The sequence below is a fragment of the Endozoicomonas sp. ALB091 genome (genome assembly GCF_049310265.1).
GTDB lineage: Bacteria > Pseudomonadota > Gammaproteobacteria > Pseudomonadales > Endozoicomonadaceae > Endozoicomonas.
Genome location: NZ_JBLYNQ010000001.1, coordinates 518,187 through 570,000 on the forward strand (window position 1 = coordinate 518,187; position 51,814 = coordinate 570,000).

Genomic DNA, 51,814 nt, shown 5'->3' on the forward strand with positions numbered 1-51,814 from the left:
CATTTTCTGGCGATCATCGCCATACTTCTCTTTCATCTCCTGAAGCTTGGGCCCCAGTTTGCGCATTTTCGCCATGGAGCGGAAGCTGGTGGCATTCAATGGATAGAATACCGCCTTGACCAGTACCGTCAGCAGAATGATGGACCAGCCCCAGTTACCAACCAGCGAGTGAATCCACTTCAGGATGGTAAACAGTGGCTGCGCCAGGAACCAGAGCATGCCGTAGTCAACGGTCAGCTCAAGACCATCGGACAAAGACTTCAGGTTTTCCTGGTTCTTTGGACCAACATACAAAGTGGCACCGGTCTCAATGGTTTCACCGGGCTGAGCCACCATGGCATCGTCATAGAAGCCGACGAAGTTGTAGCCATCTTTGTTCTGCTTGGTGTAATACTGATGGGCTTTCTGTTGATCAGGAACCCAGGCACTGACAAAGTAGTGCTGGAGCATGGCGGCATAACCACCCTGAACCCGCTCTGCAAATGCCTTATCAGAAAAATCATCAAATGGCAGCTTGGTGTACGGCTCATCATTCGAACGAACCGCTGCGCCCAGGTAAGTATTCATTGGCGCTTTGGAGTTAAGCTGACTTGGATCTTCTGAATTATCCCGCTTCAGCTGGGCATAAAACTGATCACGCCACACCTTATTGCTGTTATTGATCACCTGGTAATGAACAGCAACATCGTAGCGGTCACGATAGAAGGTGAAGGTTTTGGTAATGTCGACGCCATCCATGGTTTTATGGAGATCAACGGTCAACGTGTTCTCACCATCCTCAAGCGTGTAATTGGCCTGCGTTACCTGGTAAACCCCGCGAAGGTTGTTCGCGTCCGGGCCATCGGTTTTTGCCAGCGCACTCTGTGCAGTGAAGACACAGGTGGTTTCTCCCTGACAGTCCGGGCTGTTCACCAGAAGCTGGAAAGGCACCGTTGGCTCACCTTCTTCCGGCAACCATGCCGGGTATTGCGGCAGGGTCAGGCTGATGATATCGCCACCGGCAGGGTCAATCAGCGCATCAATGGTATTGGTCTTGACGCTGATAAGCTGGGCAGAAGGTTTTACCGCACCATCGTCGGTGGCGGGAATAGTGTTGCCATCAGTCAGCGACGGCAGATCGGAACCAGCTTGACTGCTGGATACGGAGTGAGCGACGGATGCCGACTTCGGCGTACCGGGATAGTCTTCATTCCATTGCTGCAGTGTTAAAACACCAACTACAGCAATAGCGCCGATCAGGAGTGTTCTTTGGAAATCCATGAGTTCCGGGCCACACATTCAGGTGAATGAATATGATTGTCTGATTGTGTCCGATGATCACCAGAATCTTTTTCCGGTACCGGGTCAAATCCTCCTGGATGCCAGGGGTGGCACCTCAGTAGTCGGAGCAAGATAAGCTTGCTACCAGTCAGAAAACCATGACGATTTAAGGCTTCCAGGCCGTAGGCAGAGCAAGAGGGGTAAAAGCGGCACCGGCTGGGCATCAGAGGACTTAGCGCATAGCGGTATATCCTGATCAGTCCGGTCAGCAATGATCGGGGGATAGTTGCTAATCTGCCCATAAATGCCTTCATTTTGTCGGCGCCCTTAGTCCTATAGAAAACCCTTGGCTCTATAGCAAGCCTTTAGCCAGATCAAAGCCTTATTGCTTATTAACATGCCCTGTGCGGGCAACAGCCTCAGACAGTCGACACTCAACTGCGGCTGTTTTATAAGAAAGCTTTCTGAGCCTGGTCGAGCCGAACAGGAAAAACCCCGGGGCTTCCTGTTAACTCTGGCATTTTCTTCAGGTTGGATATCAACGTGATGCCGACGCTTCCCATTCGTGCAGCCTTCGTTTCAACCTTTGCCACTGCTGGTTGAGTAGCAGGTTCAGGTCACTGTCATTCAGATCACTGAAACCTTTCCGGACCAGAACGACAATATCCAGGTTACCAACTTCATCCTGTTGCAGACGAAAGGTTTCCCGGATATGACGTTTGGCCCGGTTTCGGCCAACGGCAGTACGAATATTTTTTTTGGCAACCACCAGTCCCAGTCTTGCCCGGCCAAGCTCATTGGCTTTTGCCAGTATCAGAAGCTGTCTGCTGGATACCTTGATATCCGTTGTATCAAATACCTGTTTGAAATCAGCCGAGGAGCGTAGCCGTGATGCACGGCTAAAAGATAAGCTCACACTGATGCTCTCTTAGCCACAGGCGGTTGATCAGGCTGACAGACGCTTGCGTCCCTTAGCTCGACGACGGTTGATTACCGCACGGCCGTTCTTGGTAGCCATGCGCGCACGGAAGCCGTGGTTACGCTTGCGCTTCAGGTTGCTTGGCTGGAAAGTTCTTTTCATCGTGGTTACTCGTCTTAATGGACTTACAAAAGACGGGCATTCTAAGTAATTGCAGGGTTAGCGTCAATTTGCATTTGTCAAGAAGCACCGCATTACTACCCGTTGTTTCTCCCTACACTTCCTTCGCTCTTTCCGTCCCGGGTTGATGATCATCGCCGTAAAGCTGGTTTTCAATTTTTTCCCGGCAGGTTCTGCCCTGCATTGCACGAATTTTCTGCAGGTTGCCCAAAGGGGTGGCCTTAGCGATCCGGCTGTTTAATACACCATCATTTTTCAGGCGGTTGCGCCATTCATTGAACTTGTTGGCAGCCTCGTAAAACGCGGCCGACAATGCCCTGATCCGCCGGATCTCTTCGGTACCATCAGCAGGGTCCCGGTCCCGGGCAATATCTCCGTAGAGATGCCCAAGCATCGACAGATAGGAAGCGGTGGTAAATGCCATGGACAGACTGTGCTCAAAATCTGTTAACTGCTGTTTGGCCGTCTCCAGCGGATGATCTTGCCATCGCCGTTTGTGATTCTCCAGAGCCAACGGTTCTGCATGGAGAAAACAGAGCCAGTTTAAGGATTTATCGATCACCAGATGACGCAGTGCATCACGGGCTACTCTGATGTCGGCGGTCAGGGGAATGCACTCACTCCGGGCCAGCCCGAACTGGCCAAGCAGGGGGCTTTGCTGGGGGATTACCGAGAATTCAATGATCTGCTCCCCTGCCTGCACTGATTGACTTAACAACTGCAAATACTGGCGGTTATTGGCCAGCTCCCGCAGGCGCCACAAATCCAGCCGGGCGATGGTGGCTTGCTGAAAATCCCAGTTGACCTTTTCATTGGCTGCCAGGAGCAACTCATAGGCCTGGTCGTACCCCCGGCAGGATATGGCATGGGTAACCGACAGACTCAGGATCGCCATATCGTATTGGGTAAGCCATTGGGTTTGACGTTGCGGAACAACGGCCTGGGCAATATCCACTGCCGGCCGGTTTTCAGCACCAGCTGCTTTATTTGCCCTGCCTGTTTTGTGGCTGTCGGCTGCTGAACGCTCTTTGCCGCCCCTGGAGCCCGCTCTTTTATATTTGGACCGCTTGCCTTTGTTTTTATTTCTGGGGGCTACAGCCGATGACCGTTTTGGCATGTCATCACTCAGCAGCCAGTCATCGTTCAATGCAGGGGAATTCACCACTGAACTGGCTTCAGCACTTAACTCCAGGCTGTCGCGGACCTCGGCCAGCTCACTCTGCAGCTTGACTGCACCTAAACTGCCATAGTGTTCCAGCACATCATTGAGTAAACCGGAAATTTTCAACAGGTCCGGTTCCCTGGATTTTAACAACAGCAGAGCCAGCTTCAGCTTGCCCGCTTCCACACCACGCATAATGGCTGATTCAATACTGGCAATGGCTTCTTCAGTATTCGCATTTTCTTTACTCATCTGGAGTGAGCCAAGCAGCCAGAAAGCCTCTGGCAAACGGGATAACCGGGCCTGAGCAATGGCCTTGTCGAGCTGTCCATCCAGATAAGAGATCAGGCTTTTCAGGTAATATCTCAGGTCATCATTCTCGACTCTGGCAACACTATCCTCACAGGCATAATTGATCAGAAACTCCATAAGGGCATACAACGCCGGATTATCCTGGCCATCGTTACAGGCCGCTTTCTGCGAATTTACCAATAGTTCTTTGACGGATGACAGCGAGCGGTTCTGGTACAGAGTCTGCAAAGCGATCAGGCCAATGTCCGGCGAGCAGAATCCGCTTTGCCAAAAACCAAGACAGTAGAACGCATACTCGAGCGTACAGGTCTCATCGAATTCGCCAACGCCCATAAAATCCTTTCTTATGCCCTTGACGTTCTGGATCGTGGTGGTGGTTAATTCAAGCAAATGCGCTTTTATCTGCTGCCATTGAGTGGGCAAATCCTCAGCATCCTGTTCCAGGCGGAATATCGGGTCTGAGGTAACCAGTTGTTCAACAATGTCATACAGCTTTTCACATTTGGCAATATCAAGACTGTAACAGCGGATGTTCCCCAACGAAGTCATGATTTGGCCAAACAGAATCTTCGACAATCTCTGATCGTCCATGGTGGGATCATCGGCCGAATAGAGGCAGGACATACGCAGCCGGGCTCTCTCTTTATCAATCTCCCGAATTAGGCCATCGTCCAAAAGAGCGACCACCTTGCGGTTGATAACCAGAGTGTTAGCACTTCGACCTCTATCAGAAATTACCAGCAGGCTCAGATACCAGATACACATAATAAACAGCTCTTGCTGTTCATCAGGAGTATCTGGCTGGTAACTGAGCAAACACTCCACAAGCTGATCGTCATAATGGCACATCTGCTGTTCCAATCTGTGGAGCTTGCAGTTGTTCCTCATCGATGGATCCAAACTCAACGCATCCTGCACGAATATGCAGTTAAAACACAAACGCTGAATCCTCTCAGACAACATTGACAAGTTTTTGTTCCTGGCAATTTGACCGATTTCCAGGGTCAACTTTGGAATCATTTTACGGAACAGACTGATTTTACTCTGCAATTGATTCCTATCCAGGCAACAATAGTACCCGATTGCCTTAAATCCCCCGTATGTCGGCATAAATTCCATTTCTAACAAAGGATTTATCTTGTACCGGTTCAGCTGAAAAACGGTTCCCTTTGAGATCTGCCTGAATCCATTTCTACCTTCCCGGGCAGTCGAGTTTATATTGGCCACGGACTGCTCGGGCAGTTTCTTTTCTGTTTGACTGGCATCCTTCACACATCGCCCGAAAGCACCCTGGCTAGCCAAGTGCCCTGTGACCTCATTGTTAGCCATGGGCATTTGTGCATCCAGCACAGCCGTTAGCCTTGATAGCGGATCTAACATAATGAATGAATTTTATTTTGTTGGTATGGCTTTGGAACACCCTGTTCAAGTTAGTACAAAAGATCAAATAATGTTAATCACCAGGCAGCGATTCACAGATATATAAATAGATAAGTTATCTCTTATGTGATGTGTTTTTGATTTTAATGTAATTATTTAGGGAGGTTTTTTCTGTGGATAACTCCGTTTATGCCAGTTATCGTCTGCCTTTGAGGATGTGTGCTTTTTTGTAGAAATCCCGGAGGTATGTTGTTGTTTTGGTCTTGATGGCTTGTGGATAATTATGACTGTTATCCACAGCTCGCTTGTTATTCAATTTACCCACAGGAAAATCATAAGGTTTATTGCCATTCATAAACGGACCTACCCACAGGGAGTAGCAAGCAATATTTTCCTCCGCATTATGGCTGTTTTATTTTCAACTTATTGAATTATAAGGATATTATTCCTGGCGGATGATCTGTTGTCCTGTTTTGCAGGTGTGGATAACTTTTGCCAGAAAGGATACAATTCCCTTTTGTCTATCCAATCGTTATTTCATACCTGAAGGTCTTCAGCAGGCTGTCTGACCGGCTTCAGTGATACCCGTATTAAATCCTGATCCTGATCCTGATTCTGATCCTTATCTATATCCGGAGATGGGTGGGAGAGCGGGAGAGTAGGAGAGTAGGAGAGTGCCTGTGCCCCTTGAGCTGTGGCAAAAATGTATCGATATCCTGCAGGATGAGCTGTCTTCTCAGCAATTCAATACCTGGATTCGCCCTTTGAAAGTGATGGGGGACGAACACGATTTGTGTTTACTGGCTCCCAACCGGTTTGTTGCCGACTGGGTGAAAGAGAAGTTTTTGCCAAGAATCGAAGAGATTCTGGATGAACTGTCCGATGGGGACTCTCCAGCCGTCGCGTTGGCGGTGTCCAATCGTCGGCCCCCCTCACTGAGCAAGCGATCTGCACGGCCAAGAGAGCCTCAGCTCAGGGAAGTGCCACCCAGAGAGATTCAGCCTGCGGCAACGGTGACCGTTTCTGAGAAACCCATTGAGAACCCGCTGAAACATGCCGCTATTGAGCGTTCTGTGGTCACCCATGAGCTGGTGTCGGCTTTAACGGTCGCGCAGGACAATACCCCTGAGCCGGATCTGGTATCAGACTCCGGTTTTCAGGAAGATGACAGCAGGCAGACAGAAGAGCCCGCCCAGATCAAGGTAAACCCGCTGAAAGAGTCGGTGAGTGCTACGCCTGAAGAGCCTGTCCCGGTGCGACAGGTTGAAGTTGAAGGGTCTATCAAGCATCACAGTTCGCTGAACACTGGGTTCACTTTTGAAACCTTTGTTGAGGGTAAATCAAACCAGCTGGCCCTGGCGGCTGCTCGGCAGGTAGCAGAAAACCCCGGTGCTTCCTACAATCCGCTGTTCTTGTACGGCGGTGTTGGTCTGGGTAAAACTCACTTGATGCATGCGGTGGGTAACTTCCTGGTCAAGCAGAACCGTAATGCCAGAGTTGTTTATTTACACTCCGAGCGCTTTGTTGCGGATATGGTGAAAGCACTGCAGCTGAATGCCATTAATGACTTTAAAAAGTACTATCGTTCTGTTGATGCGCTACTGATTGATGATATCCAGTTTTTTGCCGGTAAAGAGCGTTCACAGGAAGAGTTTTTCCACACCTTCAATGCGTTGCTGGAAGGTGGTCAGCAGATGATTCTGACCTGTGACCGTTACCCAAAGGAGATCAGCGGCGTTGAAGAGCGGCTGAAGTCCCGATTTGGCTGGGGTTTAACGGTAGCCGTGGAGCCGCCCGAACTGGAAACCCGTGTCGCCATTCTGATGAAAAAGGCAGAACAGCAGAAAGTGGAACTGCCCCATGAAGCCGCCTTCTTTATTGCCCAGAGAATCCGTTCCAATGTGCGTGAACTCGAAGGTGCCCTGAAGCGGGTGATCGCCAGTGCGCACTTTATGGGACGCCGTATTGATATTGATCTGATCCGCGAGTCCCTGAAAGACCTGTTGGCTTTACAGGACAAACAGGTCAGTATAGATAATATCCAGAGGACGGTTGCTGAGTACTACAAGATCAAAGTGGCGGATATTCTTTCCAAGCGTCGCAGTCGTTCTGTGGCAAGGCCAAGGCAAATCGCCATGGCACTCTCCAAAGAGTTGACCAGTCATAGTTTACCCGAGATTGGTGATGCCTATGGCGGACGTGATCATACCACCGTTCTTCACGCTTGCCGTAAAGTAAAAGAACTGGTCGAAGTGGATAACGAGATCAAAAGCGATTACAAAAACCTGTTGCGCTCACTGACAAGTTAATTCCACCTTATTCAACCTCATAAAAAGGTGAATACCTTTTTATATCAAGAGAAAGGAAAGCGATGAAATTTACCATTAATCGGGAAGCATTGCTTAAGCCACTTCAGCTGGTTGCCGGTGTGGTTGAGCGCAGACAGACGCTGCCGGTATTGTCCAATGTGTTGATGGTAGTCGATGGAAACCAGCTCTCGTTAACCGGTACTGACCTGGAAGTCGAACTGGTTGGCCGTGTCGCCCTGGAAGATGTTGCGGAGGCCGGAGAGATTACGGTACCGGCCAGAAAACTGATGGATATCTGTAAGTCCCTGCCTGAAAACACCCTGATTGAAGTGCATCAGGATGATCTGAAGGTCAAGGTAAAGGCTGGCCGGTCCCGGTTTACCCTCTCCACGCTACCGGCCAATGAGTTTCCCAGTATTGAAGAGGAGGCCGGATCGGTATCCTTTACCATTGGCCAGTCACGTCTTCGTCGCCTGATTGATCGTACCGGCTTTGCCATGGCCCAGCAGGATGTTCGTTACTACCTGAACGGCATGCTGCTCGAAGTCAGCCAGAACTGTCTCCGTGCGGTGGCTACCGATGGTCATCGTCTGGCCATGTGCAGCGTGGATGCCGATATCAACCAGCAGGACAAGCATCAGGTCATCGTGCCCCGTAAAGGTATTCTTGAGATGGCGCGTCTGCTCACCGAAGGGGAAGAGAGTGTTCATATTACCCTGGGTGCGAATCATATCAGAGCCAAAACCGGCGACTTTATGTTCACCTCCAAACTGGTGGACGGTAAGTTCCCTGACTATGAGCGGGTAATTCCCAAAGGCGGCAATAAAATCATTATTGGTGATCGCCAGGAACTGCGTCAGGCATTCCAGCGTGCGTCTATTCTGTCCAATGAGAAATACCGGGGTATCCGCCTGATTCTTTCCGATGGTCAGCTTAAGGTAATGGCTAACAACCCGGAGCAGGAGGAAGCCGAAGAAGAGTTGAGCCTGGCTTATCATGGTGACTCCATGGAGATCGGGTTTAACGTCAGCTACCTGTTGGATGTGCTTTCTGTGCTTTCTGGTGAGGCCATCAAGATGACCCTCTCCGACCCGAACAGCAGTGCGCTGCTTGAGGAGTCTGAGTCTGGTGACTCCACCTATGTTGTTATGCCTATGAGGCTGTAACAGCCTGTCGGCAGAAGTAGTCAGTGTCTGATGTTGTGGCATCAGACACTCGCCCTGATCCGGCTTCCGGGCTACTCAGGTTCGGAAATAAACAGAATATGATTCAACAGCTCTCCATAACCGATATCAGAAACCTCTCCTCTGTTTCGCTTACCCCTTCCCCTTCTGTAAACGTGCTCTACGGGCTCAATGGCAGTGGTAAAACCAGCGTGCTTGAGGCCATACATCTTCTCGGGGTCGCCCGATCATTTCGGACCTCCCGAATTAAACCGGTGATCAATCGTGATGCCGAGGTCTGCACGGTGTTTGGTCGAATCGGTGTGCCATCGGGATCCATACCGATTGGTGTTTCCAGAAACCTTCGGGATGAAACACTGCAGATACGGGTGTCCGGAGAGAACCTGAAGTCCACCTCTGAGCTGGCCAGGTTACTGCCCTTACAGGTGATTAATCCGGACACCTTCCGTTTGCTTGAAGGCTCCCCAAAGCTGAGAAGGAATTTTATCGATTGGGGCGTGTTTCACGTGAAACATCATGACTTTTTCCCGCTATGGAAACGCATGCAGAAGGCGCTGAAACAGCGGAACAGTCTGCTCCGTCATGGTAGAATAAACGGTTCTGAATTGAGTTCGTGGAACATAGAGTTTGCCAAAGCAGCCAATGCCATCGACGTGTTACGCGGCGATTATATCCAGAGACTGACGCCCGTCTTCAATGAGGTGCTTTCGGAATTGGCCGATCTGGATAATCTTTCTATCCAATATTACCGAGGCTGGGATAGGGAGAGAGAGCTGCATGAAGTACTCAGTAGCGGACTGGCACGGGATGTCCAATCGGGCTATACCCATGCCGGGCCGCAACGGGCAGATTTAAGGATTCGGATTGGCAAAGGCAGTGCGGTTGATATCCTCTCACGAGGTCAATTAAAACTGGTGGTCTGTGCACTGAAACTCGCTCAGGGCTTTCTATACAAAGCGCTGCAAGACAAACAGTGCATCTTCCTGGTCGATGACCTGCCATCAGAACTGGATACCCCTAATCGACAAAAGCTTTGTCGATTGTTTCAAAAAATGGACTGCCAGACCTTCATCACCTGTGTTGAGAAGGAGGCACTGGAACATTGCTGGTTGCCTGAAACGGAATTGAAAATGTTTCACGTGAAACATGGGCAGGTTACTGTTACATCACATGAGAACCCTGGTCAGCAAAGTATTCGCCGGGCTGAGTCTTTGGAGATAGAGCATGAGTGAACAAAACTACGACGCATCCAATATTAAGGTCCTCAAGGGCCTGGATGCTGTCCGCAAGCGCCCGGGGATGTACATTGGTGATACCGATGATGGTACCGGTCTGCACCATATGGTGTTTGAGGTGGTTGATAACTCCATCGATGAGGCGCTGGCGGGGCACTGTGACAAGATTTCGGTCATTATCCACCCGGATGAGTCCATCACGGTTAAGGATAATGGCCGTGGTATCCCTGTGGATATTCATGAGGAAGAGGGCGTTTCTGCCGCTGAAGTAATCATGACGGTGCTTCATGCCGGTGGTAAATTTGATGACAACACCTATAAGGTCTCCGGCGGTTTGCACGGTGTGGGTGTGTCAGTGGTTAATGCCTTGTCCAGTCAGCTGAAACTGACCATCCGCCGACATGGCAAGGTTCATCAGCAGGTGTACCATCAAGGGGTTCCGGAAGAGCCATTAACGATTATTGGTGAAACGGATGTCACCGGTACGGAACTGCACTTTATTCCTTCCCCGGAGACCTTCTCAAATATTCAGTTCAGTTACGACATTCTGGCCAAGCGCCTGCGTGAACTCTCGTTCCTGAATTCGGGTGTCTATATCCAGCTGACGGATGAGCGCACCGGCAAGGTTGATGACTTCAAATACGATGGTGGTCTGAAGGCCTTTGTTGAGCACCTGAACCAGAATAAAAGCACCATCAATAAAGTCTTCCACTTTGAAATCACCCGGGATGACGGTATTGGTGTAGAAGTGGCCATGCAGTGGAATGACAGCTTCCAGGAAGGGGTATTCTGCTTTACCAACAATATCCCTCAGCGCGATGGTGGAACGCACCTGGCGGGCTTCCGTGCGGCGCTGACCCGAAGCCTGAATGGCTATATCGAACGGGAAGGTTTCCAGAAGACGGCCAAGGTGGCTACGTCTGGTGATGATGCCCGTGAAGGTTTGACGGCAATCATCTCTGTCAAAGTGCCGGACCCTAAATTCTCCTCCCAGACCAAAGACAAGCTGGTGTCCTCCGAGGTAAAAACCGCAGTAGAGCAAGAAATGGGCAAATACCTGGCGGACTACCTGGTAGAAAACCCCCAGGAAGCCAAAGCGGTTGTCGGTAAGATGCTGGACGCTGCCAGGGCCCGTGAAGCCGCCCGTAAGGCCCGTGAAATGACCCGCCGTAAAGGTGCCCTGGACATTGCCGGCTTGCCAGGCAAACTGGCGGACTGCCAGGAGAAAGACCCGGCACTTTCTGAACTCTATATAGTAGAGGGTGACTCGGCGGGCGGATCCGCCAAGCAGGGCCGCAACCGGAAGACTCAGGCGATCCTGCCTCTCAAGGGTAAAATCCTGAACGTTGAGAAAGCCCGCTTTGACAAGATGCTCTCCTCCCAGGAAGTCGGAACCCTGATTACAGCCCTGGGGTGTGGTATTGGTCGTACGGAGTTCAATATTGACAAGCTCCGCTACCATAACATCATTATCATGACCGATGCGGATGTGGATGGATCGCACATCCGTACACTGCTATTGACCTTCTTCTTCCGGCAGATGCCTGAGCTGATTGAAAATGGCTACATCTATATTGCTCAGCCGCCACTTTATAAGGTTAAGCGTGGCAAGCAGGAGCAGTACCTGAAAGATGATGGTGCGCTGGATGGTTACCTGACCCAGTCAGCACTGGAAAATGCCAGCCTGCATGTTAACGAAAATGCTCCCGGGATCAGCGATCAGCCCCTTGAAGAACTGGTGAAAGAGTTCAGAGATGTCCATAAAGTGGCCGATAAGCTGTCCCGTATTTACCCCGTCTCGGTGCTCCGTGAAATGATTTACATGCCCGAAGTGACGGCGGAGAGCCTGGCTGATAAGAGCATAATGGAGTCCTGGGTTGCCCAACTGAGCGAGAGAATTGAGAACCTGAAAGACGCCGGCAGTACCATGACCTTCTCGGTAGAGGAAGATCGGGAGCTCAATGTCTGGTTGCCCAAGGTGACGATTATTGCCCACGGTGTCGATAGCCACTATCGCTGGAATGCGGATTTCTTCTCATCTGCCAACTATGGCAAGATCGTTTCCCTCGGTCATAAATTGCAGGGATTGATCGAGGAGGGTGCCTTTGTCCAGAAAGGGGAGCGAAAGAGGGATGTCGCTTCCTTTGAGGAAGCCCTTGAGTGGCTGATGAGTGAATCCACCAAACGCCATTACATCCAGCGTTATAAGGGACTGGGTGAGATGAACCCGGATCAGCTGTGGGAGACCACCATGGATCCGGATGTCCGCAGAATGCTGAAGGTCACCATTGAAGACGCGATTGCCGCAGACCAGATCTTCAATACGCTGATGGGGGATCATGTCGAACCCCGCAGAGAGTTTATCGAAAGCAATGCATTGAATGTTGCCAATCTCGATATTTAATCCAGTTCAGTCGTGCCGGTTTTAACCGGCACTTTTTTTACTTTTTTGATTCTCAGGTGCTCTGCTAATGTCTCCAGAATGTAAAGCAATGATTCGACAGGAGTTGGAAGAGGCGAGGGTTGTACTGAGCCGATTCCTGGATGATGACGCCAATCTTGAATCCATTGATCTTGCTGCCCGGTTATTGTCTGAGAGCTTTAAAGCTGGTGGCAAGGTACTGTCCTGTGGCAATGGCGGTTCCCACTGTGACGCCATGCACTTTGCTGAGGAGTTGACCGGACGTTTCCGCGATAATCGCCCTGGCTATGCGGCTATTGCCATTTCCGATCCCAGTCATATCTCCTGTGTATCCAACGACTTTGGTTATGAGTATGTCTTCTCACGTTACGTTGAAGCGGTAGGCAGGGAAGGGGACGTACTGCTTGGCATCAGCACCAGTGGTAATTCCGGGAATATTATCAAGGCGGTAGCAGCGGCCAGGGCAAAAGGGATGAAGGTTATTCTGCTGTCAGGCAAAGATGGCGGCCAGATGGCGGGGATGGCGGATGTTGAAATTCGTGTGCCTCACTTTGGTTATGCGGATCGGATTCAGGAGGTCCATATCAAGGCAATCCATATTATGATTCAGCTTGTTGAAAAATATATGGAATAAAAAAATCACTGTCATACCAGTTTTGGGGGGACTGGTAGCTGCGGGAAGGTAGTGGTTTGCCTTGTGGTCAGGCCTGTTTATCGGTTGATCGGTTTTATACCATAGGCGGTAAAAGCACTGGTACCTGCAATGAGCCCCCCTAAAGCTATAATGGCGTTGCGAAGTGTGGTGGGGAACCGGATGCCATTGGTATCGCTATATATGTCACAGGCACAAGCCGATGTTAAAGCTCCGGAAGTCATCCCGACAGCAGTTCCGAAAACTTTAGAAACTCCCCCCGCAGATCCGAAAGAACCAACAGCAGAACCGAGAGCCAGGATAGTGCAGACAGTCACATAAGTAGCCAAAGTATGACCAATGGCATTCGGCAAAGCGTCTAAGAGCTCAGCCTGGCGATCTTTATCAGCAGTGGAAATATAACCTATAAGAAGCCCGGCACAAGCCACACGTGTTGCAGACGTGAGTATATGTAAGCCACGCATAATAGCTTGTGGGCAATGTTGTTTAAAAATGCTAGTGGCTGCGGTCGAAACAGCAACCACACGTTCAGACAACGGAATATAATTTATCCGCTGCAAATCATAATCAGTTAATGGTTGTTCACACAGCAGACAGTGCCTTTGGTCAGAAGTATATAACCATAGTCGCATACATGATCGGCCAAACGTATGCCCGCAGTTCAGTTGGATGATTTCACAGTTTTCTGCGTCATGACATATAGAGCATGAAACACCGTTAGTGACGTTCATAACATCTCTTGTTTTTACTGCTTTGAAAACCTTAGGACATCTTTATTTGGCTCTGGTTCCCTATGGCTGAATTTTTTGGGAACCCAGGTTATTCTCGGACAGTCTTAAGTCCGACAGGAAGCCTTGCTAAAAAAGTACGCTCTATTTTCCTCCAGTCTTCAGTTTTTAGCCGGTCCTGTCGGTAAGGGTGCAGTTTGTTAGCTTCGGTAAAATATTCATAAACCAGGTTTTTCAATTCATCTTTTGAAAAGAAATCCTGTGTTTTCTCAACAGGTAATAATGCTACGATACGAAGGCAGTGCCCTAACTGACTGAAAGATGATGCGTCGAGATCCTGACTTTTTTCTATTGCATTACATCCATGCTCAATGGCTTTAGCCAAAAGCCCTGGAATTTCCTTGCTTTGACCAGAATAAATGCACTCTGTGAAGTAACGGATGCTGATACACAAGTCCACTTCAGGCCCGGCAAAACCCTGGTCATCAAGTTGCATTTGGTCAAACTGACGCCAGTTCATTAAATTGATGTGAATGTCGCCAAGGGCCAGTTCAATTTCCTTGTCGTTGCAGGGGGTGACTTCATGCCCGGAACAGTCGCTGCGCAGCTTGATAAAGATCGTCAGCGCCTCCTGATACTGTTCCATGACCTGGTATAGTCGGCCAAGGGCCAGTTCAATGTCCTTGTCATTGCAGGGAGTGCCTTCATGCCCGGAGCGATCGGTGCGCAGCTTGATAAAGATTGTCAGCGCCTCCTGATGGAGTCCCATGTCCTCGTATAGCCGACCAAGGGCCAGTTCAATTTCCTTGACATTGCAGGGAGTGCCTTCATGCCCGGAGCGGTCGGTGCGCAGCTTGATAAAGATCGTCAGGGCTTCCTGATACCGTCCCATGAGCTGGTATAGTCGGCCAAGGGCCAGTTCAATTTCCTTGTCATTGCAAGGAGTGCCTTCATGCCCAGAGCGGTCGGTGCGCAGCTTGATAAAGATCGTCAGGGCTTCCTGATACCGTCCCATGATCTGGTATTGTCGGCCAAGGGCCAGTTCAATCTCATTGTCGTTGCAGGGCGTGCCCTCATGCCCGGAGCGGTCGGTGCGCAGCTTGATAAAGATCGTCAGCGCCTCCTGATACCGTCCCATGTCCTCGTATAGCCGACCAAGGGTTAACTCTATGTCCTTGTCATTGCAGGGAGTGCCTTCATGCCCGGAGCGGTCGGTGCGCAGCTTGATAAAGATCGTCAGCGCCTCCTGATACCGTCCCATGTTCTCGTATAGCCGACCAAGGGCCAGTTCAATTTCCTTGTCATTGCAAGGAGTGCATTCATAGCCGGAGAGGTCAGTGCGCAGCTTGATAAAGATGGTCAGTGCCTTCTGATACAGTCCCATGTCCTGGTGTAGCCGACCAAGGGTCAGTTCAATTTCCTTGTCATTGCAAGGAGTGTCTTCATACCCGGAGAGGTCAGTGCGCAGCTTGTTAAAGATGGTCAGTGCCGCCTGATACCGTCCCATGTCCTCGTATAGCCGACCAAGGGCCAGTTCAACTTCCTTGTCGTTACAGGGAGTGTCTTCATGCCCGGAGAGGTCAGTGCGCAGCTTGTTAAAGATGGTCAGTGCCTCCTGATACCGTCCCATGTCCTGGTATAGCCGACCAATGGCCAGTTCAATCTCCTTGTCGTCGCAGGGGGTGTCTTCATGCCCAAAGAGGTCAGTGCGCAGCTTCTTAAAGATAGTCAGTGCTTCCTGATACTCTCCCATGCGCTGGTAAAGTAAGCCAAGGGCAAGAGAATTAAGTTTTTTATCCTGGTCCTTTCCTGAGTGATTTTTATAAAGGTCTTTAAAAATAAGCAGTGCTTCACACAGGCGGTTTTTGTCTTGAAGTGCCCTGCCCTTTGTCATCAGTAACTTTTTGTCAAGGGGAGTCTTTACTTGTTCTATTGATTTCAGGCAATCATCAGTTCTTCCTGAATTGAACAGGGCTCTTGCTTTAAGTTGGTGTGCACGTAGATAGAGAAGCCGACTCAAGTTGGAATAAGTCTCTAATATCTCTTTTGCTATTTTGAGTGCATTATCATTATCACCTGCTCTTAAAGAGCTGAACCCTTCATTGATACAGGGCATTTTACCCTGTCGATGATAGCCTGCACCCGGTTGAGAATGGGGTGGGGGGCGATGATGAAAACCTTGAAATTCCTTCCTGTTTTCAGGGGTACCCAGGCTCCTGGGTATATAAACAGGCGTTGCATTGGATGCCCCTTGTGACTGTTGTATGTATCTTACGGATCTATTAAAACATGGTCTTTTATAAGGGGCTGCCTTGTCTCTATGGTATTTGTTAGCCTGATGACCAGCCTGAAAAGGGTTACGAGCGTTAAGATAAGCATTATTATCCATGTATCGAACTTCGGATGCTTTCATGCCGCAATCGCGAAAGAAAAACTCAGTTTAAAACCGCGCCTTGTAACAATCATTGTTTTAGCATCAGACACAGTACCGGATGAGTGTAGCAGGGCGTAACCAGCTGCTTCGGATTTTTTCTGACATGACCACACGTATCAAATACTTCAAGCACAAGCCGCAGGTTATGGCATCGTTTGCAGTGTACGTGCAATCCAGCCACGGGCGGTATCATTGACTTCTGCCACCGGGTTGCTGTTTTGCATAGGTTATCCCGGCGATAGCTTTGCTAAAAAAGCCTGCTCTGCTTTCCTCCAGTCTTCAGTTTTCAGCTGGTCCTGTCGGTAAGGGTCCAGTTTGTTGGCTTCGGTAAAATAGTCAGAAACAAGGCTATTCAATCCATCCTTTGAAAAGAGATCCGGTGCTCTCCCAACAGGTAATAGTGCTGCAATACGAAGGCAGTGTCCTAACTGACTGAAAGATGATGCGTCGAGATACTGGCTTTTTTCTATTGCATTACATGAATGCTCAATGGCTTTAGTCAAAAGCCTTGAAATTTCCTTATCTTGACCAGAATAAATGCACTCTGTGAAGTAACGGATGCTGATACACAAATCCACTTCAGGCCCGGCAAAGCCAAGGTCATCAAGTTGCATTTGGTCAAACTGACGCCAGTCCATTAAATTGAGATGAATGTTGGCAAGAGCGAGTTCAATTTCCTTGTCATTGCAAGGAGTGCCTTCATGCCCGGAGCGTTCGCTGCGCAGCTTGATAAAGATCGTCAGGGCCTCCTGATACCGCTCCATGAGCTGGTATTGTCGGCCAAGGGTTAACTCTATGTCTTTGTCATTGCAAGGAGTACCTTCATAGCCGGAGAGGTCAGTGCGCAGTTTGATAGAGATCGTCAATGCCTCCTGATACCGTCCCATGTTCTCGTATAGCCGACCAAGGGCCAGTTCAATTTCCTTGTCAAAGCAAGGAGTGCCTTCATGCCCGGAGCGGTCAGTGCGCAGCTTGATATAGATCGTCAGGGCCTCCTGATATCGTCCCATGAGCTCGTATTGTCGGCCAAGGGTTAACTCTATGTCCTTGTCGTTGCAGGGAGTATCTTCATGCCCCGAGCGGGTGGTGCGCAGCTTCACAAAGATTATTAGCGCCTCCTGATGTCGTCCCATGTCCTGGTATAACCGACCAAGGGTCAACTCTATGTCCTTGTCATTACAAGGAGTACCTTCATAGCCGGAGAGGTCAGTGCGCAGTTTGATAAAGATCGTCAGCGCTTCCTGATACCGTCCCATGAGCTGGTATAGTCGGCCAAGAGCCAGTTCAATTTCCTTGTCATTGCAAGGAGTATCTTCATGCCCGGAGCGGTCAGTGCGCAGCCTGATATAGATCGTCAGCGCCTCCTGATACCATCCCATGAGCTGGTATTGTCGGCCAAGAGCCAGTTCAATTTCCTTGTCATTGCAAGGAGTACCTTCATGCCCGGAGCGGTCGGTGCGCAGCCTGATAAAGGTCGTCAGGGCCTCCTGATACCGTCCCATGAGCTGGTATTGTCGGCCAAGGGTTAACTCTATATCCTTGTCATTGCAGGGAGTGCCTTCATGTCCGGAGCGGTCGCTGCGCAGCTTGATAAAGATCGTCATGGCCTCCTGATACCGTCCCATGAGCTGGTATTGTCGGCCAAGGGTTAACTCTATACCCTTGTCATTGCAGGGAGTGCCTTCATGCCCGGAGCGGTCGCTGCGCAGCTTGATAGAGATCGTCAGGGCCTCCTGATACCGTCCCATGAGCTCGTATTGTCGGCCAAGGGTTAACTCTATGTCCTTGTCGTTGCAGGGAGTATCTTCATGCCCCGAGCGGGTGGTGCGCAGCTTGTTAAAGGTTGTCAGTGCCTTCTGATGCAGTCCCATGTCGTGGTATAGCCGACCAATGGCCAGTTCAATTTCCTTGTCGTCGCAGGGATTGTCTTCATGCCCGGAGAGGTCAGTGCGCAGCTTCTTAATGATAGTCAGTGCTTTCTGATACTCTCCCATGCGCTGGTAAAGTAAGCCAAGGGCAAGAGAATTAAGTTTTTTATCCTGGTCCTTTCCTGAGTGATTTTTATAAAGGTCTTTAAAAATAAGCAGTGCTTCACACAGGCGGTTTTTGTCTTGAAGTGCCCTGCCCTTTGTCATCAGTAACTTTTTGTCAAGGGGAGTCTTTACTTGTTCTATTGATTTCAGGCAATCATCAGTTCTTCCTGAATTGAACAGGGCTCTTGCTTTAAGTTGGTGTGCACGTAGATAGAGAAGCCGACTCAAGTTGGAATAAGTCTCTAATATCTCTTTTGCTATTTTGAGTGCATTATCATTATCACCTGCTCTTAAAGAGCTGAACCCTTCATTGATACAGGGCATTTTACCCTGTCGATGATAGCCTGCACCCGGTTGAGAATGGGGTGGGGGGCGATGATGAAAACCTTGAAATTCCTTCCTGTTTTCAGGGGTACCCAGGCTCCTGGGTATATAAACAGGCGTTGCATTGGATGCCCCTTGTGACTGTTGTATGTATCTTACGGATCTATTAAAACATGGCCTCTTATAAGGAGCTGCCTTATCTCTATGGTATTTGTTAGCCTGATGACCAGCCAGAAAAGAGTTACGAGCGTCAGGATAAGCATTATTATCCATGTAACGAACTTCGGATGCTTTCATGCCGCAATGGCCCCCATAGTTACTGAGTGACTCACAGGTCTCCATGACTCTTTTATCATTAGGCCTGATTACCACTGAAGCTACGCATCAGTATGAGACTTTCACCCAATACTATGGCTGAATTTTTTGGGAACCCAGGTTATTCTCGGACAGTCTTAAGTCCGACAGGAAGCCTTGCTAAAAAAGTACGCTCTATTTTCCTCCAGTCTTCAGTTTTTAGCCGGTCCTGTCGGTAAGGGTGCAGTTTGTTAGCTTCGGTAAAATATTCATAAACCAGGTTTTTCAATTCATCTTTTGAAAAGAAATCCTGTGTTTTCTCAACAGGTAATAATGCTGCGATACGAAGGCAGTGCCCTAACTGACTAAAAGATGATGCATCGAGATACTGACTTTTTTCTATTGCATTACATCCATGCTCAATGGCTTTAGCCAAAAGCCCTGGAATTTCCTTGCTTTGACCAGAATAAATGCACTCTCTGAAGTAACGGATGCTGGTACACAAGTCCACTTCAGGCCCGGCAAAACCATTTTTATCAAGTTGCATTTGGTCAAACTGACGCCAGTTCATTAAATCGACATGAATGTCGCCAAGGGCCAGTTCGATTTCCTTGTCGTTGCAGGGTGTGCCTTCATGCCCGGAGCGGTCGTTGCGCAGCTTGATAAAGATCGCCAGTGCTTCCTGATATCGTCCCATGCTCTGGTATTGCCGACCAAGGGCCAGTTCAATGTCCTTGTCATTGCAGGGAGTGCTTTCATGTCCGGAGAGGTCGGTGCGCAGATTCTTATAGACTGTCAATGCCTCCTGATGACGTTCCATGTACTGGTATTGTCGGCCAAGGGTTAGCTCTATGTCCTTATCGTTGCAGGGAGTACCTTCATGCCCGGAGCGGGTGGTGCGCAGTTGGTTAAAGATCTCCAGCGCCTTCTGATGCAGTTCCATGTGCTGGTATAGACGACCAAGGGCCAGTTCAATTTCCTTGTCATTGCAAGGAGTGTCTTCATGCCCGGCGCAGTTGGTGCGCAACGTGGTAAAGATCGTCAGCGCCTCCTGATACCGTCCCATGTACTCGTATTGTCGGCCAATGCTTAACTCTATGTCCTTGTCGTTACAGGGAGTGCCTTCATGACCAGAGCGGGCGATGCGCAGTTTGATAAAGGTCTTCAGCGCCTTCTGATACTGTCCCATATCGTGGTATAGCCGACCAAGGGCCAGTTCAATGTCCATGTCGTTGCAAGGCGTGCCTTCATGTCCGGAGCGGTCGGTGCGCAGCTTGATAAAGATCGTCAGTGCCTCCTGATACCGTCCCATGTACTGGTATAGCCGACCAAGGGACAGTTCAATGTCCTTGTCATTGCAAGGAGTGTCTTCATGCCCGGAGCGGTCGCTGCGCAACTGGTAAAAGATCGTCAGTGCCTTCTGATACCATCCCATGCAGTCGTATTGCACGGCAAGGGCCAGTTCAACTTCCTTGTCGTTGCAAGGTGTGCCTTCATGCCCGGAACGGTCAGTACGCAGCTTCAAAAACATCATTAGCGCCTCCTGATGCCGTCCCATGTCCTGGTATAGCCGACCAAGGGCCAGAGCAACTTCCTTGTCTTTGCAGGGAGTCCCTGGATGCCCGGCGTGGGCGGAGTACAGCTTCTTAAAGATCGCCAGTGCCTTCTGATGCAGTCCCATGTCCTGGTAAAGCCGACCAAGGGCTAACTCTACGTCCTTGTCGTGGCAGGGGTTGTCTTCATGTCCGGAACGATCGGTGCGAAGCGTCTTAAAGACCGTCAGCGCCTCCTGATACCGTCCCATGAGCTGGAATTGCCGACCAAGGGCCAGTTCAACTTCTTTGTCGTTGCAGGGTGTGTCTTCACTCCCGGAGCGGTCAGTGCGCAGCTTGATAAAGATCGTCAGCGCCTCCTGATATCGTCCCATGTACTGGAATTGCCGACCCAGGGTCAGTTCGATTTTCTTGTCGTTGCAAGGTGTGGCTTCATGCCCGGAGAGGTCGGTACGCAGCTTGATAAAGATCGTCAGCGCTTTCTGCTGTAGTCCCATGCTCTGGTATAGTCGGCCAAGGGCCAGTTCTACTTTTTTGTCGTTGCAGGGAGTGGCTTCATGTCCGGAGAGGTCGGCACGTAGCTTGCAGAAGATTGTCAGCGCCTTCTGATACAGACCCATGTCCTGGTATAGCCAGCCAAGGGCCAGTTCTACTTGCTTGTCGTTGCAGGGAGTGGCTTCATGTCCGGAGAGGTCAGTGCGCAGCTTGATAAAGATTGTCAGTGCTTCCTGATGCTCTCCCATGCGCTGGTAATGTATGCCAAGGGTAAGATAATTATTTCTTTTATCGTTGTCCTTAATTGAGTGATTTTTATAAATGTCCTTAAAAACAAGCAGCGCTTCAAACATGAGTTTTTTGCCTTGCAGTGCTTTGCCTTTTGTCATCAGTAACCATTTGTTAAGGGGAGGTTTTACCTGTTCTATTGATCGCAGGCAATCATTAATCAGCCCTGAATTCAACAGGGCTCTGGCTTTAAGCAGGTTTGCACGCAGATAGTTACGTCGACTCAAGCTGGTATTATTCCTTAATATATCTTCTGCTAATTTGAGGGCATGATCATTATCACCTGCGCTTAAAGAGCTGAACCCTTCATTAATACCGGGAATTTCCCCCTGTCGATGATAGCCTGCACCCGGTTGAGAGTGGGATGGGGGACGATGATGAAAACGTTGAAATTCCTTCCTGTTTTCTGAGGTACCCTTGCTTCTGGGTATATAAGACGTGGCATTGGATGCCCCTTGTGGCTTTTGTATGTATCTTATGGATCTGTTAAAGCCTGGCCTCTCATAGGGGGCTGTCTTATTTCTGTGGTATTTATTAGCCTGATGACGGCGGGCCAAAAAAGGGTTATGAACTTTTAGATGCGCGTTATTATTATCCATGTATTAATTCTTTGAACACTTTTTCCTGCTTTCAGCACATTCAGTGCAACGCAGGATGCGTTAGTATGGGGTGAAGCATTTATCCTCGGTGGTAATAACAGATCGTGAGTCCCATACATTGTTTGCCACCGCGAAAGAAAAACTCAATTCAGGCACATGTATTTTATAATTATTGTCATGGCATCAGACTTGATACCGGCTGAGTATAGCAGGGCAAAACCAGCTTCTTCGGATTTTTCTGAAATCGCAAAATGAACGCACGTATCAAATATTCATACTCATCACGGGAGTTAAAAAGTTCGATTGGTATTACAACCAGGCTCCAAGGTACTGAGTGATAAATAGCAGTCGGTTATTGCATCGTTTGCAGCGCACGTGTAATCCAGTCACGGGTGGTATCATTTACTTCTGCCACCGAAAGGGATTTTGTTTTGATGACGGGCCCGATCTCTACCTGAATCGTTCCGGGGCGTTTTATCCAGGAGCTGTTCGGCCAGAAAACCCCGGCGTTATGGGCTATGGGAAGAATATCCACTGCCGCCGCTTTCGCCAGCCCTGCGCCACCACGGGAAAACTTGCCCGGTTCACCGGGAGATGCGCGTGTTCCTTCCGGAAAAATAAGGACCCAGACGTTATGGGCAAGTGCCGCTTTACCCTGCTCTCTGACCTGCTGAAGTGCCTGCCGGGCATCCTTACGATTAATGGCGATGGGCCTGATTTTTTGAAAAGCCCAGCCAAAGAAGGGGATTTTCAGTAGCTCCTGTTTGATCACCTGAGTCTGGGGAGTTAATAAGGTTTGCAGGAAAAACGTTTCCCAGGTGCTTTGATGGTTACTGATAATGACACAGGGAGAATCAGGAATATTCTCTGCTCCGGTTACACGCCATCGAATTCCGCAAATTAAACGACAAAGGTATACTGATACAACAGCCCATGTTTTGACAAAAATGCGATGACGGAGATTAAACCTGAAAGGGTAGATAAACAGAATCATCAGCATTGCCCAGAACACGGTCCAGACTGCCAGCGACAAATAAAAGACAGTTGTCCTTAAAACAGAAAAGGTAGTGGCCATTGACCGGGTCACTGCCCGGGTAGTTGCAGAACCGACAGCTGATGACATTAAAATCCCTCTGAAAGTAGTTCTTCTACAAAGCTGTTCAGATTGTTATAAACAGCTACATCCCTGCTACCAGATAGGCTACCAGAAATCGCTTCCGGGTGTTCGATGAGTTTAGTGTGGGTTTTAACGCCTTTACCCGTCAGTACCAGGGCAACTTTACAGCCACTGCTGACCCCTGCCTGAAGATCACGCAGTGAATCGCCCACCACCCAGGTTTCTGCCGGGCTGGCATCGTAGTCGGTAAAAATCTGGTCAATAAGCCCTGTTGCCGGCTTTCTGCATTGACAGTGGTCATCCGGGCCGTGTGGGCAGTAATAGATGCCATCAATATGACCTCCCTGCTCTTTGACTAGCCTGATTAGCTTGTCGTGCATGGCATTGAGCGCTTTGCCAGTGAAGTAGCCACGGGCTAACCCGGACTGGTTGGTCGCTACGACGACGCGATAGCCCGCAGATGACAAACGGGCAATGGCTTCAATACTTCCCGGAATAGGAAGCCATTCATGTTCAGACCGTATGTACTGGTCTGAATCTTCATTGATAACGCCATCCCGATCCAGAATAACAAGCCTGGTCATAGTGCTCCTGAAACACATAAAAAAAGTGCGGCTAGTACATCATTTCGATGAGTTTGATGTGTACAATCTCCGCTCACCCTGAGCGTCCTTCGGCTCCGCTCAGGAGGCACGGACGATGGGTGATTGGCACAGTATTCAGGGTATGGAGTTTGCGCCTTTCGACTCCGCTCAAGACGAGCGGAGTTTGGAGGTCAATAAAGGCACCCATCACTCACATTGAAACCATGTACTAGTGCCGCACTTTATCAGGTTGTGCTTAGCTTTTCTGTAACAAAGAGATATCCGCTACCTGCAGGAACAGGCTGCGCAATTGCTTCAGCAGGGCATAGCGGTTCAGGCGGATAGCTTCATCTTCAGCATTGACCAGCACCTGGTCAAAGAACAGGTCAACCGGTTGCTTCAGTGCCGCCAGACTCTCCATGGCCAGCGCGTAACGACCTTCTGCCAGAGCGGGGGCGATTTCCTCTTTCTTGGCAAACACAATGTTGGCAAGCTCACGTTCAGAAACTTCGCTGAGCAGTGTCTCATCCAGTGCGTCAGGAATAATGATATCCCCGGCTTTCGCCAGAATATTGGATACCCGCTTGTTGGCAGAAGCCAGGGCATCCGCTTCATCCATGGCATTGAAGCGGGTAATGGCTTTTATACGACGATCAAAGTCCAGTGGCCGGGTAGGGCGCAATGCCTTGACGGAGTTAATGACCTCAACCGCAATGCCTTCTTCCTGGTAAGCGGCATCAAAACGCTCCAGCATGTAATTGACGACTGTCGTATTAAGGTTACCCAGTGCGGGCAGAGAAACACCTTGCTCCTGATAGCCGAGAATTGCCTGATCGATCAATGCTTCCAGATCAAGATTGAGTTTCTTCTCAACAATGATTCGCAGCACACCGATGCTGGCACGACGCAGTGCGAAAGGGTCTTTACTGCCGGTTGGCAGCTGATTGATACCGAAAATACCGGTAATGGTGTCAACCTTATCGGCAATGGCAACGGCACAGCCAATCAGTGTTGAAGGTAGCTGGTCACCGGCAAAGCGGGGCATGTACTGTTCATACAGCGTTTTGCTGACTTCGGGATTTTCACCGTCGTTGTCGGCATAGTACTGACCCATGATGCCCTGCAGCTCGGGAAACTCCAGCACCATTTCAGACACCAGGTCAGACTTGCACAGTTGACCGGCACGTTCAGCCAGCCAGGCATCACCACCTTCCGTTTGCGCAATGTAAGACGCAAGTCGTGCGATACGTTCTGTTTTGGCAAACACTGAACCCAGTTGTGCCTGGAAGACAATGGGTTTCAGTTTTTCACGACGATCGTCTTGTGTGTGTTTACGGTCAGTGTCGTAGAAGAACTTGGCATCGGCAAGACGCGGACGAATGACTTTCTCATTACCTGCCACAACAAGGTGAGGTTCGGCACTGTCAATATTGGCCACGGTAATAAAGTGCGGCAGGAGTTTCCCTGCACTGTTTTCCACATGGAAATATTTCTGATGGCCTTTCATGGAAGAGATCAGTGCTTCCGATGGAACGGCCAGGAAGTCATCATCAAAACGGCCACAGAGAGCGACTGGCCATTCATTGAGCGCGGTGACTTCATCCAGAAGGTCCGGATCAATCACCGAATGACCATGAATCGTGGCAGCCATCTGTTCAACCTGCTCACGGATAATGTCGCGACGGGTTGCAAAGTTGGCAATCACTTTGCCCTGCTCATGGAGAACCTGTGCATAGTCAGCCGGGTTGTTGATGGTGATTTCCCGGTTCCCGTGGAAGCGGTGACCACGGGTTGTGTTACCGGCTTTCAGGCCGAGAATTTCACCGTCAATAATCTGATCGCCCAGCAGCATCAGCAGCCAGTGAACGGGACGGACAAACTCGGTACGACTGGCACCCCAGCGCATACGTTTGGGAATGGGCAGGTTATTCAGAGACTGGGTAATAATTTCCGGCAGCAAATCTTTGCTGGCCTGACCCGGTTTGATCGAACGGTAGACCAGCCATGCACCTTTCGGTGTTTCTTCCTGTTCCAGGTCTTCAAAATTAACACCGTTAGAACGGGCAAAACCAAGGGCTGCCTTGCTTGGGTTGCCTTCGGCATCATAGGCGGCTTTGACTGCAGGCCCCTTGCGCTCAAGCTGTTGATCAGGCTGTGCGGTATCCAGACCTTTGATCAGCAGAGCCAGACGACGGGGGGCGGCAAACGACTCATAATCGGTAAATGTGATCTGGGCCTGCTCAAGACCGGAAAGGATGCCCCGGGTAAACGCGTCAGACAGGCTTTTTAATGCCTTTGGTGGCAGCTCTTCCGTGCCCAGCTCAATCAGGAAGTCTTCTTTATGTGCTTTATTCAGGGAAGTGCTCATTATTTTTCCTCCTGCGCGGTTTCTTTGGCAAGAGATGCCAGAACTTCATCACGAATGCTGTCATTCGCAAGGGGGAAACCAAGCTCACGACGCTTATCGAAGTATGCTTTGGCGACCGCCCTGGCCAGCGTTCTGACGCGCAGGATAAAACGCTGGCGTTCCGTCACCGAAATCGCGTGGCGGGCATCCAGCAGGTTAAAGGTGTGTGAAGCTTTCAGAACGTACTCATAAGCTGGCAGAGGCAGGCCGGTATCAACCAGCTTCCGGGATTCGCGTTCAAAGAAATCGAACTGTTTGAACAGCTCTTCCGTGTCAGCGTGCTCAAAGTTGAAGGTGGACATTTCAACTTCCTGCTGATGGAACACATCGCCATAAGTGACCGGACCCTGTGGACCCACCGTCCAGACCAGGTCATACACGTTATCGACATTCTGGATATACATGGCCAGGCGCTCAAGACCGTAGGTGATCTCGCCGGTAACCGGGTAACACTCAATACCGCCAACCTGCTGGAAATAGGTGAACTGGGTGACTTCCATACCGTTCATCCAGACTTCCCAGCCAAGACCCCAGGCACCCAGTGTGGGCGACTCCCAGTTATCTTCGACAAAACGAATGTCATGAACCAGTGGATCAATGCCCAGTTGCCGGAGAGATTCCAGGTACAGCTCCTGAATATTATCGGGGGATGGCTTCATCACCACCTGGAACTGGTAATAATGTTGCAGGCGGTTGGGGTTTTCACCATAACGGCCATCGGTTGGGCGACGGCTGGGCTGAACATAAGCCGAGTTCCAGTTTTCCGGGCCGATGGCTCGCAGAAAAGTGGCTGGATGGAAAGTACCCGCACCCACTTCCATATCCAGTGGTTGCATGATAACGCAGCCCTGTTGGGCCCAGAATTGTTGCAGGGCGAGGATCAGCCCCTGGAATGTATAGATATCTGGTGTGCTCTGGGAAGTCACTTTTCTACCTCTTGGAGGCTCAAATGTAAACGGGTCGTTTTTTGAACATTGAGCGTTGTGTTGCGAGCAATTATCGATGACCGGTTTATTCACCTGGCGCAGGTTTCCCTATGAGTGATCACTCGCAGGATTCGACTGTAAAAATAGAGAGGGAGTATACCGGTTTGTGCGATTAAGTTTAAGCTGTGGATAAGTTGTGAACAATGTGGGTAAACATTAAGGGTGTCTATTGGGAACTTAATAGCTCAAAAAGTTGTCCAAGCCGATTTTAAAGAAAGAGGTTTTTTAACAGTGCATGTAACGAATTCTGGTCCAGTTGGTGCGCCGTTTTCTTATCCTGCGAGGGAGCCTGAAACTAATAATAGAAAAAAGGTGGAAATAACTGCCTCTGTAAAATCAAAGCACAATCACGTACCCAGGCCCAGGAATGCATTTTTTATTTTTCGCAGCATGAGGGCAAAGGAAGTAAAGCCATTATGCCATCAAAGTGAATTCTCCAAACTGGTGGCCGAAGATTGGAAAAAAATGTCAGAGAAGGAGAAGGAGCGTTTTGTTAAGGAAGCCACATTAGAAAAGGATGAACACAAAAAAAAGTATCCTGATTACAAGTATCACCCCAGAAAGCGCAAAAAATCCAATGCTGAAAGCGAGTTAAAAGGCAAAACTGTAACAAGTCGGAAAGTAGCCCATCCCAAAAGGCAGCGTTCTGGTAATAATCCTGTTTCTGACGTACGGCAATCGGACAAGAAATCCGTGATCGCGCAAAAGGCGTCAAGCGTTGCTCATACCCGTGTTAAGCCAAACCAGGTAACGCATAAAGTATTGAGCCCTTCGGGCTTAACAGATCATAGTACCCAGACACCTGACAACAATAATGTCGCTCCCTTGCGTCAGGATTTGGTCTTCAGGGATGTTTCCTGTCAAACAGATATCAGTCTTATTTATTCAAATAAGGGAGACGATAATAAGCTCAAATCAGGCGTGGTAAGGTTTAACGAGTCTGAGATTGCTGATTTTTTGAATCCATTGGATGAATCTCAATGGCTCAGGGTTCTGGGGGGTGAGAGCCTGATGGAAGGACTATAATCCTCTGCATTCCAACCGGAAACTCTTCTTCATGGTTCTTATTGATGCTGCCTTCGGTTAGGAATTGCCCCAGAATAATTTGCACATTTCTGAGTTCAAAACTCCGTTCGTCCTGAGCCTGTCGAAGGGCGTGAACTCCGGCCTCATGTATTGTGCCTATCACCCTTCGATACTTCGACAAGCTCAGCACTCAGGATGAACGGAGATCGAGCTCAAAATGTCGAAATTATTTCGGGACAACTCCTTAACCGCTGCTTTATTTAGAATATGTTACCTTTGTTCCGGCCGCTGTAATGGCATTAATAACGCCAGAAGGTTGGAGTAAACAACACCAGAAGTGTAAAAATTTCCAGGCGTCCCAGTAGCATGGCAAACGCAAGAATCCACTTTGCGGCATCGGGCAGGCCCTGGTAACTGAACGCTGCTTCGCCGAGCGCGGGTCCGAGATTATTCAGGCAGGAAGCAATGGTTGAAAATGCCGTAGTAAAGTCTAAACCCGCTGCCAGTAAAGCCAGAAAGAGAAGAACAAACATCAAAATATAAGTGGCAAAGAACCCCCATACCGCTTCACCCACCCTTGGGCTCACGGGTTTGCCACCAATCTTGATGGTTAAGACCGCATTAGGGTGAACTAAACGACGAAGTTCTCTCATTCCCTGTTTGGCAATCAGAACAACCCTGATGACTTTCATTCCACCTGCGGTAGAGCCTGCACACCCCCCCATAAAACTGGTAAAAAACAACAGCAGGGGCAGAAACGTTGGCCAGGCAGAAAAGCTGGAGGATGAGGTGTAGCCAGTGGTTGTGGCTACGGATACCACTTCAAACAGACCATAGCGGAAGGACTTGGCAAGGGGATAAGTATCAGAAAGATAGAGCGTGGTAACGGTGATTGCGCCAACAACACCCAAAATGGCCAGAAACCACTTAACTTCCGGATCCTGAATATAGTGGGTCAATAACTTATTGCGCCAGGCGGTAAAATGCAGGGCGAAATTGATCCCGGCAATCAGCATGAAAAAGATGGCCACAGAGATAATCATGGGGGAGTTGAAGTGGCCCATGCTGGCGTCGTAAGTAGAAAAACCGCCGATGGCGATGGTGGTGAAACTGTGGCAGATCGCGTCAAACAGGTTCATCCCCGCTAACCAGTACGCCAGGGCACAGGCGGCCGTTAGAAAAAGGTAAAGAAACCAGAGTGCTTTGGCGGTCTCGGTAATTCTGGGCGTTAGTTTTGAATCTTTAACCGGTCCGGGAGTCTCTGTTCGATACAGCTGCATACCGCCGATCCCCAGCATCGGCAGAATGGCCACTGCCAGCACAATAATCCCCATGCCACCAAGCCATTGCAGCTGCTGGCGGTAAAACAGAATAGAGCGGGGCAGATGCTCAATGCCGGTCAGAATAGTGGCTCCCGTGGTTGTTAAGCCGGACATGGACTCAAACAGTGCGTCAGTGATACTGAGTGCCGGGCTTTCCATCAATAGAAATGGCAGTGAGCCCACTGCACCCAGAACAATCCAGAGCAGCGCCGTGACCAGAAACCCTTCACGAGTGCGCAACTCATCCTTGATATGCCGGAAAGGGAACCAGAGGAGAACGCCCAGCATTAGTGTCAATAGGAAGGTATAGATGAAAATGGACATTTCCTGCTCTTGATAAAGCAGTGCCACGACAATCGGAGGAAGGCTGGACGTACTGAACAAAATTAACAAAATGCCCAAAATGGGAAGAATAACCTGAAACTGCATGGTGCTCCTGCTTCATCCAGTGCAAGCACCCGGCGATATGGAAGTAAGGAATTGCCGGGCGCTCAAACAACCTGCCATGTTGTGTTCTTATAATGGCTATAAGAAATTCTAATTTTATGCTGTAGCAGGTTACTCCCAATCCATGGGAAAAATAAAGCCTGAACGACTTTTGTCAGATAAAAAAGGGGACTAAAGGATATTACACCTGGGGGGTAAATCAATCACCGACGTTACCAACAAGTCAGACCGTTCGGTATCATTGATGGCAGCCGGGTTGCTCATCAGCGGTTCTCCACCGCTTGCTGAGGGGGCTGAGCTTCCATTATAACCTGTTGCCCGTTGTTCACTCATCCGGAGTGCCGTTAGCACCCAACGGTAGGCCGTTTCGTGGTCGATGGTGACATCTAGTGCTGTTGTGGTTCCGGTCATTGCATGAACGGGTGTATCTGCTTTGACAGAAACGAGTGGGCGCACTATTGCTACAGGTCGGCCAGCAGTGGACCATCTTTTAATGAGGTCGGTGCTTTGCTGGTCAGTTCCGATACTGGCAGGATCAGGCGGCGTGGCCGTTCTGCTGGCGGTCAGTCTTGTGTCCAAGGTTGTTTCCTATCGATGCTATCGTATTTAGCTCCCTTGGACATCAGTTGTCAGAAATAGTTTCCTGTGATGGATAACCACAAAGCAATGGTTTAAAAGAACCCAAGACCCGCTATTCTCGGTCAGCCTCCTAGAGGATATTACACCTGGGTAGTAAATCAGTGATAGATTGCAAATATCCTCTTCCAGTGATAAAGCGCAAATATTCTCTTTGATAGTCTGAAAGTGAGCTATCGTCTCTCATTCGACGAGCAAAATCCTGTACTGCCTGATGGTCCTCACAATATGTTTTGAGAGACCATTCTGCAGCCCCTTTCGTTGCCTTGATTACGTTTTTTGTCTGGCTTGTTGTTGGTCCAATAACCTTTAGTATTTTCTCAAGATATTTCTCTTCTCCGGTTGCAAAGAAACCTGACCACCAAAAATCAAGCTTTTCGGGGCACACTCTGTTACTGTTAATCCATTTGGCCAGTTCAGAACTGCCTTCGATAATCTCAGAGGCCAGCGCACCACATTTAGCTGATTGAATTGGCCAGTTGTTTTTTTCAGATATCAGGGCAATTACAAAAGGAAGCTTATGCTTCAGGCATCCTTCACCCGTGTCGAGATGATCAAAATGGAGGTCTGTAAGCTTTTCAAACTGGCGAAATTTAGCTTCTGAAGGATCACGATAGAAATTTACCGACAAGTCATACAATTCACGCCTGGCCTTTTCAGTTTCATTGATGGCAGCCATATTGCTCATCAACGTTTCCAGCAAGTCAGACAGTTCAAGCTCGGGCTGTTCAGTATCATTGGTGGAAGCAGGGTTGCTCATCAGCGGTTCTCCACCGTTTGCTGAGGGGGCTGAGCTGCCATTATGACCTGTTTCCTGTTGTTGATACCTCCGGTGTGCCACTAGCACGTAACAGTAGGCCGTTTCTTGGTCGATGATGTCATCTTGTGCTGGCCGGTGAAGTAAGGCCCGGTCTGGGTTGATGGCGTGAGTGACATCTTGTGCTGTTGTGGTTACGGTAATTTCCTGAACAGGTGTATCTGCTTTGACGGAAGCTTGTGGGCTTACTGTTTCTACAGGCCGACCAGCGGCGGAGCCTCTGTTATTGAGGCCAGTGCTTTGCTGGTCAGTTCCGATACTGGCAGGATCAGGCGGCGTGGCCGTTCTGCTGGCGGTCAGTTGATTGCTTGTGTCCAAGGTTGTTACCTATCGATGCTATGGTATCTAGCTCCTCAGACATCAGTTGTCAGGAATAGTTTCCTGTGATGGATCGCCACAAAGCAATGGTTTAAAAGAACCCAAGACCAACCTGGAAGAGTTGCTCAACTTCACGGATTTTGCGCTTATTGGTCAGGAAGAGAATCACATGATCGCCGGACTCAATTCGGGTGGTATCGTGAGCAATCAGCACCTGATCATTACGAACAATCGCACCAATGGTCGCGCCCTGGGGTAACTCCACTTCCTGAATGGTTTTACCCACCACTTTGGAACTGTGTTCATCGCCATGGGCTATTGCCTCGATCGCTTCAGCAGCGCCTCTGCGCAGTGAGTGAACGTTTACTATATCGCCGCGTCTGACGTGCTTGAGCAGGCTGCCAATCGTGGCCAGTTGTGGAGAAATCGCAATATCAATTTCACCGCCCTGTACCAGGTCCACATAGGCGGGGTTATTGATCAGTGCCATGACCTTACGGGCCCCCAGGCGTTTCGCCAGCATGGAGGACATGACATTGGCTTCATCGTCATTGGTCAGCGCACAGAAGATATCGGTATCTTCGATATTTTCACTGATCAGCAGCTCTTTATCGGAGGCGTTGCCGCAGAAAACCATGGCTTTGGTGAGCGTTTCAGACAGGAACTGGCAACGTTCCATATTGTGCTCAATGATCTTGACCTTGTATTGGTCTTCCACGGCCTGGGCCAGGCGCAGGCCGATATTGCCACCACCGGCAATAATGATGCGCTTGTAGTCATCATCCAGCCGCTGCAGCTCGCCCATCACGGCCCGGATATCTTCACGGGCAGCAATAAAGAAGACTTCATCATCCACCTCGATCACGGTGTTCCCCTTGGGCATGATGGCATTGCCACGGCGGAAAATGGCGGCAACCCGGGTATCCACATTGGGCATGTGTTCACGGATATAACGAAGCTCGTGACCCACCAGCGGGCCGCCATAATAAGCCTTCATGGCCACCAGCTGGACACGACCCTCGGCAAAATCGAGAACCTGAAGGGCTCCGGGACGCTCCAGCAGTCGGTTGATGTAGTTAGTAACCACTTGCTCCGGGCTGATAAGTACATCAATCGGCAGTGCGGCATTGGCAAACAGGCTCTCATTTTTCAGGTAAGCGGCCTGACGGATACGGGCAATTTTGGACGGCGTGTGGAACAGTGTGTAGGCAATCTGGCAGGCCACCATATTCACTTCATCACTGTTGGTGACCGCCACCAGCATATCGGCTTCATCGGCCCCGGCCTGTTTCAGCACCCCGGGAAACGATGCCTTGCCCTGGATGGTTCGTATATCGATTTTATCCTGCAGCTCACGAAGTCGCGTGGTATCGGTATCGACCACGGTAATGTCATTTTCCTCACTGGCCAGGTTTTCTGCCAGTGTGCCACCCACCTGACCGGCACCGAGAATGATAATTTTCATTTAGGAATCCATCTTTACCATCAGGCTGTAAAAAAATCCGTCGCCGCTGTTCACAGAGCTGCCAGAGCCGGGAAAAAGCTGCTTGCCAAACCCGGTATCGTGACCCCATGGACCGTCAATGGACTGCAATCTGGCATCCGGAGTTTCTGACAGGAACTGCTCAATCTGCAGATGGTTTTCCTGAGGCATGATGGAACAGGTGGCGTAGACTAACGTGCCGCCGGGTTTCAACAGGGGCCAGATAGCCTTGAGGATTTTCTGTTGCAGCTGAGCCAGTGCATCAATATCTTCTGCCTTTCTCAGCAGTTTGATATCCGGGTGGCGACGAATAACGCCGGTTGCTGAGCAAGGGGCATCCAGAAGAATGTGGTCGTATGCCTTGCCCGGGAACCAGCTGTCGGGATCCGTCGCGTCACCGCACAGAACATTCGCCGTCAAACCCAGTCTTTGCAGATTTTCAGCCACTCTTTCCAGGCGGACGCTGTCGGCATCCAGTGCATCCACCGTAATATCCGGGTTCAGTTCCAGCAAGTGACAGGTCTTGCCCCCCGGCGCACAGCAGGCATCGAGAATATGATCACCGGGTTTCGCCGATATCAAGGTCGCTGCCAGCTGGGCTGATTCGTCCTGAACACTGGCAGCCCCCTCATGGAACAGTGGCAGTTTATCAACGGCACTGGGCCTGCCCAGGGTGATGGCCTGCGGGGCAATTTTGGACTGTTTCGCCGCGATACAGTCATCCAGCAGCTTTTTCAGGTATCTGGCGGGCTTGATCTTCTGTTCATTAACCCGGAGGGTCATGGGAGGAGGCTGATTGTTACCCGTAAGAATGGCTTGATAATCCTCTGGCCAGGCCCGTTTAATGGTATTGATCAGCCATTTCGGGTGTGACCAGCCGCACACCGGGCTGCGCTCTTCCAGGTCATGCAACTCTTCAACCCGGCGCTGGGCATTTCTGAGAATGCCATTGACCAGGCCCCTGGCCCAGGCCTTACCCATGGTCCGGGTTGCCTGTACCGTCTCACCAATGGCGGCATGGGGAGGAATGCGGGTAAAGAACAGTTGATACAGACCAACCAGAATCAGGTTATGAATGTCCTGCTCTTTTTCTTTCAGGGGTTTCTCGGTGAGAAACTTAAGCCAGGCATCCAGCCGGTGGTAGTAACGGAGTGTGCCATAGGAAAGCTCAGCCAATAATGGCTGGTCTTTTTTCGACAGTTTTTCCTGCAACTGCGGCAATACACTGCTCAGTGATTCGCCCAGAGTTACCCGGGTGATCGCCCGTGCTGCCAGCTGTCGAACAGAAGATTGTTTAGCCATATCAGGTAAAAAAGCGCCTAACTGAATTGTTTTCCGGTGCTGAACATCGCTTTTTTGCTGTTCAGCAGCTCCTGCACCGTCATTGCACGGCTTCCAGCCAACTGCAGCCGTTTAATGCGCAGGGTGCCTTCATGGCAGGCAATATCCAGACCATCTTTATCAGCCTTGATCAGGGTTCCCGGCGCTTCGGTTGTACCTTCTTCCAGGGCTATTGCTTCCCAGACACGGATGTTCGTGTCATCCAACGCGGTGATCGCCACAGGCCAGGGATTGAATGCCCGAATCTGCCGGTCCAGGGCCTGTGCGGATGTTTGCCAGTCCAGCCGTGCTTCTTCTTTACTCATCTTATGGGCGTAGTTTGCCAGGTTGTCATCCTGTTTTTCCGGATGAATATGGCCAGCGGTAATGTCATCAAGCGACTGAACAAGAGCAGGCTGACCCACTTCAATCAGACGGTCATGAAGGTCCGATGCGGTATCGGTTGGGTGGATGGGGCAAAAAGCTTTCAGCAACATGTCGCCGGTATCCAGTCCGGCGTCCATCTGCATAATGGTGACACCGGACTCAGTGTCACCGGCTTCAATAGCCCGCTGAATCGGCGCTGCTCCGCGCCATCTTGGCAAAATGGAGCCATGCACATTAATACAGCCCAGCTTTGGAGTGTCGAGCACCGCCTGTGGCAGAATCAACCCATAGGCAACCACCACCATCAGATCAGCATCCAGAGCGGCAAGTTCCTGCTGAGCGTCTGCATTTCTCAGGGACTTTGGCTGAAAAACGGGAATATTGTGGGCAACAGCCAGGGATTTGACCGGTGAGGGCATGAGTTTCTGACCACGCCCTGCAGGTCTGTCCGGCTGGCTATAGACGGCGATCACCTGGTGTTGGCTATCCAGAATGGCCTGAAGGTGTGCGCTGGCAAACTCAGGGGTTCCGGCAAAGATAATTCGAAGGCTTTTCATCAGTGTTTTCTTTTGCCAAGCTTTTTCCTGATACGATCCTGTTTCAGGCGGGACAGCGTGTCGATAAACAGTTTTCCTTCCAGGTGATCCAGCTCGTGCTGGACACAGACCGCCGCCAGTCCGTCATAATCCCGTGTGTACTCATTGCCATCGCGATCTAAAGCGGTGAGTCTCACTTGAGCGTAGCGGTCCAGCAGTTCATAAAATCCGGGGACTGACAGACAGCCTTCCTGAAAGTCGGACTTTTCATCGCCGATGGGCTCATAGCCGGGGTTGATAAGCACCTGGGGCTCGTTACCTTCTTCAGAAAGATCCATAACCACGATGCGCTGATGAATATCCACCTGGGTTGCCGCCAGACCCACGCCCTTGGCGTCGTACATGGTCTCCAGCATGTCATCAACGATACGTCGAATGTCGTCATTGACCTCCGCTACAGGTTTGGCAACCGTACGAAGTCTTTGGTCAGGGTATTCAAGTATTTCCAGTAGAGCCATCAGTGATCTCAGGTGAGGCAGTCGATAATGAAGTTTGTTGACCTTTCAGTATATCTGCAAATTCAGTCTGTACCTAGCCGGACTTATTCCGCCTGCCACCAGGTATTGATGATCATGGGGTAATCCGTGGTTACTGCCGGTCGCTTGATATTGCTCTGGAGAGCAAGTCTGACTTTGCCAAAGTACCAGAGTGGAATGCCGTAGTGATTCCAGAGCAGCACCCGGTCAAGGCTGTGAATAATGGTTTCCAGCTCTTTCTGGCTCTCGGCTCCTGGTATTTTCTCCAGCAGCGCATCAATCACCGGGTTTTTGATACCGGCCAGATTCTGGGTATCGGGTATATCCGCATTACTGGAGTGAAAGTACCTGAATAGCTCACTGCCCAGCGAGAGTCCCAGGGAATAGGCATTACCCATGGTATCAAAATCCAGCTTTCTCACTCGCTGTAAATAGTTGCTGATGTCGAGGACCCGGTATTTCAGCTCAATACCGATGCTGGCCAGGTTCTTTTTAAATGGCAAAACAAGCCTGTCCGCCAGATGACTGGAAGTGATCAGCTCAAACGTCAGCGGTTCTTGCTGTTGGTTGACCAGTTTGCCCCCCTTGAACTGCCACCCTGCTTCATTCAGTAGAGCCAGTGCCTGTTGCTGTTGGGCTCTGATCGAACCATCGCCCCGGGTTTTGGGGGATAAAAATGGCTGATGGAACAGGGCATCGGGCAGTTGCGTGCGAAATGGGGCTAACAGCGTCTGTTCATGGGCAGAGGGCAGACCTGAAGCGGCGTATATGGAGTTTGGAAAGTAACTGTTGGCCCGGACATAGGCGTTTTCAAACAGTGTCCGGTTGCTCCACTCGAAATCCAGCAGATAGCCAAGCGCTTTTCTTACCCGAATATCATTAAAGGGAGCCCGGCGGGTGTTGAACACAACCATTGGGCTGCCAATAATCATTTTGGTTGGAATTTCAGCCTTTATCACTTTGCCAGAGATGATATCGGGAAAGTTGTAGGCCCTGGTCCAGTTTTTGGCCATGGGTTCAAAATAGAGACTAAGCGCCCCGGATTTAAAAGCTTCAAAGGCGGTGGTCAGATCCCGATAGAAATAGAGCGTGATCTGATCGAAGTTGTATTTGCCCCGGTTTACCGGCAGATCCTTCCCCCAGTAATCCTTAACCCGGGTAAAGGTAACCGATGACCCTCCTTCCACATGGGTGATTTTGTAGGGGCCGCTGCCCAGTGGCGGCGTCAGTCTGGATTTTCCGTTAAGCCCGTCTTGCCAGTAGTGCGCAGGCAGAACCGGCAGCTCGGCAGCACAGAACAGTTGATCCCGGTTGCCAGACCTCTTGAAGTGAAAGCGAACCCGGTGTTGATCAAGAACCTCAACACGCGCAATAGGCTTAAGCTGAATCTGATATTTGACCGGGCCTTTGGCGCGCAGGTACTCAAAAGAGAACGCAACGTCCTCTGCCGTAATCGAATGGCCATCATGAAAGCGGGCGTTGGGGTGGAGGTTAAAGGTTATCCATTGGCTGTTGTCAGGGTACTCCACTGATTGGGCAATCAGGCCATAAGCAGAGCGGGCTTCATCGCCGGTCGGGCTGTAAGCGCCCGTACCCACCATCAGGGGTTCGTTCAACCCCAGAAAGCCCAAGGTAAAAAATCGCAGCGGTGAGATTTGGGAGATGTGGGTTCCGGTTTGGGAATATGGATTTAACGTATCAAAGACACCAATGGCGGCAATATTCAGTTTGCCTTTTTTCGGGGCGTGAGGATTGACGTAATCGAAGTGCCTGAAGCCTTCCGGGTATTTAAGATCGTCAAATCGTGAGAGTCCGTGTGACTTATGCAGGATGGGCGTTTCTGCTATCACCAGCAAACTGACAACAGAGGCTAACGCTGCCAGAAGCATCAGGCTTTTCTGTTTCAAAGTCGCTCCTTTATCCAAGCCACACCGGGATACTGGCTCAGGAAACTACAACAACAATTAATAGTAGCCTTATTCTTTCTGATCCAGCGCTGAGAATGCAGGGCTATTTATGTGACCTGATCTTGAGAATCAGGTACTAAAGCCGAGAACTAACAGAGAGCCGATTGCCCACAGGCTGAAGCGGTTGATACACTGATTAAACGAAGAAATCTGGTGTGGCAACATACACTCAACAGGCCCTAACTTAAACTAAAAACTATTCAAGGGATCGGGACGACAATGAGACGCTTTGCTCTGGCAGGAATCCTGCTTTGCATGTCTTCACTGGGACTGGCATTCGATAGCCCGGTAAAGGCAGACTCCCCCAGCAGGTACACCGTTGAGAAAGGCGATACCCTCTGGGATATATCCACTACGTTTCTGGACAGCCCCTGGTTATGGCCGGAAATCTGGCACGCTAACCCCCAGATAGCGAATCCCCACCTGATTTACCCTGGCGATGTGGTCAGTCTGGTTTATATCAATGGCCAGCCCAGGCTGATGATTTCCAGTCGCGGGAAGCCAGGTCGAACGATTAAATTAACACCAAAAATTCGGGTAAAGCCCGGAGAGTCAGCAATCCCGGCGATTCCTTTGAGTGCTGTGCAAAGTTATTTAAAGGGCGGTCATGTTTTTTCCAGCGAGGAGCAGCTGAACAACGCACCTTATGTATTTGCTGCGAAAGATGGCAAATTGGCTTCAGGGGCCGGGGATAAAATATACGCACGGGGGGATTTTGCCGGGCACAACCTGCGATTTGATGTCGTCCGCCGTGGTCAGCAGATTGTTGACCCGGAAACCGATGAATTGCTGGGGCTTATTGGTATTGATGTGGGAACCATCAACTTGAGTCGTGTCAGGGAAGGGGTTGCCTCCATGGTCGTGCAGGACAGCAGAATGGAGATGAAACCCGGTGACCGGGTGGTCAGCCAGGATGCCAGCGGACTGGTCACGACGTTTTTTCCAAGAGCGCCGACTGCGCCTTTAGAAGGCATTGTCACCGCCAGCCTGAACAACACCAAAAAGGTTTCCAAGTTTGATACGGTGGTCATCAACAAAGGAGAACGGGAACGTCTCAGGCAGGGGGATGTCCTGGCCGTCTATCGAAAGACACAGGAAGCCCTGGACCCATTTACCAATGAACAGGTTACTCTGCCATCCGAGAGAATCGGTTTGGTGATGGTTTATCGACCTTTTGAAAAAATGAGCTATGGTATTGTGCTATCAGCTAAAGAGGATATTGAAGTTGGCTATATCCTCCGGAGCCCACAACCATAAGTAACCATTTATTCAAACAACAGCCCGAATGTTTACCGGGTGCTTCATTGGATGTGTGGCTTATTCGGACAGAGCTGTTAATAACCAGAATAAGCCACACAACTCCCGGAAAGAGAATTCAATGATATACACTGATACCGACCAGAAGGACTGGTTACAGCTGCTCCCTTGGCTAACCCTTTCCCTGATTCCGGGGCTGGGACCCATCAAATCCAGCCAGCTTATCGACAAATTTCAACATCCCAGCCAGCTTTTTTCCGCATCATTTAACCAACTGAAGGGTATTATTCCGGAGAAACTGGCCAGTTTGCTGGTCAATGCCCACAGAGACCCATCTATTCAGAAACAGTTGCACCTGACACAGACATGGCTGGAAGCCAGTCAGGCCCATGCCATTGTGACACCGGATTCCCATCTCTATCCCAAAGCGCTGAAAGAGCTGCCTGATGCACCGGTTGTGCTCTACGTCATTGGTAACAGTCAGCTAATCAGTGAGCCACAGCTGGGCGTTGTCGGTAGCCGGAGGCCGACACCCAATGGTCGCCGGGTGGCCCGGGAATTTTGTGAACACTTATCAAGAAGTGGCCTGGTGATTACCAGTGGTATGGCACTGGGTATCGATGCAGCTGCCCACCAGGGCGCACTGGGTTGTTATGGTGCGACAGTTGCCGTGTTGGGTACCGGTGTGGATCAGGTTTATCCGGCAAGGCATGAGGACCTTTATCAGTTGATTGCCAGTCAGGGGGCCATCGTCAGTGAATATCCACTGGGAACGAAACCCTTTGCCGGTAACTTTCCCCGTCGCAATCGTATTCTGTCCGGTTTATCCCTGGGAGTTCTGGTGGTTGAAGCCGCACTGGAAAGCGGCTCGTTAATCTCGGCAAGGTTGGCTGCGGAGCAGGGGCGTGAGGTTTTTGCCATACCGGGGTCGGTGCTGAACCCGTTAAGTCGAGGGTGTCATAAGCTGATCCGAGAAGGTGCGGTGCTGGTAGAAAGTCCTGATGACGTGTTAATTGAACTCGCACCACAGCTCCATGGTGTTATGAATGAATTCTCTCCATCCACTCCCAGTCGCAAAGAGACAGACCCACTGCGGCTTAAAGTTATTGAGGTGATGGGGTTTGACGTTGTCAGTGCAGATCAAATCAGCACACTGTCCGGGATTCCTTTTGCGGAGCTTTCTGTAGTGCTGACCGAAATGGAGCTTGATGGCGTAATAGAGTCCACATCCGGTGGTTTTATTCGTCTTGGCTGATTTGTGAATCAGCGGAAAGGATCGTGCTTTACATTTCCGGGTGTTGCTTCTGAACTTCTCTTGCTAGACTAGCGAACCTTACTGGTGATGCTTCGGAAACTATCAGGAGCCCGTGTGTTACGATTTCGGGCTGACTATCTGGCGAATGCTGAAGCAGTAGACGCTGTTCTCCGACAGCCGTTAACTAGCTGAGAGTTATCTCTGAGAGATGTTTCATGATGGATGTAGATCAGGCAGCCAGAATAATCAGAAACGGCGGTGTCATCGCTTACCCCACAGAAGCCGTATGGGGGTTGGGATGTGACCCCTGGAACCAGCAGGCTGTTTATCGGATTCTTGACATCAAACAGCGGCCGGTTGCAAAAGGGGTCATTCTGATTGGTGCTTCAGAGGATCAGTTTGCCCCGCTACTTAATCCCCTCTCTTGTGAAGAAAGAGCCCGGCTGAAGTCTACCTGGCCAGGTCCTTATACCTGGCTTATTCCAGACCCTGCTGGCTGGGCACCCGACTGGGTCAGAGGGCAGTTTGATACGGTTGCTGTTCGTATCACTGCGCATCCACTGGTGAAAACACTGTGTGAAGCAACAGGGCACCCGATAGTGTCTACGTCAGCAAACCTTGCCGGTAAGGACCCGCTGTTAACGTTTTCAGGTGTAGAGGAAGTGTTTGGCTCACTGCTGGATGGCATTGTTCCCGGCGAAACCGGAGAACAGAAAACACCCTCAAAGATTCAGGACCTGCGTTCGGGGCAGCTGGTAAGGGCTGGCTAATATTACTAAAACTCAGGAATTGTCCCGGAATGTCAGAACCGTCTGTAGATCTCGTAAAGCAATACCTCCTGGATTTGCAGAATCGCATCTGCACCGCGATTGAAGCAGAAGAAACCAGAGGCTCCTTCAGGGAAGACCAGTGGGACTACCTTGGCTCCGGCAACAAGGGGGATGGTGGCGGTAAAGCCAGAGTGCTTGAAGGGGGCACGGTGTTTGAAAAAGCCGGTGTGAATTTTTCCCATGTAACCGGGGATCAGCTCCCTGCCAGCGCCACGGCCCATCGACCCCACATGGCTGGCAGAAGTTTTCAGGCCATGGGGGTTTCCCTGGTGATCCATCCGGATAACCCATTTGTGCCAACATCCCATGCCAATGTCCGGATGCTGATCGCCCATAAAGAAGGAGAAGCGCCGATCTGGTGGTTTGGTGGCGGCTATGACCTGACGCCTTACTACGGCTTTGAAGAAGATTGTCAGCACTGGCATCAGGTGGCCAAACAGGCCTGTGATCCTTTTGGTGATGATGTCTACCCCCGCTATAAAAAGTGGTGTGATGAATACTTCTTCCTTAAACACCGCAATGAACCCCGGGGGATTGGCGGACTGTTCTACGATGACCTGAATGAGTGGCCATTTGAGCGCAGTTTTGAATTTATGCAGTCGGTTGGCGACAGCTTTATTGATGCCTATCTGCCCATCGTACAGCGCCGTAAATCCCTGCCTTACTCTGAGCCGCACAAGCGTTTTCAGGAGTACCGCCGTGGCCGTTATGTAGAATTCAACCTGGTATACGACAGGGGTACTTTGTTTGGGCTGCAGTCCGGTGGGCGTACAGAGTCTATCCTTATGTCATTGCCGCCTCATGTACGCTGGGATTACAACTGGAGTCCAGAGCCTGGCAGTGAAGAGGCACGACTGTATGACGAATTTTTAAAACCAAGAGAATGGGCATAAATCAAGAGGGTCTGAATCATGGCTGGGCCAGTAGACACGTATGCAGTAATGGGGAACCCTATTGCCCACAGCAAATCACCGGTCATTCACACACTGTTTGCTGATCAGACTGACCAAAGTCTGCGTTACACCGCCCTGTTGGTTGACGTTGGCGGCTTTAAAAAAGCGATTGATGAATTCTTTGAAAACGGTGATCTGGGGTTAAGTATCACCTTACCCTTTAAGGAAGAGGCGTGGCAGTTAGCGCAGAAGAAAACGTCACGAGCAGAAAAAGCTGGGGCGGTAAACACCTTGTGGCAGGAACATGGCCAGCTGCATGGGGACAACACCGATGGGCTTGGCCTGGTGGCAGATCTCCAGGCAAATAACGGTGTAACCATTAAAGGCGCTCGGGTACTTATTCTGGGGGCCGGTGGTGCCGTGAGAGGGGGGCTTGAGCCCCTGCTGGCCGAGCAACCTGTTGAGGTTGTGATTGCCAATCGAACCCGTAGCAAGGCTGATACGCTGGTTGAACTCTTTACGGATAAAGCCATTTCTGCCTGTGGATTCGACGATATAGAGGGCCGTTTTGACCTGGTGATCAATGGCACCGCTGCCAGCCTGCAGGGAGAGATACCGCCCATACCCGGCCATATTATTGATCAGAACACCTGCTGTTATGACATGATGTACGGTGCCGACGAAACCGTTTTCAATCGCTGGTGTCGTGAGCAGGGGGCAGGTAAAACCATTGACGGGCTTGGTATGCTGGTTGAACAGGCGGCCGAGCAGTTTGCCATTTGGCGTGGTGTCCGTCCTGATACCCGTCAGGTACTTGACCTGTTGCGGAATGAAATGGCCTGACAGGTTCTATACTCCTGAACATGATTCTTTATATTGCCTGTTCTGCTATATGGGATGATTTTCAGGTATTGGATACGTTATGGATAAAGCGCTACCAGTCACAGTGATGCCAGCCAATGTGATCGCCAAAGACCTCTTGCCGGGTGACCTGCTTTTTCAACTGCGCTCAGGTGGTGAAGCCGAATGGGTTATCAGCCGACTCTTTGCGGGTCGGGATGGTGCAGCCATTAATCATGTCGCACTCTACGACGGTGATGGTATGGTTATAGAAGCTGTAATGCCCCGGGTGCAGAAAACCGCTTTGGATGACTTTGTCAGCAGCTCAGTTTTAGACAACCATGGCCGACCGTGTGTCCTAGTCTGTCGGCTGGCATCGAGTTTCTCGGCACTGGTACCGGATGCCCTGGCGTTTGCAGAGCAGCAGCTTTCGGTACCCTATGATCCACACTACCGTCAGAATCAGGAAGAGCACCAGAAAAGCTGGTATTGCAGTGAATTAATTGTCCATGCGTTTCGCCATGCCAATAAAGGCATTTTCCTGTTTGAAGAAACACCCATGAGTTTCCGGGATATGGCAACCGGAGAGCTGATGCCGTTCTGGATTGACCATTATCAAGCCATTGGCCAGAAGATCCCGGAAGGGCTTCCCGGCTCACATCCGGCGCTGCTCTCCTGCTCCGACAAGCTAATGTCCATTAATAGTCTTGGATCACTTCCAGCAAAAAGTTGTCAGGATTTATGCAGCCTGGAGCCTGGGTCAACTCTGGCCTGAACCGTTTTCTGATCAGATCGGCACCAGTTTTAATCTAACCTTATTTTATTTCCTGCCTGATAGACTCCTGTCTTAATTTAATCAGTCAGCGGGTAATCTGTGGCAACCACACAATCCCCCTTATTACTGCTGTTGAAACTTTTCTAAAAAGTGAATGTCTGCGCGCAGAGAGAAAATAATTTTCAGTTTGTGAATGAGGTAGTTCCATGGCACCCGAATTTCCCGCTTTGGCTATTCCTGGCTTTGAGGCTGTCATGCAGGATCTGATGGCTGTGGCTCATGATGTTATGAATCGTGATCCAGATGATGATGACATAATCGATATGCTTCCTGCCGTGCCGCAACATGTTGTCCCCTATATTCCTTCCGCCAGACACCAAAATGCTGCACCCAAAAAACTGGAGGAGTTCAGCATTACCTTGCCTGACGTGCCTGATGATTCTCCCCCTCAGGCTTGTGTTCAGGAGCAAAATGAAAAGCCAGCAGGGGCAGAGGCCCCTGAGAGTTCAACAGAATGTAATCCGCCGGATGAGCTTGCTGCACGACGGAAGAAAAAAACACAGCTGACCGACGCTATTCTCGAATTACGACTTGAGTGTTCGAAAATGGAGCGTACATGGGCAACCTGTGTCCCCCGGGTGGATATCGATTCAAAAGAGGCCCAGGATGTGGTTTGCTACGCCACGGCCATGCGCTGCGGTGCATTGAAAAGGTCACTTGTTGGATACTATGCGGCACAACTGGGAAAACAGGTGGAGATTGTTAATGTACAGGCGGAGGTTGTTAATGCACAGGTGGCAAAGGATCATGGCAGACATGCTAATGGTCAGCAGCCTGTGGCTCAACCTGCAACGAGATTACCCAATAACGTCAGTATTTGCGTGGAAGCAATGAAGGCATTGGAGTTAGCGAAAAATGTAACCGCTGTTTATGATCCGGACAAAGAGCCACTTGAGAGAGATGCCAGGCTGGCAGAAACCATCAAAACCTATGAAGCCTATCAAAAAGTAAAAGGACAGTTGGCCGGCTTACAGGCATCCCTGCAGGCGATGAATGAATGATTGCGTCGATTTTATCAAAGTTATGAAATAGACTGATCAGTTATCTATTCTCATCAGTAGAGCCAGACGGCATCCAGATAGCTTATCGTTACTGCAAGGCTTACCACCCGCTGGCTGAAGGAATCCATGAACGCTTCCCAATCATCATTAACCGACCACTCCCTGGCTCAGACCTTACAGAACGACATTGGCCGGGGTGCCAAATCACTCAATCTTGATTTGTCCCCGGTTCAGGCGGATTTGCTGACCCGCTATGTTCTGCTGCTGAACAAGTGGAATAAAGCCTACAATCTTACCGCCATTCGTGATCCCAGAGAGATGGTCTTCAGGCATATTGTGGATAGTCTGAGTATTGTTCCCCATATTTCCGGTGAGGCGATTCTGGATGTAGGCTCAGGCCCCGGGCTGCCTGGCGTGGTGCTGGCGATTATGTACCCCGATAAACAATTCACGACACTGGACAGCAATGGCAAGAAGACCCGCTTCATGCTTCAGGCAAAACTGGACCTTCAGCTCAATAACCTGGCAGTTGCTAATTCCCGCGTAGAGTCTTTTCAGGTGGATGTGCCTTTTGACGCCATTACTTCACGGGCATTCAGCTCATTGGTTAATATGGTAGATGGTACAAAACACTTATTATCGCCTTCAGGTGTTTATCTGGCCATGAAAGGGCTATATCCTGAAGAAGAATTGAAGGAATTGATGGATCGTCACGAAATTGAGCTGGTTGGCTGTGAGCCTTTAAAGGTACCGGGTACAGACGGCGATCGTCATCTTGTCATTTTGCGTAACAGGCATTGAATGGTATTAAACGGCTGTGGCTAAAATTCTGGCGGTAACCAATCAGAAGGGGGGGGTTGGCAAAACCACTTCCTGCGTTAACCTATCGGCTTCCCTGGCGGCCAGTAAGCAGCGGGTACTGCTTATTGATGTTGACCCCCAGGGGAATGCCACCATGGGCAGCGGAATCGACAAACATGCTCAGCAATGGTCCGTTTACCATGTACTGACCGGGCGCTGTGATATCGAACAGGCAATCCTGCCATCCCGGGATGGCGGTTATGATGTTCTGGGGGCAAACGCCGACCTGACGGCAGCAGAGGTTGAGTTGATGGAGATGGACCGCAAGGAATCCAGACTCCATGAGGCGCTTGCCAGGGTTGAAGATCAGTACGACTTTATCATGATCGACTGCCCTCCCTCTCTGAACATGCTGACCATCAATGCCATGGTGGCTGCCCGTGGGGTGATTATTCCGATGCAGTGCGAATACTATGCACTGGAAGGTCTGACTGCCCTGATGGAAACCATTGCGGGCCTGAGGGAAACCATCAATCCCGACTTGCACATCGAAGGTTTGCTGCGCACCATGTATGACCCGAGGATGACGCTGACCACAGAAGTATCGAGACAGCTCATCAACCATTTTGGTGATCAGGTCTATCGAACCGTGATTCCCCGTAATGTTCGACTTGCCGAGGCACCGAGTCATGGTAAGCCGGTACTGGCCTATGACCGGAACTCCCGTGGTGCGGTGGCTTATCTGGCCCTGGCCGGCGAGCTGGTACGCAAGCATGACATCAAGGGGCTTAACGGCAAGTCGACAAGGAAAACAGGAACTCACTGACCCATGGCGAAACAACGTCTCGGTACTAACTTGAATGCACTGCTGGGAAGCGCCAGGCTACCGGCATCCCTGTCCAATGATCTTGCCGGGCCATCACCGGTCAAAGAGTCACTGGATGGGACAATGAAAGACCTGCCCGTTGAGTTTCTGGTGCGTGGCAAGTACCAGCCCCGCCGAGACATGCACCCTGATGCCCTGGAAGAGCTGGCTGAAAGTATTAAAGAACAGGGCATCATGCAGCCTATCGTGGTTCGTCCGGCCGGGCAGAATCGCTATGAAATCATTGCCGGTGAGCGTCGCTGGCGTGCAGCACAGCTGGCAGGCCTTGCGGACGTTCCTGCCCTGATTCGTGATGTTCCCGATGAAGCTGCCATTGCCATGGCACTGATCGAAAACATCCAGCGGGAAGACCTGAACCCAATTGAAGAAGCGATTGCACTTTCCAGACTGCAAAAAGAGTTCGAACTGACCCAGCAGGAAGTGGCCCAGGCCGTCGGTAAGTCCAGGGCTGCCGTTGCTAATATCTTGCGACTGATGGCCCTGAACCCTGAAGTAAAGAAAATGCTGGAATATGGCGACCTGGAAATGGGCCATGCCAGAGCGTTGCTTTCCCTGGGCGAACTGGATCAGTTAGAAGTAGCCCGAACTGTTACCGCAAAAGGATTGTCTGTGCGTCAGACGGAAGCACTGGTTCGCCGAATCCAGCAGGAAAAGGAAAAAGGCGGAAAAACCGTTAAGCGGCTTGACCCTAATATAAAGCAGCTTGAAGATGAGCTGTCTGAAAAGGTAGGGGCCAGGGTCGCCATTCAGTGCAGTGCCAAAGGAAAAGGCAAGCTGGTCATTTCCTACAATTCACTGGATGAGCTGGATGGCGTGTTGGCCCATATCCAGTAAATACCGCTTTTTTATCTCCTCTGCGCTCTTTCCCGGGGCGCATCCCAAGCATAATACTTGATTATCTCCCAGCTTATACCAGACTGGCTATCTGGTTATCTTCAATGATCGACCTGCGCTTTTTCAAATGGATTACTGTTGATTGAAATTCACAAAAAACGCACTTTGGAAGATTTATTATGAATACCGTCTCTCCTGAGGATCTTACGCCCTTCAAATCGGTTCTTCCCTTTCCCGTTGTGGTTTGCGACCACCTGTCAATGCAGTCTGGCAATGCAGGGGAATTCAATGGTCAGTCGGTCGTGTGCCAAAACCCCACAACACAATTGATCCGCTCCCCACTATGCCAGTGCGATATGCTGTTTCGCGACAATGCCGACATTCAGGAATTAGATACGCTGTTACAGAACAGGGTCATTGATATTTACGCCAAACAAGTCCGCGATATATGCCAAACATCTGTATATGGGCCCCATGATACGGTGTACTGGTATTCGCCACTGTCCGTGCATGACCCAAATATTCTGAAGAAACTGCAATGGTATTTGAGTCAGGATGGGGTTGATATCAATCAGCCCATTGACTTTGCAGGGGAAACCCTGGTGCACCAGTTTTGTAAAGCGAGCTGTATCCTTCGGAGGAATAGTCTGAATCGGCCTCGGTACCCGGTTCATCCAGATACCGTAGTTACCTGGCTTTTGAGTCATGGGGCTTCGCTGACGACGGATCGATTGGGCAATACGCCATTACACACTGCCTGCTCCTCTGGTGCTACCCGGGAGCTTATGGCCATATTGCTGAAGAAAGTCAGGGAAAATCCCGAAATCCTTGATGCATTGAACAACAACGACGAAACAGCCCTGTCTGATGCGTTGAGCTCAACTTCCTGGAATGCTATGGCCGTGCTTTTATTGCGGGCAGGAGCCAGTACCGGTGACGTCGACAATTGTGCCCAATACATTCCGATGACGACAATGATCAAAGATCGCAGGCTTGATAGCGAAAAACTGGGGTTGCTTGCCATTCATGGATTAGATATCAGTAAATTTACCAGTGAAGCATCGCTTTTTGTCCGTAAAATGACTATCAAATCCTTCCGTCGTGATATCGAAGTACTTCTCTACTGGATAAAAGAAGGGTTGGCCCTGAATGGTGTTGATGGTGACGGCCAGTCATTGCTTGGGGTGTGTTTCAGTACCTTCGAAGAATATGAAGATAGCGAAGAAGAAGATGAAGAAGATAGCGGGTTTAGCCTGAAGCTGGAATTGTGCAGTTACGTCCTGAAAGTTGCCTACAAATACCATTTTCCAGAAAACATTGACGCTCTGAAAGGCGTTATTTCGGACACATTGGTGGAAACCCGGGCAGAGGATATCGGTAGACTGCTAAAAGGCTATCCGGATGTTTTCTATCTTATTGATGATACGGTCGAAATGATTGCCAGCTATTTGAGTGAACACAATAGAGTGAAGCTTGGCGACTTGCTGGCACAAGCCAGGGCTGAGCACCCCGCAGGGATGAGTCTTCGGCCTTTCATCTACCTGCCCTGTGAGCGTGTTATGCAATCGTGCACCGATGCTTTCATGAAACGTATGGAAACTATGTTCTTCGCACCAACCAGTGATTTTATCAGGGTAAGGTTGGAGCCTGACAGACGTCGTTTTGCAAGAACTGATAGTGACGAGGGGATAGACTCTGATATTGAAGACAGTGATGAGGATGAAGATGAAGATTCTCAAGACAATCTCTCAATTAACTATTCAGATATTCGATTGTACGACTGGCTTTTAGAACATCGGCTTAGATCATTGCGGCAACTGCTGCTGTCACACAAAGAACTTCATAAAACGATCTGCAAACATCAACAGGAGCTGGCTTGCGAGTTATCGGTTGAAAATGAACAGCTGCTTAAGAGATTACTTGGTGAAACGGGTTCAGTGGATGAGCCCGGATGATAAATACGCATTATGAACCTCTGGTGGTGTTCCTGATTGCATAATGGCAACGAGTGTTACAGAACCCTTCTGAGCAACAATGGGAGCTTTCTAATATCTCTCTGACTGTTCATTCAATCCTTCATTAATCGTCAGAGTGTCAATTCTGACTGGTATCTACAACAATCTTTATAAACATGGTGTCATCTTTAACGTATCCATGTTCCAGCCTGGAGAGTGCCAGGAGCTGAGGGTTGCCACAGGGAATGTTACTTGGCTTTATTGGTCGTTGAAAAGATGAGGAATTCGGGTCGGGGGAGAAAGCGTCAAACTTGTCATCTACACCATACTGATCGAGGATCATAAAAGTAATTTTGTGTTGAAACGGCCAACGCTGAATAGCATCATAGTCACCTTTCATTAAAGCCAGAAACAAGCTGATATGAGTGCCTTTTCCTGATCCCTCACCATTCAGGTAGACCCTTGCTCGCATTTTATACCCGAATTCGCTGGTACAGAATGGCTGTGAATAGATGGACTCCCGGTTGCGATTGATAGCCTCCATCCGTTTGGCTGCAAATCCATCAATCTTCCATACCAGGGTACCGTTCCAGGATGCTGTTTTGTCCTGTAAGGCATTGACTTTAAGGGTTCCAGCCACCTGAGGCAAAGTAGCGGGATCAACATCCCTGAGTTGACTCATCAATTGAAGTGCATTGGTAATGTCGTTTTTGATATCAGCAATAGCGAGACGATTTTCTTCAGTCTGAGATTCTATATTATTGTAGAGTTGCTTAAAGTCAGGCGGTAACGAGGTACTGGGAGACGTTCTCAGCGCCTGAAGTTTTGCGTTAAATTCCCGGGTAATTTGTTGCATTTGCTGTTTCATTAATTCCATATCTTTATCCAGTGATGCCATCCTGTTTTGGATAGATGGTTGTGGCTTTGTGAGTAGCCATTCCAGCTTTTTTATCTCATCAACAAGCTGATCTATCCTTCGGGCATCCTCTGAACGATCGTGTTGAAGCATTCTTATCCTGTCTTTCAGGGGAATATTTTTACATTTGTCGAGATGACCCTTGATATCGTTATAAGACCCGCGCCATGTACAACCAGTGTTTCCATAGGTGGTGTTTGAAGGGCATTGACTTTGATAAACAAATTTTATTTCCCGGGTTGAATTGGTGTCCGGAAAAAGGGAGTCTTTATCTATAGGGCAACGGTAGTCAGATAAATCACCCGGGGGGAAGTTTGGTTGTTTATACTGCTCATGGTGTACGCAATGACGACACAGCAAATGCCCTTGATAGCATTGGACTATGTCTCCGAGGATGTGATCCCTGCTACAACGTTCTACATTTAGGTACGATGGGGGCAGCTCAGTGATCATCCTGACACCACGGTGGAAAAAAGTGTTGATGAGATCTGGAGGAAGCCCAGAGGAATTATTTGTCGCTGGATTGTCAGGGAGGGCTCTACCAGAAAGCATCGCAGTAAATGACGGAAATGGCTGGGCGGCTTGCATTTGAATTTCCTGTTATCACGTTCAAGCCCCTTGGATCATGAAACAGGATGAAAAGTTTCAGGCAGTAATGTTTTTGTCGTGAAAAATTCCTGAGTCCGGCGCAGCCAATCAAACGGGCGGTGTGTTCATAGACTGGCTCATAAATACTACCTAATATTTTATCAAATCGGTTGTTCTAGGTGATTGTACGTAAAACGACTGTCGCTTATTGATTAAAGTCAAAATTTCTCTATCATGCACCTCTCTTCCACGGACTGACCCAAACGGTCATCCACGGATCAGCAGAATGAATCATCATCGCTGACCGGGAAGTGCGGTTTGAAAATGGGTTGTTTGGATTGAATGAAAAACAATCGGTTGACAAATCAAACTGGTGCGGTAAGATGCGCCTCCGCTGACAGGGCTTGAGAGCAACGTTAGCGAGTTGGAAAGCTTCTTTCTTCTTCTGAAAAATGATCGCTTGACAACGAAAGTCGCCACGGTAAGATAGGCGGCCTTGCTGATCGGCACTGACTGCTGAATCAGCGATTAAATCACCACGATTTAATCAGTTCTTTAACAAGATATCAGACAATTCGTGTGGGCGCTTGTGCGATTGCATCGGTAACAAAGCTTCGGCTTTGAACACTTTAAGATGCTTAATTGATCAAGCGAACATACCTGTAAATTCATGTACGTTTAATTGTGACATTGAGCCGTTGTTTTGTTCTCCGGAATAAAATGACAAAACGATTTAAACTGAAGAGTTTGATCATGGCTCAGATTGAACGCTGGCGGCAGGCCTAACACATGCAAGTCGAGCGGTAGCGGGAAGAGCTTGCTCTTTGCCGACGAGCGGCGGACGGGTGCGTAACACGTAGGAATCTGCCTGGTAGTGGGGGATAGCCCGGAGAAATCCGGATTAATACCGCATACGCCCTACGGGGGAAAGGAGGGGACTCTTCGGAGCCTTTCGCTATCAGATGAGCCTGCGTCGGATTAGCTTGTTGGTGGGGTAAAGGCCTACCAAGGCGACGATCCGTAGCTGGTCTGAGAGGATGATCAGCCACACTGGGACTGAGACACGGCCCAGACTCCTACGGGAGGCAGCAGTGGGGAATATTGCACAATGGGCGAAAGCCTGATGCAGCCATGCCGCGTGTGTGAAGAAGGCCCTAGGGTTGTAAAGCACTTTCAGTGGGGAGGAAAGGTTGAAGGTTAATACCCTTCAGCTGTGACGTTACCCACAGAAGAAGCACCGGCTAACTCCGTGCCAGCAGCCGCGGTAATAC

39 protein-coding genes and 1 rRNA gene (2 of these 40 only partly in view) are annotated in these 51,814 nt (G+C 49.9%); 18 read left to right on the forward strand and 22 right to left on the reverse strand.

Going from position 1 to position 51,814, the window contains the following annotated elements:
- The 5 genes from yidC to ACO6UX_RS02285 all read right to left on the reverse strand — a co-directional run.
- A protein-coding gene (yidC, locus tag ACO6UX_RS02265; protein WP_422444469.1) for a membrane protein insertase YidC crosses the window boundary here: on the reverse strand, nucleotides 1–1,260 show its 5' portion. Its footprint begins 405 nt before the window's first position; 1,260 of the gene's 1,665 nt are visible here — the first part of the coding sequence; it begins with the start codon at nucleotides 1,258–1,260; its stop codon lies off the left edge, out of view.
- Nucleotides 1,236–1,574 (reverse strand): membrane protein insertion efficiency factor YidD, encoded by a 339-nt coding sequence (gene yidD / locus ACO6UX_RS02270; protein ID WP_347710303.1) that lies wholly within the window; start codon nucleotides 1,572–1,574, stop codon nucleotides 1,236–1,238. The genes yidC and yidD overlap by 25 nt, the downstream gene beginning before the upstream one ends.
- A gap of 224 nt (nucleotides 1,575–1,798) precedes the next feature.
- Nucleotides 1,799–2,176, reverse strand: a complete 378-nt coding sequence (rnpA, locus tag ACO6UX_RS02275; protein ID WP_101748624.1) for a ribonuclease P protein component — start codon at nucleotides 2,174–2,176, stop codon at nucleotides 1,799–1,801.
- A 30-nt stretch (nucleotides 2,177–2,206) separates the two neighbouring features.
- Nucleotides 2,207–2,341, reverse strand: coding sequence for a 50S ribosomal protein L34 (gene rpmH, locus ACO6UX_RS02280; RefSeq protein WP_081622094.1), 135 nt, complete (start codon nucleotides 2,339–2,341; stop codon nucleotides 2,207–2,209).
- A gap of 112 nt (nucleotides 2,342–2,453) precedes the next feature.
- Nucleotides 2,454–4,733 carry a hypothetical protein gene (locus tag ACO6UX_RS02285; protein ID WP_422444472.1) on the reverse strand — a complete coding sequence of 760 codons (2,280 nt, stop codon included), beginning with the start codon at nucleotides 4,731–4,733 and terminating at the stop codon, nucleotides 2,454–2,456.
- Nucleotides 4,734–5,887: 1,154 nt separating this feature from the next.
- On the opposite strand from ACO6UX_RS02285, the gene dnaA reads away from it, so the two are divergent.
- The 5 genes from dnaA (at nucleotide 5,888) to lpcA (ending at nucleotide 12,997) form a co-directional block, all read left to right on the forward strand.
- On the forward strand, nucleotides 5,888–7,522 hold the full coding sequence (dnaA, locus tag ACO6UX_RS02290) for a chromosomal replication initiator protein DnaA (RefSeq protein WP_422444474.1): 1,635 nt from the start codon (nucleotides 5,888–5,890) through the stop codon (nucleotides 7,520–7,522).
- Between the two features lie 62 nt (nucleotides 7,523–7,584).
- Nucleotides 7,585–8,688 (forward strand): DNA polymerase III subunit beta, encoded by a 1,104-nt coding sequence (gene dnaN / locus ACO6UX_RS02295; RefSeq protein WP_422444476.1) that lies wholly within the window; start codon nucleotides 7,585–7,587, stop codon nucleotides 8,686–8,688.
- 98 nt (nucleotides 8,689–8,786) lie between these two features.
- Nucleotides 8,787–9,938, forward strand: a complete 1,152-nt coding sequence (gene recF, locus ACO6UX_RS02300) for a DNA replication/repair protein RecF (RefSeq protein ID WP_422444740.1) — start codon at nucleotides 8,787–8,789, stop codon at nucleotides 9,936–9,938.
- Nucleotides 9,931–12,345, forward strand: coding sequence for a DNA topoisomerase (ATP-hydrolyzing) subunit B (gene gyrB, locus ACO6UX_RS02305; protein WP_422444478.1), 2,415 nt, complete (start codon nucleotides 9,931–9,933; stop codon nucleotides 12,343–12,345). The genes recF and gyrB overlap by 8 nt, the downstream gene beginning before the upstream one ends.
- A 67-nt stretch (nucleotides 12,346–12,412) precedes the next feature.
- Complete coding sequence (lpcA, locus tag ACO6UX_RS02310; protein ID WP_422444480.1) at nucleotides 12,413–12,997, forward strand: D-sedoheptulose 7-phosphate isomerase; 585 nt, start codon at nucleotides 12,413–12,415, stop codon at nucleotides 12,995–12,997.
- A 77-nt stretch (nucleotides 12,998–13,074) separates the two neighbouring features.
- Here the strand turns inward: lpcA and ACO6UX_RS02315 are convergent, their stop codons facing one another.
- From ACO6UX_RS02315 to glyQ, 8 genes are all read right to left on the reverse strand, one after another.
- Nucleotides 13,075–13,746 carry a hypothetical protein gene (locus ACO6UX_RS02315; protein ID WP_422444482.1) on the reverse strand — a complete coding sequence of 224 codons (672 nt, stop codon included), beginning with the start codon at nucleotides 13,744–13,746 and terminating at the stop codon, nucleotides 13,075–13,077.
- An 88-nt stretch (nucleotides 13,747–13,834) separates the two neighbouring features.
- Complete coding sequence (locus ACO6UX_RS02320; RefSeq protein WP_422444484.1) at nucleotides 13,835–16,132, reverse strand: tetratricopeptide repeat protein; 2,298 nt, start codon at nucleotides 16,130–16,132, stop codon at nucleotides 13,835–13,837.
- 272 nt (nucleotides 16,133–16,404) lie between these two features.
- Nucleotides 16,405–18,831 (reverse strand): tetratricopeptide repeat protein, encoded by a 2,427-nt coding sequence (locus ACO6UX_RS02325; RefSeq protein ID WP_422444486.1) that lies wholly within the window; start codon nucleotides 18,829–18,831, stop codon nucleotides 16,405–16,407.
- Between the two features lie 139 nt (nucleotides 18,832–18,970).
- Nucleotides 18,971–21,763, reverse strand: coding sequence for a tetratricopeptide repeat protein (locus ACO6UX_RS02330; protein WP_422444488.1), 2,793 nt, complete (start codon nucleotides 21,761–21,763; stop codon nucleotides 18,971–18,973).
- 352 nt (nucleotides 21,764–22,115) lie between these two features.
- Nucleotides 22,116–22,886 (reverse strand): lysophospholipid acyltransferase family protein, encoded by a 771-nt coding sequence (locus tag ACO6UX_RS02335; protein ID WP_422444490.1) that lies wholly within the window; start codon nucleotides 22,884–22,886, stop codon nucleotides 22,116–22,118.
- Nucleotides 22,886–23,464 carry a D-glycero-beta-D-manno-heptose 1,7-bisphosphate 7-phosphatase gene (gmhB, locus tag ACO6UX_RS02340; protein WP_269672172.1) on the reverse strand — a complete coding sequence of 193 codons (579 nt, stop codon included), beginning with the start codon at nucleotides 23,462–23,464 and terminating at the stop codon, nucleotides 22,886–22,888. The genes ACO6UX_RS02335 and gmhB overlap by 1 nt, the downstream gene beginning before the upstream one ends.
- A 256-nt stretch (nucleotides 23,465–23,720) precedes the next feature.
- Nucleotides 23,721–25,832 (reverse strand): glycine--tRNA ligase subunit beta, encoded by a 2,112-nt coding sequence (gene glyS / locus ACO6UX_RS02345; protein WP_422444492.1) that lies wholly within the window; start codon nucleotides 25,830–25,832, stop codon nucleotides 23,721–23,723.
- On the reverse strand, nucleotides 25,832–26,797 hold the full coding sequence (gene glyQ, locus ACO6UX_RS02350; RefSeq protein WP_422444494.1) for a glycine--tRNA ligase subunit alpha: 966 nt from the start codon (nucleotides 26,795–26,797) through the stop codon (nucleotides 25,832–25,834). Before glyQ ends, glyS begins: the two co-directional genes overlap by 1 nt.
- Before the next feature lie 222 nt (nucleotides 26,798–27,019).
- On the opposite strand from glyQ, the gene ACO6UX_RS02355 reads away from it, so the two are divergent.
- Nucleotides 27,020–27,883 (forward strand): HMG-box domain-containing protein, encoded by an 864-nt coding sequence (locus ACO6UX_RS02355; protein ID WP_422444496.1) that lies wholly within the window; start codon nucleotides 27,020–27,022, stop codon nucleotides 27,881–27,883.
- Nucleotides 27,884–28,182: 299 nt separating this feature from the next.
- Here the strand turns inward: ACO6UX_RS02355 and ACO6UX_RS02360 are convergent, their stop codons facing one another.
- From ACO6UX_RS02360 to ACO6UX_RS02395, 8 genes are all read right to left on the reverse strand, one after another.
- Nucleotides 28,183–29,634 carry a TrkH family potassium uptake protein gene (locus ACO6UX_RS02360; protein WP_422444498.1) on the reverse strand — a complete coding sequence of 484 codons (1,452 nt, stop codon included), beginning with the start codon at nucleotides 29,632–29,634 and terminating at the stop codon, nucleotides 28,183–28,185.
- A 189-nt stretch (nucleotides 29,635–29,823) separates the two neighbouring features.
- On the reverse strand, nucleotides 29,824–30,231 hold the full coding sequence (locus tag ACO6UX_RS02365) for a hypothetical protein (RefSeq protein ID WP_422444500.1): 408 nt from the start codon (nucleotides 30,229–30,231) through the stop codon (nucleotides 29,824–29,826).
- 130 nt (nucleotides 30,232–30,361) lie between these two features.
- Nucleotides 30,362–31,423, reverse strand: a complete 1,062-nt coding sequence (locus tag ACO6UX_RS02370; RefSeq protein ID WP_422444502.1) for a hypothetical protein — start codon at nucleotides 31,421–31,423, stop codon at nucleotides 30,362–30,364.
- A gap of 91 nt (nucleotides 31,424–31,514) precedes the next feature.
- The gene (gene trkA / locus ACO6UX_RS02375; protein WP_422444504.1) at nucleotides 31,515–32,888 is read right to left on the reverse strand and encodes a Trk system potassium transporter TrkA; all 1,374 of its coding nucleotides are present in this window, start codon (nucleotides 32,886–32,888) and stop codon (nucleotides 31,515–31,517) included.
- Nucleotides 32,889–34,208, reverse strand: coding sequence for a 16S rRNA (cytosine(967)-C(5))-methyltransferase RsmB (rsmB, locus tag ACO6UX_RS02380; RefSeq protein WP_422444506.1), 1,320 nt, complete (start codon nucleotides 34,206–34,208; stop codon nucleotides 32,889–32,891).
- Nucleotides 34,209–34,225: 17 nt separating this feature from the next.
- Nucleotides 34,226–35,170 (reverse strand): methionyl-tRNA formyltransferase, encoded by a 945-nt coding sequence (fmt, locus tag ACO6UX_RS02385; protein ID WP_422444508.1) that lies wholly within the window; start codon nucleotides 35,168–35,170, stop codon nucleotides 34,226–34,228.
- The gene (gene def, locus ACO6UX_RS02390; protein ID WP_101746989.1) at nucleotides 35,170–35,667 is read right to left on the reverse strand and encodes a peptide deformylase; all 498 of its coding nucleotides are present in this window, start codon (nucleotides 35,665–35,667) and stop codon (nucleotides 35,170–35,172) included. Before def ends, fmt begins: the two co-directional genes overlap by 1 nt.
- An 83-nt stretch (nucleotides 35,668–35,750) precedes the next feature.
- Nucleotides 35,751–37,592, reverse strand: coding sequence for an extracellular solute-binding protein (locus ACO6UX_RS02395; RefSeq protein WP_422444511.1), 1,842 nt, complete (start codon nucleotides 37,590–37,592; stop codon nucleotides 35,751–35,753).
- Nucleotides 37,593–37,907: 315 nt separating this feature from the next.
- Here ACO6UX_RS02395 and ACO6UX_RS02400 point away from each other — a divergent pair, with 315 nt between their 5' ends.
- The 11 genes from ACO6UX_RS02400 (at nucleotide 37,908) to ACO6UX_RS02450 (ending at nucleotide 49,039) form a co-directional block, all read left to right on the forward strand.
- The gene (locus ACO6UX_RS02400) at nucleotides 37,908–38,909 is read left to right on the forward strand and encodes a LysM peptidoglycan-binding domain-containing protein (protein WP_422444513.1); all 1,002 of its coding nucleotides are present in this window, start codon (nucleotides 37,908–37,910) and stop codon (nucleotides 38,907–38,909) included.
- 121 nt (nucleotides 38,910–39,030) lie between these two features.
- Nucleotides 39,031–40,164, forward strand: a complete 1,134-nt coding sequence (gene dprA / locus ACO6UX_RS02405; protein WP_422444515.1) for a DNA-processing protein DprA — start codon at nucleotides 39,031–39,033, stop codon at nucleotides 40,162–40,164.
- A gap of 215 nt (nucleotides 40,165–40,379) precedes the next feature.
- Nucleotides 40,380–40,934: an L-threonylcarbamoyladenylate synthase gene (locus ACO6UX_RS02410; RefSeq protein WP_422444517.1), complete on the forward strand. Its 555-nt coding sequence runs from the start codon at nucleotides 40,380–40,382 to the stop codon at nucleotides 40,932–40,934.
- 29 nt (nucleotides 40,935–40,963) lie between these two features.
- Nucleotides 40,964–41,887, forward strand: a complete 924-nt coding sequence (gene hemF / locus ACO6UX_RS02415) for an oxygen-dependent coproporphyrinogen oxidase (RefSeq protein ID WP_422444519.1) — start codon at nucleotides 40,964–40,966, stop codon at nucleotides 41,885–41,887.
- Nucleotides 41,888–41,905: 18 nt separating this feature from the next.
- Nucleotides 41,906–42,730 (forward strand): shikimate dehydrogenase, encoded by an 825-nt coding sequence (gene aroE, locus ACO6UX_RS02420; RefSeq protein WP_422444521.1) that lies wholly within the window; start codon nucleotides 41,906–41,908, stop codon nucleotides 42,728–42,730.
- Nucleotides 42,731–42,809: 79 nt separating this feature from the next.
- Nucleotides 42,810–43,502 carry a YiiX/YebB-like N1pC/P60 family cysteine hydrolase gene (locus ACO6UX_RS02425; RefSeq protein ID WP_422444523.1) on the forward strand — a complete coding sequence of 231 codons (693 nt, stop codon included), beginning with the start codon at nucleotides 42,810–42,812 and terminating at the stop codon, nucleotides 43,500–43,502.
- 206 nt (nucleotides 43,503–43,708) lie between these two features.
- Complete coding sequence (locus ACO6UX_RS02430; protein WP_422444525.1) at nucleotides 43,709–44,563, forward strand: hypothetical protein; 855 nt, start codon at nucleotides 43,709–43,711, stop codon at nucleotides 44,561–44,563.
- A gap of 126 nt (nucleotides 44,564–44,689) precedes the next feature.
- Nucleotides 44,690–45,364, forward strand: coding sequence for a 16S rRNA (guanine(527)-N(7))-methyltransferase RsmG (gene rsmG, locus ACO6UX_RS02435; protein WP_422444527.1), 675 nt, complete (start codon nucleotides 44,690–44,692; stop codon nucleotides 45,362–45,364).
- Nucleotides 45,365–45,380: 16 nt separating this feature from the next.
- Nucleotides 45,381–46,190, forward strand: coding sequence for a ParA family protein (locus ACO6UX_RS02440; RefSeq protein ID WP_422444529.1), 810 nt, complete (start codon nucleotides 45,381–45,383; stop codon nucleotides 46,188–46,190).
- Nucleotides 46,191–46,193: 3 nt separating this feature from the next.
- Nucleotides 46,194–47,084: a ParB/RepB/Spo0J family partition protein gene (locus tag ACO6UX_RS02445; RefSeq protein WP_101747000.1), complete on the forward strand. Its 891-nt coding sequence runs from the start codon at nucleotides 46,194–46,196 to the stop codon at nucleotides 47,082–47,084.
- Nucleotides 47,085–47,263: 179 nt separating this feature from the next.
- Nucleotides 47,264–49,039, forward strand: coding sequence for an ankyrin repeat domain-containing protein (locus tag ACO6UX_RS02450; RefSeq protein WP_422444532.1), 1,776 nt, complete (start codon nucleotides 47,264–47,266; stop codon nucleotides 49,037–49,039).
- Nucleotides 49,040–49,178: 139 nt separating this feature from the next.
- On the opposite strand, the gene ACO6UX_RS02455 is transcribed toward ACO6UX_RS02450, so the two are convergent.
- Complete coding sequence (locus ACO6UX_RS02455; protein WP_422444534.1) at nucleotides 49,179–50,048, reverse strand: hypothetical protein; 870 nt, start codon at nucleotides 50,046–50,048, stop codon at nucleotides 49,179–49,181.
- Between the two features lie 1,230 nt (nucleotides 50,049–51,278).
- On the opposite strand from ACO6UX_RS02455, the gene ACO6UX_RS02460 reads away from it, so the two are divergent.
- Nucleotides 51,279–51,814 (forward strand): 16S ribosomal RNA (locus ACO6UX_RS02460) (it continues 1,007 nt past the right edge of the window).

Excerpts from the sequence above, each read along its gene's own strand:
- yidD (WP_347710303.1), bottom strand. The coding sequence starts at position 1,574 with ATGAAGGCATTTATGGGCAGATTAGCAACTATCCCCCGATCATTGCTG.
- rpmH (WP_081622094.1), bottom strand. The coding sequence starts at position 2,341 with ATGAAAAGAACTTTCCAGCCAAGCAACCTGAAGCGCAAGCGTAACCAC.
- dnaN (WP_422444476.1), top strand. The coding sequence starts at position 7,585 with ATGAAATTTACCATTAATCGGGAAGCATTGCTTAAGCCACTTCAGCTG.
- recF (WP_422444740.1), top strand. The coding sequence starts at position 8,787 with ATGATTCAACAGCTCTCCATAACCGATATCAGAAACCTCTCCTCTGTT.
- gyrB (WP_422444478.1), top strand. The coding sequence starts at position 9,931 with ATGAGTGAACAAAACTACGACGCATCCAATATTAAGGTCCTCAAGGGC.
- lpcA (WP_422444480.1), top strand. The coding sequence starts at position 12,413 with ATGTCTCCAGAATGTAAAGCAATGATTCGACAGGAGTTGGAAGAGGCG.
- ACO6UX_RS02315 (WP_422444482.1), bottom strand. The coding sequence starts at position 13,746 with ATGAACGTCACTAACGGTGTTTCATGCTCTATATGTCATGACGCAGAA.
- ACO6UX_RS02320 (WP_422444484.1), bottom strand. The coding sequence starts at position 16,132 with ATGGATAATAATGCTTATCTTAACGCTCGTAACCCTTTTCAGGCTGGT.
- ACO6UX_RS02325 (WP_422444486.1), bottom strand. The coding sequence starts at position 18,831 with ATGAAAGCATCCGAAGTTCGTTACATGGATAATAATGCTTATCCTGAC.
- ACO6UX_RS02330 (WP_422444488.1), bottom strand. The coding sequence starts at position 21,763 with ATGGATAATAATAACGCGCATCTAAAAGTTCATAACCCTTTTTTGGCC.
- ACO6UX_RS02335 (WP_422444490.1), bottom strand. The coding sequence starts at position 22,886 with ATGTCATCAGCTGTCGGTTCTGCAACTACCCGGGCAGTGACCCGGTCA.
- gmhB (WP_269672172.1), bottom strand. The coding sequence starts at position 23,464 with ATGACCAGGCTTGTTATTCTGGATCGGGATGGCGTTATCAATGAAGAT.
- glyS (WP_422444492.1), bottom strand. The coding sequence starts at position 25,832 with ATGAGCACTTCCCTGAATAAAGCACATAAAGAAGACTTCCTGATTGAG.
- ACO6UX_RS02360 (WP_422444498.1), bottom strand. The coding sequence starts at position 29,634 with ATGCAGTTTCAGGTTATTCTTCCCATTTTGGGCATTTTGTTAATTTTG.
- trkA (WP_422444504.1), bottom strand. The coding sequence starts at position 32,888 with ATGAAAATTATCATTCTCGGTGCCGGTCAGGTGGGTGGCACACTGGCA.
- rsmB (WP_422444506.1), bottom strand. The coding sequence starts at position 34,208 with ATGGCTAAACAATCTTCTGTTCGACAGCTGGCAGCACGGGCGATCACC.
- fmt (WP_422444508.1), bottom strand. The coding sequence starts at position 35,170 with ATGAAAAGCCTTCGAATTATCTTTGCCGGAACCCCTGAGTTTGCCAGC.
- def (WP_101746989.1), bottom strand. The coding sequence starts at position 35,667 with ATGGCTCTACTGGAAATACTTGAATACCCTGACCAAAGACTTCGTACG.
- ACO6UX_RS02400 (WP_422444513.1), top strand. The coding sequence starts at position 37,908 with ATGTCTTCACTGGGACTGGCATTCGATAGCCCGGTAAAGGCAGACTCC.
- dprA (WP_422444515.1), top strand. The coding sequence starts at position 39,031 with ATGATATACACTGATACCGACCAGAAGGACTGGTTACAGCTGCTCCCT.
- ACO6UX_RS02410 (WP_422444517.1), top strand. The coding sequence starts at position 40,380 with ATGATGGATGTAGATCAGGCAGCCAGAATAATCAGAAACGGCGGTGTC.
- hemF (WP_422444519.1), top strand. The coding sequence starts at position 40,964 with ATGTCAGAACCGTCTGTAGATCTCGTAAAGCAATACCTCCTGGATTTG.
- aroE (WP_422444521.1), top strand. The coding sequence starts at position 41,906 with ATGGCTGGGCCAGTAGACACGTATGCAGTAATGGGGAACCCTATTGCC.
- ACO6UX_RS02425 (WP_422444523.1), top strand. The coding sequence starts at position 42,810 with ATGGATAAAGCGCTACCAGTCACAGTGATGCCAGCCAATGTGATCGCC.
- ACO6UX_RS02430 (WP_422444525.1), top strand. The coding sequence starts at position 43,709 with ATGGCACCCGAATTTCCCGCTTTGGCTATTCCTGGCTTTGAGGCTGTC.
- rsmG (WP_422444527.1), top strand. The coding sequence starts at position 44,690 with ATGAACGCTTCCCAATCATCATTAACCGACCACTCCCTGGCTCAGACC.
- ACO6UX_RS02445 (WP_101747000.1), top strand. The coding sequence starts at position 46,194 with ATGGCGAAACAACGTCTCGGTACTAACTTGAATGCACTGCTGGGAAGC.
- ACO6UX_RS02450 (WP_422444532.1), top strand. The coding sequence starts at position 47,264 with ATGAATACCGTCTCTCCTGAGGATCTTACGCCCTTCAAATCGGTTCTT.
- ACO6UX_RS02455 (WP_422444534.1), bottom strand. The coding sequence starts at position 50,048 with ATGCTTCAACACGATCGTTCAGAGGATGCCCGAAGGATAGATCAGCTT.